51 protein-coding genes and 1 tRNA gene (2 of these 52 running past the window's edge) are annotated in these 56,646 nt (G+C 65.6%); 22 read left to right on the forward strand and 30 right to left on the reverse strand.

Translation table 11 applies throughout. The features are described 5' to 3' along the window. The 8 genes from AC1DWU_RS03415 to AC1DWU_RS03450 all read right to left on the reverse strand — a co-directional run. A protein-coding gene (locus AC1DWU_RS03415) for a GyrI-like domain-containing protein (RefSeq protein ID WP_477148561.1) crosses the window boundary here: on the reverse strand, positions 1–290 show its 5' portion. It extends 214 nt beyond the left edge of the window; the window shows 290 of its 504 coding nt (coding positions 1–290); it begins with the start codon at positions 288–290; its stop codon lies off the left edge, out of view. 107 nt (positions 291–397) lie between these two features. Next, positions 398–1,474, reverse strand: a complete 1,077-nt coding sequence (locus tag AC1DWU_RS03420) for an ABC transporter ATP-binding protein (protein WP_477148562.1) — start codon at positions 1,472–1,474, stop codon at positions 398–400. Between the two features lie 5 nt (positions 1,475–1,479). Continuing rightward, on the reverse strand, positions 1,480–2,472 hold the full coding sequence (locus tag AC1DWU_RS03425) for a hypothetical protein (RefSeq protein WP_477148563.1): 993 nt from the start codon (positions 2,470–2,472) through the stop codon (positions 1,480–1,482). A gap of 11 nt (positions 2,473–2,483) precedes the next feature. Beyond that, positions 2,484–3,362: a carbohydrate ABC transporter permease gene (locus AC1DWU_RS03430; protein WP_477148564.1), complete on the reverse strand. Its 879-nt coding sequence runs from the start codon at positions 3,360–3,362 to the stop codon at positions 2,484–2,486. Beyond that, a complete protein-coding gene (locus tag AC1DWU_RS03435) occupies positions 3,362–4,393 on the reverse strand; it encodes a carbohydrate ABC transporter permease (protein WP_477148565.1) in 1,032 nt (343 codons plus the stop codon). The genes AC1DWU_RS03430 and AC1DWU_RS03435 overlap by 1 nt, the downstream gene beginning before the upstream one ends. A gap of 144 nt (positions 4,394–4,537) precedes the next feature. Then, entirely contained in the window at positions 4,538–5,794 is a 1,257-nt protein-coding gene (locus AC1DWU_RS03440; protein WP_477148566.1) for a sugar ABC transporter substrate-binding protein, read from the reverse strand. Between the two features lie 5 nt (positions 5,795–5,799). Further along, positions 5,800–6,882: a LacI family DNA-binding transcriptional regulator gene (locus AC1DWU_RS03445; protein WP_477148567.1), complete on the reverse strand. Its 1,083-nt coding sequence runs from the start codon at positions 6,880–6,882 to the stop codon at positions 5,800–5,802. A gap of 160 nt (positions 6,883–7,042) precedes the next feature. Beyond that, on the reverse strand, positions 7,043–8,065 hold the full coding sequence (locus AC1DWU_RS03450; RefSeq protein WP_477148568.1) for a LacI family DNA-binding transcriptional regulator: 1,023 nt from the start codon (positions 8,063–8,065) through the stop codon (positions 7,043–7,045). A gap of 205 nt (positions 8,066–8,270) precedes the next feature. Between AC1DWU_RS03450 and AC1DWU_RS03455 the strand changes: the two genes are divergently transcribed. The 3 genes from AC1DWU_RS03455 to AC1DWU_RS03465 are packed head-to-tail and all read left to right on the forward strand — an operon-like array spanning position 8,271 to position 11,798. Continuing rightward, positions 8,271–9,812, forward strand: a complete 1,542-nt coding sequence (locus AC1DWU_RS03455) for a sugar ABC transporter ATP-binding protein (RefSeq protein ID WP_477148569.1) — start codon at positions 8,271–8,273, stop codon at positions 9,810–9,812. Further along, complete coding sequence (locus tag AC1DWU_RS03460) at positions 9,793–10,797, forward strand: ABC transporter permease (protein WP_477148570.1); 1,005 nt, start codon at positions 9,793–9,795, stop codon at positions 10,795–10,797. The genes AC1DWU_RS03455 and AC1DWU_RS03460 overlap by 20 nt, the downstream gene beginning before the upstream one ends. Before the next feature lie 50 nt (positions 10,798–10,847). Continuing rightward, positions 10,848–11,798, forward strand: a complete 951-nt coding sequence (locus tag AC1DWU_RS03465; protein ID WP_477148571.1) for a substrate-binding domain-containing protein — start codon at positions 10,848–10,850, stop codon at positions 11,796–11,798. 54 nt (positions 11,799–11,852) lie between these two features. Here AC1DWU_RS03465 and AC1DWU_RS03470 read toward each other — a convergent pair whose 3' ends face one another. Next, positions 11,853–12,758, reverse strand: coding sequence for a LysR family transcriptional regulator (locus AC1DWU_RS03470; protein WP_477148572.1), 906 nt, complete (start codon positions 12,756–12,758; stop codon positions 11,853–11,855). 162 nt (positions 12,759–12,920) lie between these two features. Here AC1DWU_RS03470 and AC1DWU_RS03475 point away from each other — a divergent pair, with 162 nt between their 5' ends. The 5 genes from AC1DWU_RS03475 (at position 12,921) to add (ending at position 18,144) form a co-directional block, all read left to right on the forward strand. Continuing rightward, complete coding sequence (locus tag AC1DWU_RS03475) at positions 12,921–13,934, forward strand: nucleoside hydrolase (RefSeq protein ID WP_477148573.1); 1,014 nt, start codon at positions 12,921–12,923, stop codon at positions 13,932–13,934. Continuing rightward, positions 13,931–15,247 (forward strand): extracellular solute-binding protein, encoded by a 1,317-nt coding sequence (locus AC1DWU_RS03480; RefSeq protein ID WP_477148574.1) that lies wholly within the window; start codon positions 13,931–13,933, stop codon positions 15,245–15,247. Before AC1DWU_RS03475 ends, AC1DWU_RS03480 begins: the two co-directional genes overlap by 4 nt. Positions 15,248–15,431: 184 nt before the next feature. Further along, positions 15,432–16,304, forward strand: a complete 873-nt coding sequence (locus tag AC1DWU_RS03485) for a carbohydrate ABC transporter permease (protein ID WP_477148575.1) — start codon at positions 15,432–15,434, stop codon at positions 16,302–16,304. After that, a complete protein-coding gene (locus tag AC1DWU_RS03490) occupies positions 16,304–17,152 on the forward strand; it encodes a carbohydrate ABC transporter permease (RefSeq protein WP_477148576.1) in 849 nt (282 codons plus the stop codon). The genes AC1DWU_RS03485 and AC1DWU_RS03490 overlap by 1 nt, the downstream gene beginning before the upstream one ends. 11 nt (positions 17,153–17,163) lie before the next feature. Further along, the gene (add, locus tag AC1DWU_RS03495; protein WP_477148577.1) at positions 17,164–18,144 is read left to right on the forward strand and encodes an adenosine deaminase; all 981 of its coding nucleotides are present in this window, start codon (positions 17,164–17,166) and stop codon (positions 18,142–18,144) included. A 60-nt stretch (positions 18,145–18,204) separates the two neighbouring features. Here add and AC1DWU_RS03500 read toward each other — a convergent pair. Next, positions 18,205–18,281: transfer RNA gene (locus AC1DWU_RS03500), tRNA-Met, on the reverse strand. A gap of 235 nt (positions 18,282–18,516) precedes the next feature. Between AC1DWU_RS03500 and AC1DWU_RS03505 the strand changes: the two genes are divergently transcribed. Continuing rightward, the gene (locus tag AC1DWU_RS03505; RefSeq protein WP_477148578.1) at positions 18,517–19,761 is read left to right on the forward strand and encodes a glycoside hydrolase family 5 protein; all 1,245 of its coding nucleotides are present in this window, start codon (positions 18,517–18,519) and stop codon (positions 19,759–19,761) included. Positions 19,762–19,770: 9 nt separating this feature from the next. Here AC1DWU_RS03505 and AC1DWU_RS03510 read toward each other — a convergent pair whose 3' ends face one another. Both AC1DWU_RS03510 and AC1DWU_RS03515 read right to left on the reverse strand, forming a co-directional pair. Then, entirely contained in the window at positions 19,771–21,189 is a 1,419-nt protein-coding gene (locus tag AC1DWU_RS03510; protein ID WP_477148579.1) for a phenylacetate--CoA ligase family protein, read from the reverse strand. Between the two features lie 10 nt (positions 21,190–21,199). Beyond that, a complete protein-coding gene (locus AC1DWU_RS03515) occupies positions 21,200–22,192 on the reverse strand; it encodes a lipid II:glycine glycyltransferase FemX (RefSeq protein ID WP_477148580.1) in 993 nt (330 codons plus the stop codon). 279 nt (positions 22,193–22,471) lie between these two features. On the opposite strand from AC1DWU_RS03515, the gene AC1DWU_RS03520 reads away from it, so the two are divergent. The 3 genes from AC1DWU_RS03520 to AC1DWU_RS03530 all read left to right on the forward strand — a co-directional run bounded on the left by AC1DWU_RS03520 (position 22,472) and on the right by AC1DWU_RS03530 (position 25,605). Beyond that, positions 22,472–23,911 (forward strand): lipopolysaccharide biosynthesis protein, encoded by a 1,440-nt coding sequence (locus tag AC1DWU_RS03520; protein ID WP_477148581.1) that lies wholly within the window; start codon positions 22,472–22,474, stop codon positions 23,909–23,911. Between the two features lie 110 nt (positions 23,912–24,021). Beyond that, positions 24,022–24,522 (forward strand): response regulator, encoded by a 501-nt coding sequence (locus tag AC1DWU_RS03525; protein ID WP_477148582.1) that lies wholly within the window; start codon positions 24,022–24,024, stop codon positions 24,520–24,522. 6 nt (positions 24,523–24,528) lie between these two features. Then, complete coding sequence (locus AC1DWU_RS03530) at positions 24,529–25,605, forward strand: glycosyltransferase family 4 protein (protein ID WP_477148583.1); 1,077 nt, start codon at positions 24,529–24,531, stop codon at positions 25,603–25,605. Positions 25,606–25,667: 62 nt separating this feature from the next. On the opposite strand, the gene AC1DWU_RS03535 is transcribed toward AC1DWU_RS03530, so the two are convergent. Further along, positions 25,668–27,251, reverse strand: a complete 1,584-nt coding sequence (locus AC1DWU_RS03535; protein ID WP_477148584.1) for a GumC family protein — start codon at positions 27,249–27,251, stop codon at positions 25,668–25,670. Between the two features lie 262 nt (positions 27,252–27,513). Here AC1DWU_RS03535 and AC1DWU_RS03540 point away from each other — a divergent pair, with 262 nt between their 5' ends. The 3 genes from AC1DWU_RS03540 to AC1DWU_RS03550 are packed head-to-tail and all read left to right on the forward strand — an operon-like array spanning position 27,514 to position 32,024. Then, positions 27,514–28,779, forward strand: coding sequence for a nucleotide sugar dehydrogenase (locus AC1DWU_RS03540; RefSeq protein WP_477148585.1), 1,266 nt, complete (start codon positions 27,514–27,516; stop codon positions 28,777–28,779). After that, the gene (locus AC1DWU_RS03545; protein WP_477148586.1) at positions 28,776–30,050 is read left to right on the forward strand and encodes a glycosyltransferase family 4 protein; all 1,275 of its coding nucleotides are present in this window, start codon (positions 28,776–28,778) and stop codon (positions 30,048–30,050) included. Before AC1DWU_RS03540 ends, AC1DWU_RS03545 begins: the two co-directional genes overlap by 4 nt. 3 nt (positions 30,051–30,053) lie before the next feature. Further along, on the forward strand, positions 30,054–32,024 hold the full coding sequence (locus AC1DWU_RS03550; protein WP_477148587.1) for a heparinase II/III family protein: 1,971 nt from the start codon (positions 30,054–30,056) through the stop codon (positions 32,022–32,024). A gap of 5 nt (positions 32,025–32,029) precedes the next feature. Here the strand turns inward: AC1DWU_RS03550 and AC1DWU_RS03555 are convergent, their stop codons facing one another. Together AC1DWU_RS03555 and AC1DWU_RS03560 are read right to left on the reverse strand one after the other, a co-directional pair. After that, the gene (locus AC1DWU_RS03555; protein WP_477148588.1) at positions 32,030–33,175 is read right to left on the reverse strand and encodes a glycosyltransferase family 4 protein; all 1,146 of its coding nucleotides are present in this window, start codon (positions 33,173–33,175) and stop codon (positions 32,030–32,032) included. Positions 33,176–33,221: 46 nt separating this feature from the next. Next, positions 33,222–34,238: a lipid II:glycine glycyltransferase FemX gene (locus AC1DWU_RS03560; protein WP_477148589.1), complete on the reverse strand. Its 1,017-nt coding sequence runs from the start codon at positions 34,236–34,238 to the stop codon at positions 33,222–33,224. Between the two features lie 232 nt (positions 34,239–34,470). On the opposite strand from AC1DWU_RS03560, the gene AC1DWU_RS03565 reads away from it, so the two are divergent. From AC1DWU_RS03565 to AC1DWU_RS03575, 3 genes are all read left to right on the forward strand, one after another. Next, positions 34,471–35,742 carry a VpsF family polysaccharide biosynthesis protein gene (locus tag AC1DWU_RS03565; RefSeq protein WP_477148590.1) on the forward strand — a complete coding sequence of 424 codons (1,272 nt, stop codon included), beginning with the start codon at positions 34,471–34,473 and terminating at the stop codon, positions 35,740–35,742. Positions 35,743–35,933: 191 nt separating this feature from the next. Further along, positions 35,934–37,304, forward strand: coding sequence for an exopolysaccharide biosynthesis polyprenyl glycosylphosphotransferase (locus AC1DWU_RS03570; protein ID WP_477148591.1), 1,371 nt, complete (start codon positions 35,934–35,936; stop codon positions 37,302–37,304). Between the two features lie 18 nt (positions 37,305–37,322). Beyond that, positions 37,323–37,676, forward strand: coding sequence for a hypothetical protein (locus tag AC1DWU_RS03575; protein ID WP_477148592.1), 354 nt, complete (start codon positions 37,323–37,325; stop codon positions 37,674–37,676). On the opposite strand, the gene AC1DWU_RS03580 is transcribed toward AC1DWU_RS03575, so the two are convergent. Beyond that, positions 37,673–37,891, reverse strand: coding sequence for a DUF2934 domain-containing protein (locus tag AC1DWU_RS03580; RefSeq protein ID WP_477148593.1), 219 nt, complete (start codon positions 37,889–37,891; stop codon positions 37,673–37,675). The two genes, AC1DWU_RS03575 and AC1DWU_RS03580, sit on opposite strands and share 4 nt — an antisense overlap. 222 nt (positions 37,892–38,113) lie before the next feature. Between AC1DWU_RS03580 and AC1DWU_RS03585 the strand changes: the two genes are divergently transcribed. The 3 genes from AC1DWU_RS03585 to AC1DWU_RS03595 all read left to right on the forward strand — a co-directional run bounded on the left by AC1DWU_RS03585 (position 38,114) and on the right by AC1DWU_RS03595 (position 42,807). Beyond that, positions 38,114–39,964 (forward strand): ABC transporter ATP-binding protein, encoded by a 1,851-nt coding sequence (locus AC1DWU_RS03585; RefSeq protein WP_477148594.1) that lies wholly within the window; start codon positions 38,114–38,116, stop codon positions 39,962–39,964. Then, positions 39,961–41,859, forward strand: a complete 1,899-nt coding sequence (locus tag AC1DWU_RS03590) for an ABC transporter ATP-binding protein (protein WP_477148595.1) — start codon at positions 39,961–39,963, stop codon at positions 41,857–41,859. Before AC1DWU_RS03585 ends, AC1DWU_RS03590 begins: the two co-directional genes overlap by 4 nt. 111 nt (positions 41,860–41,970) lie before the next feature. Then, positions 41,971–42,807 carry an aldo/keto reductase gene (locus AC1DWU_RS03595; RefSeq protein WP_477148596.1) on the forward strand — a complete coding sequence of 279 codons (837 nt, stop codon included), beginning with the start codon at positions 41,971–41,973 and terminating at the stop codon, positions 42,805–42,807. A gap of 31 nt (positions 42,808–42,838) precedes the next feature. Here AC1DWU_RS03595 and AC1DWU_RS03600 read toward each other — a convergent pair whose 3' ends face one another. From AC1DWU_RS03600 to AC1DWU_RS03630, 7 genes are all read right to left on the reverse strand, one after another. Continuing rightward, positions 42,839–43,315, reverse strand: a complete 477-nt coding sequence (locus tag AC1DWU_RS03600) for a group II truncated hemoglobin (protein ID WP_477148597.1) — start codon at positions 43,313–43,315, stop codon at positions 42,839–42,841. Between the two features lie 79 nt (positions 43,316–43,394). After that, on the reverse strand, positions 43,395–44,033 hold the full coding sequence (locus tag AC1DWU_RS03605) for a hypothetical protein (protein ID WP_477148598.1): 639 nt from the start codon (positions 44,031–44,033) through the stop codon (positions 43,395–43,397). Between the two features lie 259 nt (positions 44,034–44,292). After that, the gene (minE, locus tag AC1DWU_RS03610) at positions 44,293–44,553 is read right to left on the reverse strand and encodes a cell division topological specificity factor MinE (RefSeq protein WP_477148599.1); all 261 of its coding nucleotides are present in this window, start codon (positions 44,551–44,553) and stop codon (positions 44,293–44,295) included. Continuing rightward, positions 44,550–45,365, reverse strand: coding sequence for a septum site-determining protein MinD (minD, locus tag AC1DWU_RS03615; protein WP_477148600.1), 816 nt, complete (start codon positions 45,363–45,365; stop codon positions 44,550–44,552). Before minD ends, minE begins: the two co-directional genes overlap by 4 nt. Before the next feature lie 20 nt (positions 45,366–45,385). Beyond that, entirely contained in the window at positions 45,386–46,117 is a 732-nt protein-coding gene (gene minC / locus AC1DWU_RS03620; protein ID WP_477148601.1) for a septum site-determining protein MinC, read from the reverse strand. Positions 46,118–46,321: 204 nt separating this feature from the next. Beyond that, entirely contained in the window at positions 46,322–46,873 is a 552-nt protein-coding gene (locus tag AC1DWU_RS03625; protein WP_477148602.1) for an alpha/beta hydrolase, read from the reverse strand. 16 nt (positions 46,874–46,889) lie between these two features. Continuing rightward, positions 46,890–47,129 (reverse strand): hypothetical protein, encoded by a 240-nt coding sequence (locus AC1DWU_RS03630; protein ID WP_477148603.1) that lies wholly within the window; start codon positions 47,127–47,129, stop codon positions 46,890–46,892. Between the two features lie 126 nt (positions 47,130–47,255). On the opposite strand from AC1DWU_RS03630, the gene pdxR reads away from it, so the two are divergent. Then, the gene (gene pdxR / locus AC1DWU_RS03635; RefSeq protein WP_477148604.1) at positions 47,256–48,650 is read left to right on the forward strand and encodes a MocR-like pyridoxine biosynthesis transcription factor PdxR; all 1,395 of its coding nucleotides are present in this window, start codon (positions 47,256–47,258) and stop codon (positions 48,648–48,650) included. Positions 48,651–49,219: 569 nt separating this feature from the next. Here pdxR and hutG read toward each other — a convergent pair. The 7 genes in view from hutG to AC1DWU_RS03670 are tightly spaced (at most 10 nt apart) and all read right to left on the reverse strand, a layout consistent with a single transcriptional unit that may run on beyond the window. Beyond that, positions 49,220–50,038, reverse strand: a complete 819-nt coding sequence (gene hutG / locus AC1DWU_RS03640; protein ID WP_477148605.1) for an N-formylglutamate deformylase — start codon at positions 50,036–50,038, stop codon at positions 49,220–49,222. Positions 50,039–50,041: 3 nt separating this feature from the next. Beyond that, positions 50,042–51,208: an N-methyl-L-tryptophan oxidase gene (gene solA, locus AC1DWU_RS03645; RefSeq protein ID WP_477148606.1), complete on the reverse strand. Its 1,167-nt coding sequence runs from the start codon at positions 51,206–51,208 to the stop codon at positions 50,042–50,044. After that, the gene (gene hutH, locus AC1DWU_RS03650; protein WP_477148607.1) at positions 51,205–52,746 is read right to left on the reverse strand and encodes a histidine ammonia-lyase; all 1,542 of its coding nucleotides are present in this window, start codon (positions 52,744–52,746) and stop codon (positions 51,205–51,207) included. Before hutH ends, solA begins: the two co-directional genes overlap by 4 nt. Next, complete coding sequence (hutI, locus tag AC1DWU_RS03655) at positions 52,743–53,957, reverse strand: imidazolonepropionase (RefSeq protein ID WP_477148608.1); 1,215 nt, start codon at positions 53,955–53,957, stop codon at positions 52,743–52,745. The genes hutH and hutI overlap by 4 nt, the downstream gene beginning before the upstream one ends. Positions 53,958–53,959: 2 nt before the next feature. Next, on the reverse strand, positions 53,960–55,444 hold the full coding sequence (locus tag AC1DWU_RS03660; RefSeq protein WP_477148609.1) for an HAL/PAL/TAL family ammonia-lyase: 1,485 nt from the start codon (positions 55,442–55,444) through the stop codon (positions 53,960–53,962). Positions 55,445–55,454: 10 nt separating this feature from the next. Then, entirely contained in the window at positions 55,455–56,228 is a 774-nt protein-coding gene (locus tag AC1DWU_RS03665) for an ABC transporter ATP-binding protein (RefSeq protein ID WP_477148610.1), read from the reverse strand. Next, positions 56,225–56,646, reverse strand: the 3' portion of a protein-coding gene (locus AC1DWU_RS03670) for an ABC transporter permease (RefSeq protein WP_477148611.1). 310 nt of this gene lie beyond the right edge of the window; 422 of the gene's 732 nt are visible here — the last part of the coding sequence; its start codon lies beyond the right edge, outside the window; it ends in the stop codon at positions 56,225–56,227. The genes AC1DWU_RS03665 and AC1DWU_RS03670 overlap by 4 nt, the downstream gene beginning before the upstream one ends.

Raw genomic sequence — 56,646 nt, forward strand, 5'->3', positions numbered from 1 at the left:
CCGCCAGGGAGCAAGCCGGCCTTGATCTGGGGGTGGTTTGGCGGGGCCGACCCGGTCAGGAAGCCGGCCTCGATATCCATGATGTCCTTCATGTCGCAATGATAGTAGCGGAGGAAGTACGGCCCTTCCTCCTCGATGCCGTTGGTCTTGCTCCACGCCCGCAAGTCCTTGAGCGCCCGCGTGGCGCGAGCGAACATTCCGGGAAACGGGGTCTTCAACCGTATCCCCACATAGGGCCGGTCGCGCTTCTCGACGATCGTGACCGGACCGATGACGGTTTCTGCCTTCATGCCGCCCTCCATGTGCTCAACTTGCAGCGAATGCTTCTGCACTCCAACACGTTCAAGACGCGCGCATTTGATAGTCTGTGCCTAGTGCCTTCCCTCAGACTTTGGCGTTAGTGCACCGCTGCCCCCGAGGCCAGGAACAGACTTGCCCTCTCGGGCTGTGGCGCAAGGTTCAGGTCCTCGCCGACGGCTACGTCCACATCGCCGGGAAGCGCCACGATGATCTGCTGGCCCGAGGCGAGGGTCATTGCAGCGAGGGTTTCGTTGCCGAGCCGCTCGACGAGCTTCACTTTGCCGCCAATCTGGTGGTCGCCGGTGGTGCCCAGGTGATGCGGCCGTAGGCCGATAGTGACCTCGTCGCCGCTGCTCACGGCGGCGTTCGAGCGGGGAAGGACCAGCGTGCCAATGTCACTCGACGACAGCTTGACGCTGGTCGCATCGGCGTCATCGACGCGGGCCTTGAGCAGGTTCATCTTCGGCGAGCCGATGAAACCGGCGACGAACAGGTTTGCCGGCCGATGGTAGAGGTCGAGCGGCGAGCCGATCTGCTGGACGACGCCGGCGTCGAGCACCACGATCTTGTCGGCCAGCGTCATGGCTTCGACCTGGTCGTGGGTAACGTAGATCATCGTCGCCCCGAGGTCGGCATGGAGCTTCGCCAGCTCCATCCGCATGTCGACGCGGAGTGCTGCATCGAGGTTGGAGAGCGGCTCGTCGAACAGGAACACGCCGGGGTGACGCACGATGGCGCGGCCGATGGCGACGCGCTGGCGCTGGCCGCCGGACAGCTGGCTCGGGCGCCGCTCGAGCAGGTGCTCCATCTGCAGGATGCGTGCGGCTTCCGCGACCTTGGCGTCCTTTTCGGCCTTGGGCGCCTTGGCGATGGTGAGGCCGAAGGCGAGGTTCTCGCGCACCGTCATGTGCGGGAAGATGGCGTAGCTCTGGAACACCATGGCGATGCTGCGATCCTTGGGCGGCAGGTCATTGACCACCCGGTCGCCGATGGTGAGCGTGCCGCCCGAGATGTCCTCAAGGCCGGCGATCATCCGGAGCAAGGTCGACTTGCCGCAGCCTGACGGGCCGACGAACACGCAGAACTCACCGTCCGCGATGTCGATGTCGACACCCTTGATGACCTCGGTGGAGCCGTAGACCTTCTTGATACCGTTGAGCGACACGCGTGCCATTGTTGCTACTCCGCTGCGTCTCTGATGGGGACTACCGAAAGCAGGCCGTCTGCGCCGACGACCACCGGTTCGGGATCCATGACGTAACCGCCAAATTGCGCCTTGCCGTTGTCGGCAAAGCCGAGAATCCGCAGCCCGTCCGGCGTTTCGACAATCCGCGCCGCATACCGCCGGCAGGGTTCGGCGCCATCGAGGAACGGACCGGGCGCGATCTGCCATGGCCCGCGCGGATCGTCCGCGATGAGGTAGTGCGTGCCGGTGACCGGGCTTTGCGGGTTGAACCGCCGGTAGGCCTCGGACCATTGCTGGCCCGAGCAGCAGAACAGGCAGTACCATTTGTGGCCCTGCCGAAAGACCTGCGGCACTTCGAGCTGGCCGAAACCGCCGGAGAACACCGGTGGCTGCAAGGTCCAGGTCATCAGGTCGTCCGAGGTGGCAAAGCCGATCGCCCCGCCGGCGTTGGGTTCGGCCACGCCGGGAACGCGGGCGGTGAAGTACATCAGCCAGCCCTTGCCGTTGGGATCTCGCATCACCCACGGATCGCGCATGGCGCGGTCGTGCCAGTGGCCGATGGCGTGCTGCGCCTCGTAGTGCGCGGCCGCCGGCCCTTCGATATCGAGGCAGAAGCCGTTGCCGACGCGCTGCCAGTTGTGGAGGTCCGTTGAGGTGGCGTGGCCGATACGCTGATAGAGGCCGTCTTCAGCGCGGCGCGTGCCGGTGTAGAACAGGTGCCACAGTTCATCGTCGCCGCGGATCACCGAGCCGGTCCAGGTGGTGTAGTCGTCCCAGGCCGGGCCGGCACTGGGGGCCAGGCTGGTTCCGAGGTGCTGCCAGTCGATGAGGTTGTCCGACACGGCATGGCCCTGCGACACGTTGAAATGGCGCAGATCGGGATCGCCCAGGCTCTTGTCGGCCTGCAGGAAGAACCCGTGCCAGCGCTGGCCGTCATTGACGTACCAGCTGTCCCAGATCCATTTCTTTTCGAGTGCGATGACCATGAATAACTCCGTCAGCCTTTGACGCCGGTCGAGGCGATCGAGGCGATAAATGCGCGTTGCAGGAAGAGGTAGAAGGCGAGCACCGGCACGGTGATCATCGACAGGTAGGCCATGATCTCGCCCCAGGCCCGGTTCAGCTGGAAGAAGTACTGCAGCCCGACCATCACCGGCCGGTAGCCCTCCTGCTGCACCACCATCAGCGGCCACAAGTACTGGTTGTACATGACGAGGAACTTGAGGATTGCCGCGGTCGCTAGCACCGGGCCGGCGAGCGGCATCACCACCTTGCGGTAGACCTGCCACCAGGTTGCCCCTTCGACGCGGGCGGCCTCGATCAGCTCACCCGGCAAATCCTTGAAGTACTGCACGAACAGAAAGATCGTCAGGCCGTCCGCGATGAAGGGGACGATCTGCACCTGGTAGGAGTTGAGCCAGCCGAAGGTCAGGCCGTCGAGCCCAAGCCAGGGGAGCTTCGACGCGATCAACAGCAGCGGGATGGCGATCGTCTCGAACGGCACGATGAGCGTCGCGAGGATCGCCGTCAGCACCAGTTCGCGACCGCGCCAGTCGACGAACACAAAGGCGAAGGCAGCGGCAGAGCAGATCAGTAGCGACAGGATCACCGTCACACCGGTGACCAGCACCGAGTTGAAGATGAACAGCCCGACCGGCGCTCGCTTGAACGCGTCGGAATAGTTATCGAGCGAGATGTCGCCCACCGGCAGGAACGCGGCGAGGCTGCCCGTGTCACCCAGCAGTTGCTGGTCCGGCTTCAAACTCGACACCACCATGAAGATCAGCGGGAAGATGAAGATCACCGCGATCAGGATCAGCACGGCATAGCGCACGGCGAGGCGCAGCCCGCGGTTGTCGGAGGCGATCGCGGCCATCACTTCTTCTCCCGGGTGAGGTAGCGCTGGATCAGTGAGATCGAGAATACGATGACGAACAGGATCACCGAGATGGTCGAGCCACCGGAGATGTCCTGCTTGCCGTAACCGCGCTCGACCGCCTGGAAGACGATGGTCTGGGTGGAATCGAGCGGCCCGCCGCCGGTCATCACGTCGATCTGCGAGAACAGGGCGAAGGCCTGCATGGTGATGACGATCAGGATCAGCACGGCCGTATTCCGGAGGCCGGGCCAGGTGACGTAACGGAACACCTGCCACTTGCTCGAGCCCTCGATAGCCGCGGCCTCGTACAGTGAGGGACTGATGGTCTGGAGGCCCGAGAGCCAGATCACCATGTGGAAGCCCACCGCCTGCCAGATCGACATGGCGATGATGGCGCCGAGCGCGGTCGAGGGGTTGCCGAGCCAATCCACCTTCGGGAACGCCCCGAAGGTCAGCGCGCCAAGCAGGTTGTTCAGCAGCCCACTGCTGCCGTCATAGATGAAGCGCCAGAGCAGCGAGACGACGACGATCGAGACCACGACCGGCATGAAATAGATGGCGCGGAACAGGTTGATGCCCTTGAGCCGCTGGTTGATCAGTAGCGCCAGCACCAGCGCGAGCCCGGCCTGCACCGGCGCGACCACCAGAACGAAGATGAAGGTGTTGACGATCGCCTTCATGAACACGACGTCGCGGGCCAGCACATAGGTGGGGTTGTCGCCCAGCTGGAAGCTGAACCACTCGCGCATGCCGTCGAATTGCGGGAAGTCGGGATTGTTGCGGGTGAAGCTTCGCAGCGACGGATATTTCGGCGCGCCGGTCTTGTCGCGCACCACGGTGCCCGCATCGTCCCGCTCGGGCTCGAGCGTCAGCAGGCCGACACCGAGCAACTGCTCGTAGTTGGCAAGGCCGACGAACTGGGTGGGATTGGGCGAGATCAGCCGCTGGTTGGTGAAGCTGAGGATAATCGCGAAGATGAACGGCACGACCACGAACACGGCGATGAGGAACGCCGCTGGCCCCGCCATGAGCCATCCAACTCGATTTGACCGTGTGAACTTGGAAGCCATGTTGATCTCGCGAGTTGCCAAGGACTTGGGGACCGGCGTGGGGACCGACGTGGGACCCCGGCCGGAGCCGGGATCCCTCCCAGGGCTAGAGGGAGTTGAGCCCTAGAAGCCGTAATTGCCGTTCTTGGCGATGTCGGCGTCGATCTCGTCGACCGCGGCATCGAGCGTCGCGCTGACCTCGGCGCCGTTGGCGATATCGGCAATGGCCTTCTCGAACACCTTGGCGGCGACGACGTAACCCGGGGTCACCGGACGGACGAGTGCCTGCTTGGACGAGAGATCGAAGAACACGGCCATGTCGCCGCCGTCCTTGTAGTGCTCCGTCAGCTGGGCCGCCGTCGGCGTGGCCGGGATCAGACCGATGCCGTCGGTGAAGGCGGCGAGATACTTGTCCTGCAGGGCGAACTCGATGAACTTGGCGGCTCCGTCCGGATGGGCCGACTTGGCCGAGACGCCGAACTGCCAGGATGCCGCGCCGATCTTGGGCCCGTTACCGAAATCGGGAGCAGGCAGGAAGACGGTGTCCGGGAACTGCTTGAGCGTGTTCAACGCTGCCCAGTTGCCGTTCCACGAGAAGGCGTACTTGCCGGCGGCAAAGCCGTTGTCGCGGTCCGCAGGATCCTGAGTCGCCTGGGCATAGCCGTCCTTGAACAGGCTCTGCCACCATTCGCCGAACGCCACCGCGGCTTCGCCATTGAGCACGCCTTCCGCAGTCTTGTAGGTCGAGCGATCGACGATGTCGCCGCCGAAGCTCTGCAGGAACGGCGAGAACGCATAGGGGTACCACTCGCCGGTCCAGGCCATGCCCGGGTCGAAGGCGAACTCGTACTTGCCCGAAGCCTTGGCCTTGGCCAGGGCGTCCATGAATTCGTCCTTGGTCCAGGGCTGGTCGAGGGTCGGCTGCCGGAGCCCGAGCTCGTCGAGGATCGACTTGCGGGTGACGAGGGCCACCGCCGCGTCCCACAGGCCGATCGAATAGAGCTGGCCGTTCCAGACGCCCTTGGTGCCGGGCAGGAACGTCGCGATCTTGCTCTCGTCGATCTTGAGCGGCTGCATATAGCCGGACCACGCCCAGTTGGGCATCACCGGGCCGTCGACGTCGAGAATGTCCGGCAGGTTGCCCGCCAATGCCCCGGCGACGACGCTGTCGTTATAGGCGGCCTGCGGGAAGCTCTGCAGCTCGACCTTCCAGTCGGCCTGGCTGGCGTTGAAGTCCGTGATGATCTGGTTGACGATCTTGGATTCAACTTCGTTGCCGGCGCCGTGATACCACATCGAGAGCGTGGTCTGGGCGAAGGCAGCGCCGGACGAAAGCGCCGTAGAGAGCAGGACGCCCGCTAGGATCGCGAATTTGCTCATTGTCATTAGTCCTCCCTGACGAGTTTGAGCTGTGAGACATTGGGGGAGCGCCGCTCGGCCACCGAGCTGCGCCAGTAGACCGGCCCCGCGACGATATCGGGGCCCGTCTCATCCCGGCCTTCGCCGGAGATCAGGTCCAGGAGGCGCTGCGCCGCGCGCACGCCCATGGCGGTATAGGGGAGCTCCACCGTGGTCAGCGGCGGATAGAGCGTCTCGGCGATGACGCGGTAGTTGTCGTAGCCGGCCACCGAGATCTCGTCCGGCACCTGCAGGCCGCGCGAGCGCAGGATCCCGTAGACCTTGAGCGCCATGCGATCATTACCGCAGCAGAACACGGTGGGCGGCTGCGGCAGGCGCAGCATGTGGTCGATTGCCGCCCACAGCACTTGCGTCTCGCCCTCGGGGCTGCCGATCTCAACGCACTGTACCAGCGTCGGGTCATAGGCAAGCCGCGCCTCGGCCAGCGCCTCGCGGTAGCCCGCCTTGCGCAGCCCTGTCGCAACGATGTCCTCGCGCAGCGTCAGGTAGGCGATCCGCTCGTGCCCGGCTGCGATCAGCCGCGCCACCAGGTCATGCTGTCCCCGCCGGTCGTCGGGAATCACCGCAGGCGTACCGGCATCGTCGAAGCAGTTGGTCAACACGATCGGCGTATCGTCGGGCACAGGCGGCAGTTGGACGTTTTGGTGGTATGGGGCCACGTAGAACAGTCCTTCGACCCGGTGCTCGAGGAAGGTCTTGATGAGCTCGGGTGCCCGCTCGGAGCGGCCCCCGGAATCCGCGATCATCAGCGTCTTGCCGGTGAGGCCGATGGTCTGCTGGATGCCGCGAACCAGCAGCAGTTCCGGCAGACCGGCTGGTTGCGCCGGCTCGACCTGGTCCGAGATGGCGCCGGTGATCAGCCCGATCAGGCCGGATTTGTTGGACCGCATCATGCGGGCCGCGCTCGAGGGGACGTAGCCGAGCGCAGCAATCGCGGCATTGACCGCATCGCGCGTCTTCTTGCCGACGGGCGCGTCCCCGTTCAGCACACGGCTCACGGTCTTGGGCGATACCTTCGCGGCTTTCGCCACGTCGTAGATGGTTGCCATCTGCTCCTCCCGTGCCATTCATCGTTGTGACACCGATGTCATGACACCGATGTCATCTACGTCCAGAAGGTGCGAGAGTCAATGGTCGGCTCTAGGAGGTGGGATCGAGAAGAAGACAGGAGCGCAGCCGCAAGGCCGCTCCGGGGTGGGGCGTACTCGGCTATGGGGCCGGGGGACTTACTGAATTGCGAACGACGAGCTCGCTGCGGAGTAGCAACTCAGTGCGGTCGGGCCGGTTGCCCTCGAGCAGGCCGAGCAGAACGTCCATGGCGGCCTCGCCGATTCTGAGCCGCGGCTGCTTCATGGTCGTGAGGGAGGGGGTAACGAAGCTGGCGAATGAGATGTCATCGAAGCCCATCACGGAGAACTGGCGGGGCAGGTCGTACCGGCGTGCGGTGAGGGCGATGATGACGCCGAGCGCGGTGGCGTCGTTGACGCACAGGAACGCCGTCGGCAGCACGTCGCGCACGAACATGTGCTCGGTTGCCTGCCTGCCGCTTTCGGTCGTGCCGTCGCCATTGAGGATCATGAGCGGATCGATGGTAATTCCGGCGCCCTCGAGCGCGGCGCGATAGCCTTTCTCGCGCAGTTGGTTGACCGCCCGGCTGGTCGAACGGCCGATGAAGGCGATTCGCTGGTGGCCCTGCGAGATCAGGTGCTCGGCCGCCAGCCGCGCGCCCTCGAAATTGTCGACGCCGACGAACGGCACGTCGCTATTGGCCACCGGCTCGTTCACCGCCACCATCGGGGGCAGGCGGGTTTCGGCGCCCTCCTGGCCATGGCCGAAGGGCAGGTGCCCGGTGAGGAGGATCAGGCCGTCGGCCTGGTTGGAGCTGATAAAGCGCAGGTAGTCGGTCTCGCGCTCGGGGTCGTTTCGCGTGTTACCGATCAGCACCCCGTAGCCACGCTTGCTTGCCTCGGTTTCGAGCCCGACGAGGATGTTGGAGAAGTTCGGGTCGCCGACATCGGGGGCGAGAATCAGGATCATGTTGGAGCGCCGCATGCGCAGCGAGCGCGCCATGGCGTTGGCGGCATAGCCGGTCTGCGCAATGGCCTCGTTGACCTTGCGGCGGGTCTCGTCGGCTACCTTGGTCGGCTCGTTGATGGCCCGGCTGACCGTGGCGATGGACACCCCGGCAATCGCCGCAACGTCTTCAATCGTCGCCAGTTTTTGTTGCTGCACCTGGTGCTCCGTCCGCCACCCAACGGGCCAGGCGTCCCCCTTCTTCCCTTAGCAGAAGGCACGGGATGCGCCAGATGGCCCGACCAAAGGCTACACAGTTACCTGTCCATGTAAACCTTTACATCATTCATGAAAACCTTTACATCGATGGCTCGGAAGCGAGCGGAGGGCATAACCCGGCCGCTTCCAGGGGAGGCAAATCAAGATGTCGAACGCCGTGGGCGCGAGCGCGCCGGCGATCCTTGCGGCCAGCCGGATCTCGAAGTCGTTCAACGACGTCCCGGTGCTGTTCAGCGTCGATTTCGACGTGAAACGCGGCGAGGTTCACGCCATCATCGGCGAGAACGGCGCCGGCAAGTCCACCCTCATCAAGATCCTCTCGGGCATCGAGCAGCCGACCTCGGGCACCGTGGTCTATGACGGCAAGCAGGCCGTGCTGCCACCCAATGGCGAGGCCGAGGCGATGGGCATCGTGCTCATCCACCAGGAGCTTAACCTCGCCGAGCACCTGACCGTTGCCGACTCGATCTTCCTTGGCCGCGAGATCCGCCGTTTCGGCTTCCTCGACGTGCGCCAGATGCGTCAGAAGGCGAGGGCGGTGCTCGAAACGCTGCACGTCCATGTCGATCCCGATGCGCGGATCAGCACGCTCTCGGTCGCGGACAAGCAGATGGTCGAGATCGCGAAAGCCATCAGCCGCGATGCGCGCGTACTGATCATGGACGAGCCGACCGCCGTGCTCTCGGTGGGCGAGACGCAGACGCTGTTCGAGCAGATCCGCCGCCTCACGGCGCGCGGCGTCGCGGTGATCTTCATCTCGCACAAGCTCGACGAGGTCATGCAACTGGCCCAGCGAGTCACCGTGCTGCGCGACGGCCAGTTGATTGCCACGGTCAGCACCACGGCGCTGACGCCGGATTCGGCGGCGCAGATGATGGTCGGCCGCGAGCTCACCAACCTCTATCCGCCCAAGCACGAACCCGATATCGACGCGCCGCTGCTGCTCTCGGTGCGCGGGCTCAAGGCGCCGGGCGTCAAGGACATCTCGTTCGATTTGAGGAAGGGCGAGATTCTCGGCTTTGCCGGCCTCATCGGCTCGGGCCGCACCGCGGTCGCCGAAGCTATCGCCGGCCTCACGCACAGGACGGGCGGCGAGATCGAGGTCAAGGGCAAGCCGGCCAACTTCACCCGTGTCGCCCAGTCGGTGGCGGCGGGCCTCGCCTACATGACGAAGGACCGCAAGGGCAAAGGCCTCCTCCTCAACATGGGGCTGCAGCCCAACCTCACGCTGCTGACGCTCAAGAAGCACCTCAAGGCCGGCTTTCTTGACAGCGCCAGCGAGGCCAAGGCGCTGGAGCGCGCAGTGCGTCGCTTCGATATCCGCGCCCGTGACCCCTCGGTCGCTGTCGGCCGGCTCTCAGGCGGCAACCAGCAGAAGCTGATGCTGGGCAAGACCATGGAATCCGAGCCCGACATCATCATCATGGACGAGCCGACGCGCGGCATCGATGTCGGAACCAAGCAGCAGATCTACCACATCATCGCGGCGCTCGCCGCCGAGGGCAAAGCCATCATCGTCATCTCGTCCGAGATGCAGGAGGTGATCGGGCTCAGCCACCGCGTCGTGGTCATGCGCGAGGGTCGCATGGCGGGCCTGCTCGAGGGCGCCGAGATCACCGAAGCAGAAATCATGCGGTACGCCGCCGGCATCAAACAGAGTGGAAACGATGAGCGCATCAGCGCCTGATATTGCAGCGAAGCCCGCCAGGGGGTTCCGCCTCGATTTGAAGACTGTCGGACCCCTCGTGGCGCTGTTGTTGCTGGTGATCCTGGGCATCTCGCTCAACGAGAACTTCCTCACCTACAACAACCTCACCAACGTTCTCGCGCGTTCGAGCTTCATCGGCATCATCGCCATCGGGGCGACCTTCGTCATCACCTCGGGCGGGCTCGACCTGTCGGTGGGCTCGATGGCCGCGGTGATCGCCGGCGTCATGATCATCGTCATGAACTCGCTGATCCCTTCGATGGGGATTGGCGTCGGCGTCGTCCTCGTCGGCATGGGGGCGGGCCTGCTGCTCGGCGGCGGCGCGGGCGTCGGCAACGGGCTGATGATCACCCGCGGGCGCATCGAGGCCTTTATCGTGACGCTGGGCACCATGGGCATCTTCCGCTCGCTCGTCACCTTCCTTGCCGATGGCGGCACGCTGTCGCTCAACTTCCAGGTCGCCGACGTCTACCGCCCGGTCTACTACGACGGCATCCTTGGCGTGCCGTGGCCGATCATCGTCTTCGCGGTCGTCGCGATCGGCGGCGAGATTGTCATGCGCCGCACCGCCTTCGGCCGCTATTGCGCCGCCATTGGCTCCAGCGAGCAGGTCGCGCGCTATTCCTCGATCAATGTCGATAACGTCCGGCTGCTCACCTACATCCTCCAGGGCGTGCTCGTCGCGGTCGCGGTGCTGCTCTACGTGCCGCGCCTAGGCTCGGCCTCGAGCACGACAGGCGTCCTCTGGGAGCTCGAAGCTATCGCCGCGGTGATCATCGGCGGCACCACGCTCAAGGGCGGCTACGGCCGGATCTGGGGCACGGTGGTTGGCGTCGTGATCCTCGGGCTCATCGGCAACATCCTGAACCTCCAGAGCTTCATCAGCCCGTACCTCAACGGAGCGTTCCAGGGCGTCATCATCATTCTCGCCGTGCTGCTGCAGCGGGGGCGCCGCACCAGCTAGGCCAATCGCTATCCACTTCGCCCGCTCAAGGGCACTTTTGGGAGGACTAAATGAAATTGCTGAAATCTCTTCTTGCCGCGGCGGTCGTCGCCGGCGGCCTGGGCGGGGTCGCGCTCGCACAGGACAAGGTGACCATCGGCGTCTCGGTGCCGGCGGCCGACCATGGCTGGACGGGCGGGGTCAACTACTTCGCCCAGCAGGCGATCGAACGGCTCAAGAAGACCTACACCAATGTAGATTTCGTCTTTGCTTCGGCGCCCGACGCGCCCAAGCAGATCGCCGACATCGAGGACATGGTCTCGACCCGCAATATCGATGCCCTCGTCATCCTGCCGGGTGACCCGGACGCGATGACCTCGGCCATCAAGCAGGTCAAGGACGCCGGCAAGTTCGTCACCGTGGTCGACCGCCAGCTGTCGATCAACGGCGTTGAGAACCTCTACGTCGCCGGTGACAATCCGGGCCTCGGCGCCAACTCGGCCGCGTACTTCAAAGAGGCGCTGCCCGAGGGCGGCAACATCGTCATCCTGCGCGGCCTGCCGATCCCGATCGACCAGCAGCGCTTCGACGCCTTCATGAAGGGCATCGAAGGCACCAACATCAAGGTGCTGGACGACGAGTTCGCCAACTGGAACCGCGATGACGGCTTCAAGGTGATGCAGGACTTCCTGACCCGCTTCCCCGACATCAAGGCGGTGTGGGCGCAGGACGACGACATCGCGCTCGGCGCCATCGAGGCGATCAAGCAGGCCGGCCGCGAGAACGACATGTTCATCGTCGGCGGCGCCGGCATGCAGCAGATGCTCCAGCGCGTCCAGGCGGGCGACAAGCTCGTCCCGGTCGATGTGAGCTACAGCCCGGCGATGATCGCCACCGCGATCGAACTCACCACGTCGCACTTTGTCGGCGGCGTGCAGGTCGCCGGCCGCTTCGTCCTCGACTCGACGCTGATCACCAAGGACAACGCCGCCGAGTTCCTCGACGCCGAGAGCCCGTTCTGATCGAACATCTGAACTGACAACGAAGGGGCGAGCTCGCAAGGGCCCGCCCCTTTGCTATGCGATCTCCACCGCCGGCGCAGGTTCCAATTCTATGCCCGCTGCCATCTCCTGCTGGAACCAGCGGGCGATGGCGTTCATCGTGCGGCTCGAGCGATCGTCGCGCCAGGCGAGGAACCAGTGGCCGGGGCGGGTGACCATGCCGAGTGGCGCGATCAGGCGGCCCTGCGCCAGCGCATCCCAGGTGGCCGGGCCGGGGCCGATGGCGACACCGAGGCCGGCTTCGGCGGCCTGCACGCTGAACGACAGCGCGTCGTACCAGATGGTCTCGCGCGGGGGCAGGGCGATCCCCGCCTCGCGCGCCCAGTTGGTCCACATGTCGGGCGGCCAGCGGATATCGAGGCGCGGCAGGCTCCACAGGAACTCGCGCGTCACCTGCCGGTCGCGTACCAGCATCGGGCTCACCACCGGACCGAACGTCTCGGGCGCCACCGGCACCACGGTCATCCCGTGAATATCGAGCAGCGGACCCACCCCGACATAGACATCGATCGAGCGGTCGGCCGGGTTGATCTCGCGCGTCCAGGTGGTGAGCCGCACCGATTTGCCGCCGAGCGCGGTTTCGAGGCTTTGCAGCCGCGGCACCAGCCAGCGGAGGAGGAACGTGTCGGGTGCGGTCAGCATGATGGTCGATTGGCTGGCGGCTGCATGCAGATGCTCGGTGCCGCGCGTAATCGAGGCGAAAGCCTCGGTGACCGTCGCGGCGAACGCCGCCGCCTCCGGCGTCAGCTTCATCGAGCGGTTGCCGCGCTCGAACAGGGCCATGCCGAACTCATCCTCGAGGTTCTTGATATGCCGGCTGATGGCGCCGCTCGTCACATGCAACTCGTCGGCAGCCCGCTTCACGCTGCCCAGCCGGGCGGCGACCTCAAAAGCTCTGACAGCGTTGAGCAGATGCAGCATCGGACCGTTGAGGAAAAGTCAATCGAACAGCTGAAATTTAGGCTGTTTGTCACGCAACGTCCATCCTAGCGTAACGCCATAATACGCGGGCTTATCAGGCGATCCGGGAGGCACTCGGCGCCCGGACGATATCTCGCAGTTTTCCTTGACGACTATCTGCGAGTGACCAGCCCTATGCCCACCCACCGGATCATCATCGATTGCGACCCCGGCCATGACGACATGGCGGCGATCCTGCTCGCCGCCTGGCACCCGGACATCAAGATCGAGGCGATCACCAGCGTATGTGGCAACGCGTCCGTCGCCAACACCACCAATAATGCGCTGCGCATCGTTGAGGCGTTCGGGCTCGATGTGCCGGTCTATGCCGGCGCCGTGCAGCCGCTCCTCCACCGCTACGAGTTCCCCGCGGCCTTCCACGGCCCGAGCGGGCTCGACAGCGCGGGTGCGGAGCTCCCGGGCGCCACCCGTGCTGCCGAGTCCACCCACGCCGTCGACGCCATCATCGCGCTGGCCGATGCCAACCCCGGCGAGATCACCGCCGTCGTCATCGGCCCGATGACCAACCTGGCGCTGGTGCTCGCCAAGCGCCCGGACATGGCGCAGAAGCTGAAGCAGATCGTGTTCATGGGTGGCTCGGCCGGCGAGGGCAACGTCACGCCGGCGGCCGAGTTCAACATCTGGGCCGACGCCGAGGCGGCGCGGATCGTGTTCCGCTCGCGCGTCAAGCTCACGATGTTCGGGCTCAACGTCACGCACCAGACGCTGCTCGGGCGCGACCATGTTGCCGCCGTACGCGCCTCGCAGCCCGCGCCCAATCCGGTCGCCGATATCATGCAGTTCTATTGCGGCACCTACTATTCGTTCGCCGGCGAGGACAAGCCGGGCGCGCCGCTGCACGACCCCTGCACCATCGCGTACCTCATCGATCCCTCGATTTTCACCGTCGAGCAACTCCCCGGGGAAGTAATCGTCGCCGACAGCGAGTCCTACGGCCAGACGCTGATCGACTTCCGGCCGCAGGATCTCAAGCACGACAAGCGCGTCAAGAATGTCGGCGTTGCGCTCAAGGCCGACGTTCCCCGTTTCATAGACCTGGTGACCCAGGCCCTCATCTGGGGCGCCAGCCAGTATGCCTCCCCCTCGCACGTCACTCCCGAAAAGGTGCACTCATGAAGATGTGGAAGACCGCAGCCATTGCCGGGCTCGTTGCCGGCATGCTCACCACCACCGCGTTCGCGCAGCAGAAGACCCTCAACCTCATCGTCATCGAGGGTGGCGACACTACTGCCATGCAGGCGGTGGTCGATGCCTACTCGGCTGGGCATCCCGACATCAAGATCAACCTCCAGCCCTATCCCTTCGCGCAGTTCTTCCAGGTCGCCGACCTGCGCCTGCGCTCGAAGGATGCCGGCATCGATATCGTCTATGTCGATGCCCCGCTGGTCGCGAGCTATTCCTCGCGTGGGTTCCTGTCGCCGATCGATCCGGCGATCGATACCGCCAGCCTCGTGCCGGGTTCCGTCGATGCCGGCAAGTACGACGGCACGCTCTACGCGCTGCCGGTCAACAACTCGGCCCAGGTGCTCTACTACAACAAGAAGCTGTTCGCCGACGCCGGCATCGCGGCGCCCGAGGGCCTCACGGCCGGCGCCACCGCGACGCAGGCGCAGGTCGACGAGCTCGCTTCCACCAAGCGCTGGACCTGGGAGCAGGTGGCCGATGCTGCGCAGAAGCTGACTAAGCGCGACAATGGCCGCACCACCCAGTGGGGCTTCACCGTCGAGCAGTTCGGTGAGCTCTACCAGCTGCAGCCGTTCGGGGAGTCGCTGGGCACCGACGTGATCGGGCCCGACGGCTACACCGCCAAGGGCTATCTCGACAGCGAAGCCTGGACCAAGGCCGCGACCTACTGGTCAAACCTCTACAATGAGTGGGCGGTGAGCCCGAAAAGCCTCGGCTATGGCGAAGCGGCACAGCTGTTCGGCAATGGCCAGCTCGCCATGTTCGCCGGCGGCACCTGGAACCTGCCCATCCTCAGCGCCACCGGCGTCGACTACGGCGTCGCCCCGTACCCCTACTTCGAGGGCGGCAAGGCGCTGACCCCCACCGGCAGCTGGTATATCGGCGTCAACGCCGCCTCGGCCAACCAGGCGGAATCGTTCGATTTCGTGAAGTACCTCACCACGTCCGACGAGGGCACGCGCGTCTGGTTCAAAGCGCTCAACCAGCTCCCGACCTACAAGCCGCTGCTCGACGAAATCAGCAACTCGGCCGACTTTGACGCCTTCCCCAACGACGTGTTCCGCATGGGCGTCTATGACTCGCTCAACACGGCCAAGGTCCGTCCGGTAACGGCCGCCTATGGCCAACTGCAGGACGCGTTCCGCACAGCCTTCGTCGATATCGCCAACGGCGTGCCGGTGAAGGATGCTCTCACGAGCGCCGTGCAGAAATTCGAATCCGCCGCCTCGCGCGTCGCGCAGTAGTCTCCTGCGCCGCCGGTGGCTGTTGACCCCCACCCCTGTCCCCTCCCCCTCAACAGGGGTGGGGAGACGAGAACACTGGCGCATGTGCGAGGGTCTCCCTCCCCATTCTTAGGGGAGGGACAGGGGTGGGGGTCAACAGCCACTGTGCTACCCAGTTGTCACTTGCCAGATGAAGCAGCCGCCATTGACCACCCGAGCCAAGTCCCCCCTCTTCTTCGTCGTGGCGCTCCTCACCCCCGCGCTGCTCGGCCTCGTCGTCTTCCGGCTCTATCCGATCGCGCTGGCCATCTCGGACAGCTTCTTCAACGTCTTCCGCGGCAACCAGGTGTTCGTCGGGCTCGACAACTACCTGTCGCTCGTCACCGACTCGACGTTCTGGAAATCGCTGCAGGTCACCCTCTGGTTCAACCTGCTGATCAACCCGATCCAGATCGCGCTCGCGCTGGGCCTCGCGCTGCTCTACGTGCAGAAGTTCAAAGGCGTCACCTTCTACCGCATCCTGTTCCTCATCCCGATCGGGGTGTCGCTGCCCACCGCGGTGATCATCTGGCGCATCATGCTGAGCCCCGACGGGCTGGCGAATGGCCTCCTCAACATTGCTGGCATCCCCGGCCAGCCCTGGCTGACCTCGGAGAGCCTGGCGCTCTATTCGATCATCGCCATCGCGACCTGGAAGGGGATCTCCTACTGGATGATCTTCATCATCGGCGGGCTGCAGAACATCTCGCCCGAGATCTATGACGCCGCCAAGATCGACGGTGCGCAACCGTGGCAGCGGCTGTTCTTCATCACCATCCCGCTGCTCAGGCCGACGCTGCTCTTCGTCCTCGTCGCGGACGTCTCCATCAATTTCCTCCTCTTTGCGCCCATCTTCATGATCACCCAAGGTGGCCCAGCCGACAGCACCAACGTGCTGATGTACGAAGCCTACAAGTCGGGCTTCATCTTCGGCGACATGGGCCGCGCCATGGCGATCATCGTGGTGGTCGTCGCCATCCTCCTCGTCATCGTCGGGCTGCAGTTCCGCCTGCTCAACGGCAAGCCGGAGAAGAAGTGATGGCGACCACCGCACTCCGCAAAGGTCTCGGCTTCGGCCTGAAGCACCTCGCCTACATCGCCATCGCCTTCATTTTCGTCCTGCCGCTCTGGTGGGCCATTGTCTCTTCGCTCCGGCCGAACACGGCGGTCTTTGCCGATATCTTCCCCTTCACCGCCAAGGCGTTGATCCCTGCGCCGTTCTCGCTCGAGGCCTACCAGGGCGTGTTCGATCGCGGCTTCGGCCTCATCATCGCCAACACCATGTTCGTCGCCATCATCACGATGATCGCGGGGCTGATCGTCAACGGCATGGCCGGTTTTGCCTTCGCGGTGTTCGACTTCAAGGGCAAGAACGCGATCCTGACGCTGATCATCATCAGTTTCATGCTGCCCTTCGAGGCGATCGCGCTGCCGCTCTACACGGTGACGCTGCAGATAGGCTGGGTCGACAATATCGCGGCGCTGATCGTGCCGAGCGTTGCCAACGGGCTTGCGGTGTTCCTATTCTACCAGTTCTTCAAGGAAGTCCCGAAGGATTACCTTGAGGCCGCCAAGCTCGACGGCGCCAATTGGCTCGATATTCTCCTCCGTATCTACGTGCCGCTCTCGATCCCGACCTGCATCAGCGCGGGGCTGCTGCTCTTCGTCTTCCAATGGGAGGCGTTCCTGTGGCCGCTGCTCGCCATGCCCTCCCAGCAGTTCAAGGTGATCCAGGTCGGCATGGCCGCCTTCCAGCAGCAGTACCAGACGATCTGGAACCAGCTCTTTGCCGTTGCGGTCATCACCGCGCTGATCCCGATCGCACTGCTCTTGCCGCTGCAGCGCTACTATGTGCAGGGCCTTGCGAGCGCTGGTATCAAAGGTTGACGGGACAAGAGATGACGAGAGACGAACTCAACGCGCTGCCCAAGGTCGAGCTGCACCTCCACCTTGATTGCTCGATGAGCTTTGAGTCCGTCCACGCCCTTGTCCCCGAAATGACGCCGGAGCGCTACCGCGCCGAGTTCCTCGCGCCCAAGAAGTGCAAGAGCCTCGTCGACTATTTCCGCTATCTCGGCCCGCCCTTAGCGCTGCTGCAAACCCGCGACGCGCTGCGCATCCAGACCGTGGACATGCTGCGCCAGTTCGCGGCCGACAACATCATCTATGCCGAGCTGCGCTTTGCGCCGCACCTCCACCGCCAGACCGGGCTCACCACCGACGAAGTCGTCGAGATCGTCCTCGCGGCGGTCGAAGAGGGCAGGGCGCGCTACCCGGTCGAAGTCCGCCTCATCCTCTGCACCCTCCGCCCAGACGACACAGCCTCCGGTCTCGACCTCGTCCGCATCGGCGACAAGTACCGCGACCAGGGCGTCGGCGGCTTCGATCTTGCCGGCGACGAGGCAGGCTATCCGCTCGACCAGCACATCCCGGTCTTCCGCGCCGCCCGCGACAAGGGCCTCAACGTCACCGCCCATGCCGGCGAGGCGGTCGGCGCCCACAGCGTGCGCGACGTGATCGAGCAGCTCGGCACCCGCCGCGTCGGCCACGGCGTCCACTCGATCGAGGATCCCGCTGTCATCGAGCTGCTCCTCGCCAACAACGTCCACCTCGAAGTCTGCCCGTCCTGCAACATCCAGATCGACGTGTTCGACCGCTACGAGGACCACCCGATCGACCGCCTGCGCCGGCTCGGCATCTCGGTCGGCCTCAACACCGACGCCCGCGGCCCGACGAACCTCACCCTCACCGACGAGTACGAGCGCATGCACCAGATATTTGGTTGGGGGCTGGACGAGTTCCGTGCCAGCAACCGCAGCGCCCTCTCCGCAGCGTTCATCCCACCAGAAACGCGGCTGAGACTGCTCCACCGGCTGTAAGCACAGGCCGGTCGCGTTGGCCGACGGATCTCTGGCCAGGCGCCGCTTGAGGGGGGTGAATGGTAGCGGAGGAGGGAGTTGAACCCCCGACACACGGATTATGATTCCGCTGCTCTAACCAACTGAGCTACTCCGCCCCAGACGCTGGCTGGTCCTGGGACCGGCCGACGGGCGCTGGTAGCGCGGCGCCTTCTTAGGTTTGGTGGGGGTGGGTGTCAAGCGCTCCCGGGAGCGATCGTGCGGATGTCCCAGCCAAGCTGTCGGCGGCCCTCTGCGTTTGACGCCTGATACACCATAGGCAGCGATTTCGGCGGGCATGAACCCGCTCGTCACGCCGGACGGCTAACATGCGCCGCGAAAGCGGAGGGTGCGATGGCGACGATCTGGCGGGTAGTGTTTTTTGCCCTCGCGATGCTCATGGGAAGCGCGCAGGCGGCGCCGTTGGCGCTGCAGCGCGGCGTGGGCGTGCATGAATGGCTCAACTGGTCGCCACTGGCAGCCGACGGTTCCTATCGGTGGCCGCCCTATCAGACGGTGGACGAATGGCGCACCCGCTATCGCGAGCTCACCGACTGGCCAGCCGGCGACGAATTCGCCCGCATCAAGTCGCTGGGCTTCGATTTCATCCGTCTCACCGTCGATCCGGGCCCGCTGCTCGCCACCGAGGGCGCGAAGCGCCAGGAGGCATTGGCGGTGCTGGCCGAGGACATCCGGCAGGTTCTCGCGAGCGGGCTCAAGGTGGTGTTCAACCTCCACCCCATCACCCAGGTCGCCGCCTATAGCGGGGACAGCACGGTCGAGGGCAGCTCAGACAGCGAGGGCGTCGCGCGCTACGTGGCGATGACGGCGGACGTCGCGAAAATGCTGGCCTCGCTCGGCCCCGACAAGGTGGCGTTCGAGCCGTTCAACGAGCCGCAACACTATCCCTGCGAGGGCAGGGGCGATGGGCAATGGCAGAAGATCATGGAGCAGGCGATGGCGGCGATCCGTACCGTCAGCACCGAGCTCACGGTGATCGCCACCGGCGCCTGCGGTGGCGACGTCATCGGGCTGGCGGACCTCGATCCGAATTTCGACGACCCCAACCTCTACTACAGCTTCCACATGTACGACCCGCACACCTTCACCCACCAACAGTCGAACGAGGAGGGGGGCTTCGCTTCGGGCTTGCCCTGGCCGGCCAGCGAGGGCTCGCCGGGCGCGGTGATCGAGATGCTGCGCGCCCATATGACGGCGGCCGGTGTCACTGAGGCCGAGCAGGAGCAGACCATCCTGAAGCTCGGCCCGTACATCGCCAAGTACTTCGCTGACGGCGAGGGGGAGAGCCACCTACAAGAGGGCTTTGATTACGTCCTCAACTGGGCCGACGCCCACGGCATCCCGACCAGCCGGCTGTTCCTGGGCGAGTTCGGCGTCATCGCCATGTCCGACGATGGCCGGATGGGGGCTTTCGCCGCCGACCGCCTGCGCTACCTGGAAGCGGTGCGGCGCAAGGCCGAACAGCACGGCATCCCGTGGTCGGTCTGGGAATACTCCAACCGGTGGGGGATGAGCATCATCCTGCCCACGGGCCCGGCCATTCCCGACACCGCCATGCTGAAGGCACTGGGGCTATAGCCCCAGCCCTCAGAACTGGTTCAGATCCAGCCGCTGGTCGATGAAGGCGCGCTTGCCGCCCCGACCGCCGGCGAGGTTCTCGACCCGCTCGATCGAGAAGGTGACGCGGTCGCGCACGCGATCCTGCAGGTCTGCCGCAAGATTCAGGGCATCGGCTTCGGTGCCGCCCTCCGAGGCGATGTAGCGGATGGTGACGTGGCCCGGCCGCTCCTGCAGGAACTGGTACTCGTCGACGCCCTTGAAGAAGCGCGGGGTGTCGGGCGTCAGGTCGATGGTGACCACCCGCCCACCATCGGAGGTGATCAGGTAGTTGGGCTTGCGCCGCGGGATGATGCTGGAAACCCGCATGCGCTGACCGTTGGCCTCGGTGGGCAGCTCGACCAGCGTGGCGCGGTCATGCGTGTCGTAGCGGATGAACGGCATGCCGGTGGAGAGGAATCCGGTGCCGATCAGCCGGCCCTCGCGGCCCGGCTCGGTGATCGGCTGGTCATGCTCGTCGACCAGTTCGGCAAGGCCGTAGAGCGGCTCGAACGTATAGAGCTCACCGCCCGCCATGCTTTCGGAGGCAAACAGCACCTTTTCGCTCAGGCCATAGAAATTGGCGATCGGCACATCGGCGCCGAAGGCCGCGGCGATGGTGGCGCGGTGGTGCGGTAGCATCGGCTCGGAGATCGGCAGGATGCCCTTGAGCGGCTGCTTGAACTCACGGCCAAGGGTGATCATGTGGCGGCCCATCAGATCGATGGCCGAGGGGTAGCCGTAGAGATAGCGCACGCCGTGCTCGTCGATCAGGTCGGCATAGTGCGCGACATCTTGCCGGGTCATCGGGAACACCGAGAGGCGGAGCTCGCGTAGCGCCGGCTCCCATTCCGAGGTAATGCGGCCGCGCCCGTCGAGGCCGACGCCGCGCAGCACGATCTTGCTGTCCTTTTCGGTGAAGCCAGCCCGGCTCCAGCTGTCGTTGACGAAGGCCATTTCGCGCACGCTGCGGTCGCGATCGAGATAGAAGCCGAACGGCCGCTCGGAGTTGGAGCCGCTGGTGTCGGCGCGGTCGACGCTGGAGCGCGGGGCCGCGAGCGCACTGTCGCCGGCGGCGGTGAGATCGGTCTTCTTGAGGATCGGCAGGCGGCGCAGATCCTCGGGCATGGCCCGCTCATAGTCGAAGTCGACGCCCAGGTGGCGGTCGAGCAGGTCGCGGTAGAACGGGCTGTTGTCATGCGCCTTGCGCAGCAGGCCGCGCAGCGCCTTGAGGTGCTCGGTATTGGCATAGACCGGGTCGGCGCTGGCGGCGATGCGCTCGCGCCACAGCCGGTAGGTACCGCCGAACTTCATGCTGGTCGGCACCAGCGAGACCAGTGGCGCCAGCGACTGGCGCAGGAATTTCGGACCTCGTGCATAGGCGCCGCGCGCCACATCCATCATACTCATAACCACCCCCTTAAATGCTGATCCATTCGCCGGCGAGCTCGTACTCGACCGGCTTCATCGTTCGCTTAAATTGCGTATAGCCGTCGCCGAGCCGCAGCCCGCCGACATCAAAACTCTTCGCGCCGCGCCGTTTCATTTCGCGCATCACGTTCCACATCAGGAAGTTGCCGGCGTTGACTTTGCGGCCTTCCGGCCCGAACCAGCCGATGTGGTATTCGGCAGTATTGCCGAAGCGGACCACCGACATGCCGGCGACGGGCATGCCCTCGCGCAGCAACTGGAACACGAGGACATTGCCCGGCGCTGCCGCGCGCAGGCCGCGCAGCATCTCCGGGCCAGCGGCGAGGAAGTTCTTCGCCTTCATGTTCTCGAGATGACGGGCGATCATCCAGTCATAGGTGGCGGCGTCGTCGGCGATCCGCAGCTCGGCACCGGCTTTCTCGGCGGCGCGGGTGCGGTTGCGGAAGGTCGAGCCGAAGCTCTTCCAGAGCTCCCCGTCGCTCACCGAGATGTCGATGCGGCCGGAGCGCCACGAGGCGGCCTGGCGACGGACATAGCCGGCCTCACGCAACAGGCCGATATTGTGCTCGGTCCTGTTGAGCGCCGGTGCGATCAGCAGCGGCATCGTCCACAGCCGGCCGACTGTGTTGCGCAGCGCGCGGTAGACTCCAACCACCTGTTCGTCCGACGGCATCGTTTCGAGCAGGATCGGTCCGCGATTGACGCGATTGAGCAGCTTCATGCCGAAGCGCCGGTACTGCAGCACCACCGCAAAGGCCACGGGCTGCTCGCCGACGGCAAAGATCAAGCGGCGGGATGGCCAGCCGCTGGCGTCCTTGCCGGCGGCAAAACTGAAATCCTGCGGCAGGTGGCCAACCGGTGCTGCGGCCATCAGGGCGCGCCACTCGGCTTCATCGGTGTTGACGTGCACAGTGACAGCATCGACCGGCCGCTCGGCAGCGGCAGTCGGAGCCTCTATCTGTGGAGCAACGTCGAAGGCCATGGCAAATCCCGGGCCCTTACCCGAGGCCGCACAGCATCGATATAACCTCGCCCGGTCCGGCAGTACCAAAAGGTTACTTTAGTGTTAATATTGGCGGCGGCATCGTGGCAGGAGCACCGGCATGATCACCGAGTAGCGCGGCGCGCCTAAGATCAGTCCGAAAATTTCGATACAATTGCTGCTATTCACCTTAGACGGCCAATTAACTATCCGCTCGACGGTCGCGGGCGTAAGCGGATTTGCCGGACCGTCGCCGGCGATGTCCGGAAAGTGCCGCCAGTGCTGTTGCGCTCCACCCTCATCTACGCTCCGGCGATGCTGCTGACGCGCCTTTCGGCGCTGCTGCTGCTGGTCATCGCCACCCGGCTCATCGACCAGACCGAATACGGGCTGCTGACGCTTGTCGTCACGGTCGGCGAGCTCACCGATTCCGCCGTCACCAACTGGCTGCGCATCGCGCTGCTCCGGCTCGGCGGCAAGGGCGAGATCAGCCGCGGCAGCCTGGCGCTGGCGGCGCGGGTGCTGGCGGTGACGACGCTCATCGGCCTCGTGGTCTCAGCGGCTGCCTCGGGCATCGTTGCGCCGGAACGCTGGGCCGAGTTTGCGCTGGCCGTTTGCACCTACCTTGCGGTCGGCGCGGTCAGCCGCTTCGCGCTCACCATATTGCAGATGCAGCAGCGCCATAGCGCTTACTCCCTGCTGGAGTTCGTGCGGGCCGCCCTGCAACTGACGCTGCCAGTGGTCGTCATCTCAATGGTGCAGCACAGTTTCCTGTTCGTCTCGCTGGCCTCTTCTGCAGCGACGCTGCTCGCCGGGCTCATCGGGCTGCGGCTCGCCCTTGGCCGCGTTGTCGAGGGGCCGCCGCGCTTCGCCTATCGCGAGCTGTTCGCGCTTGGCTTGCCGATGATTGCGATCGCGGTGGTGGGCTTCGGCCTCAACAGCGCCGAGCGGGTGCTGCTCAAGATGTATTACGACGCCGGCGCCGTGGCGGTCTTCGCCGCAGTCTACGTGCTGGCCCGCCAGCCGATCGATACCATCGCCAACGCCATCAACATGGGCGGCTTCCCCGAAATGGTCAGCCGGTTCGACCGCGACGGGCCGGCCGCGGCGGCGAGCTTCCTGTCGCAGCAGATGGCGCTGCTCGCTCGGCTGACCTTTCCGGTCGCCGCGCTGCTGGTGGCGCTCAGCACCGATATCGCCAAGCTGCTGCTCCCCGCCGACTACCAGGGGCCAGTGCTGCAGATATTCCCGCTGATCGCCGTCGCGGTGATGGCCGCCAATTTCTCGGCCTTCGTGTTCCAGAACGTCATTCACGCGCATAAGCGGCCGTGGCTGCTGATCGTCACCAGCACGCCGGGCTCGATCGTTACTATCGTGCTGTCCTTCCTCGTCATTCCGCCGCTGGCCGAGGTCGGTGCGGCGCTGGCGCTAACGGGCGGGACGCTCGCCAACCTCATCACGGCCATCATCGTCTCGCGCCGGCTGACGCCGATCCCCATCGCCTGGCGCGACCTCGGAGCGTCGGTCGGCATTGCGGTCGCGACCGGTATCGCCGCCTTCATCGCCAGCGCCTTGCTGGGCGATGCCTGGCCGCTGTTCCGGCTGGCGGCCGGGAGCGTTGCGGGTGGGCTGGTGTTCCTCGGCCTCACCGCGCTGATCCACCCCGACGAAACCCGCAATCTCGCCGGCAAGGTCAAGGCGCGCCTCGGCATCGCCTGAGCCGGGCAGGGCGGTAACCTAGCCGATTAAGGATATGGCGAGTTCCCCCGCGCTCTATGCGCAGGCGCGTGTTAAGCCCCTGTTAACCCCAAGCGGGAGGCCAACCTCTGATGATTTCGCGCAGTCTCGGCATCGCAATGCTAGCCGGCAATCCGGCCTTCAGCGGCATCCTGCAGCGCGCGCTGGAGCTTGATGGCGGGCACAAGGTGGCAAGCTTTCAGGGCGTCGAGGTGCTGACCACCTACCTGCGCATTTCCCCGGTCGATGTGGTGATCCTCGATACCGATCTGCCTGGCGCGCCGGCCATCGACATCGCCCGCGGCCTGCGCCAGCACATGAAGCTCGCGACGCCCGACTTCCAGATCGTGGCGCTCACCCGTACACCGGCTCCTTTCCACAAACCGCTGCTCGCCGCAGGCATCGATCAGGTGCTGCTGAAGCCGGTCACGCCAGGCGCGTTGCTAGAGGCCGTCGAGGCCCTGTTCGAACCCGAGCGCGCCGTCGCGATGGCCAATGGCCCGATGGTCCGCCCGTTCGAGGGCGCCGCCACTCCGCCGGCACGGATCGGCAACGTCATCCCGCTGTTCGGCGAGGGACGGGAGCGCCGCTGACGCCCCATGGCCAAGGTTCTGCTCAATCTCCTCGGCGCCGGGTCTGCACAGCTGTCCGGCATCGCCATGTACACGGCAAACGTCTATGCGGCGCTGCTGAACCGTCGTCGCCACGACTACGTGCTGCTCACCAGCTGGAAGCCGGAATGGCTTGAACCGCACCTGCCGCTCGATGGCGTCACCATCGTGCGCGGCAAGGCTACCCCCAGCGAGAAGCTGCAATACTGGTTCGAGACGGCGCAGGTCAGCGTCGTCGCGGCGCAGCAAAAGGCCGATACCGTCTTCACGCCTTGGCCCCTGGCGCCGATCGCCGGCGGCAGGAAGCGGGTCCTGGTGCTGCACGATCTCTATCGCCGCACCCACCCCGAACTGCACAAGTGGCACTACCAGCTGGCCTGGAACACCTACTTCCCCCTTTCGGTTGCCGCCTCGTCGCAGGTGGTCTGCGTCTCCGACGCCACGGCCAATGAGTTCAGGCGCCTCTATCCCGATGCGGCCGGCAAGGCCGTGACGATCGGTGAGGCCTCGACGATCCGCGCGACGCCGCTCGTCGAGCGACCCATGCCCGGCCGCTACGGCCTGTGCGTCTCGAGCAACATGGCGACCAAGAACCTGCCGCGCCTCATCGAGGCGGCGGAGCTGATGCGTCAGCGCGGCCTCGATATCCCGATCGTCTGGATCGGCAAGGACAATGGCGATGCGGTCCGCGATGAGCTGGCCCGTTATCCCGAACTCAAGAGCTTCATTCTCCCCGGCCGGGTCGACGAGCAGCAACTCGCCACCTGGTACGCGCATGCCGATTTCTATGTGGCCCCGTCACTCACCGAGGGCTTCTGCCTGCCGGTGGTCGAGGCACAGAAGTTCGGCGTGCCGGTGGTCTGCTCGGATATCGAGGTGCTGCGCGAAGTGGGCGGGCAGGGCGCCCGCTTCTTTGACCCGCTGAACCCCCAGGCGATCGCCGATGCGATCAGCGCCGTCAGCACCGACCGGGCCGAACACGCCCGGCTCTCGGGACTTGCCCGCAGCAACGCCACCCGCTTCAGCTGGGACGACGCGGCGGCCAAGCTCGAGACCCTGTTCTAAGTACCCTCCCAAAAGAAAAGGCGCCCCGTAGGGCGCCTCGTTCATTTTGCGCGGCAACCGGCCTATGCCGTGGCCGTTGCCGTATCCCGCCGGCGCGTGTCGCGCTTCAGGTCGCGCGAGATGCCCAGCGCCACGGCAATCAGCATGCCGAAGACGAACCCGCCAACCCCACCGCCCGCGGCGACGACCACTGTCTTGGGCGGCCAGGAGCGGTCCGTGGGTGGTACGGCCGGAGAGATCACCCGCACATTGGTCGTGTCGATCTGCTCACGCTCGGCCACCTGCTTGGCGCGGCTGAGGAACGCTTCGTAGATCGTGGTTTTGCTCGCGGCGTCGCGCTCGAGTTCGCGCAGCGCCACCAGCGCCTCGTTGTCGGAGAAGACGTTGGTCTTGAGGGTATCCGCCTTGGCCGTCAGCGCCTGAAGTCCCGATTTAGCTTCGTCGAGCGTCACCTTGGCGGCCGTCACCACTCGGGCGATCTCGGCACTGAGCTCGGACTGCGCCACGGCCAGCTCGGCATTGAGCTTGACGATGGTGGGATGGCGCGCGCCGTAGATCATCGACTGGCTGTCGAGCTGGGCGCGAAGGTCGGAAATCCGGGCACGCACGCCGGCCAGCGAAGCCGAAGCCTGGGTGTCGGCGGTCGATGCATTGCTGCCGGCTGCCACCAGCTCGTCATAGGCCGATTGCGCCGCGATGACGCGCGACTGCGCCTCGACCACCTGCGCGTTCAACTGGGTCAGCGTCTGGTTGCTCACCAGCTCGCCCGCACTCGCCGACAGGTTGTTGGCGCGCTTGTACGCCTCGACCTTTTCCTCGGCCGTCTTCACCGCGCCCTTCAGCTCATCGAGGCGCTCGTTCAGCGAATCCGCGGTACGCGAGGCGCCAGCCGATTCCGCCGTCGCCAGTTCGTTCTGGAACGAGGCGACGACCGCGTCGGCGATCTTCACCGATTTCTGCGGGTTTTCCGAAGAGACCTGCAGGGTAGCGACAAAGCTCGTTTCATCGGCCTTGGTACTGACCTTCTTGGACAGCGCCGCGAGCGCCGCGAGACGCGGATTGGGCACGGCCTTGTCGCCGCCCAGCGGGATCAGCGAGGAAAGCGAGAAGCCGGGCGTAGGGTCGTAGAATTCCTTGTCGTCCACAAGGTTCAGTTCATCAACGACGCGCAGCAGCACATTGCCCGAGGTCAGGACGCGGAGCTTCGAGCCGGCATTGAGCCGCGCCGCATCGGCCTGGCCGGGCTGCTGGAACAAGTCGTCCGACACCACCTGCAGGCTGGCCGGATCGATCATGATGTCGGTCGAGACCGTGTACTTGGGCGTGCCGAACATGCCGTAAAGCCCACCGGCTACGGCGCCGACCACCGCCAGCCCGAATGCGAGCTTCCTGCCACGACCCATCCAGCTGAACAGCCGTCCGAAATCGAGCTCGAGGAAATCGCCGATCTTGTTGAGCGTCACCGTTTCCACCGGCACTGCGTCCGCGACCTGCGAGGCGGCGGCCGGCGCCGGCCTCGGTGCGGGGTGCAGCCTTGCCATTACGGCCTCGCGGTGGCCGTGGGCGTCGTCGCTCCCCAGCCGAGCGAAGACGCGTGCGCCGGAGCGGGCAGTGTCGGAAACTGGCCTGTCGGTGACGTCGGACATGGCGTTGGATCTCGTTGCTGAGGCAGCCTGTTGTTCGTGCCCTTATATACCGACAGTCGCGCCGGGCTCGCGTAATGGGGTTTTTTGGTTAAGCCGGCGGCCAAATAGATACAAGTTTAGCTGTTAGGATTAACGGCTGGTTCAGGATGTCCGGGCCGCATGGTTCGGTTAAACCTCCGTTAACAGGTCAAAGAGAGTTGCGGACGGCTCGATTTTTCGACGTCAGCACTACGCTGCCTGAACTAACCTTGCGGTGGGTTACATGAAGATTGCGGTTTTTGGGCTTGGCTACGTTGGTAGTACTACGGCAGGCTGCCTGGCGAGCCAAGGTCACCACATTATCGGCATCGATGTCAGCGAGACCAAGGTCCGCGATTTTCAGGCCGGTATCTCCCCTGTGCTCGAGCCTGGCCTCGATGAACGGCTGGCAGCTGCCCGGGACGAGGGGCTGCTGCAAGGCTCGACTGTGATCGGCGGCCTGCTGGATGACGCCGACATTGCGCTGGTGTGCGTGGGCACCCCAAGCGCCCTCGATGGTTCGCACAATCTCAGCCACATCGCCGAGGTGACCCGCCAGATCGCCACCGGCGTGCGGCGCGATCGGTCGAGCCGCCTGACGGTTGCCTATCGCTCGACGATCCGGCCCGGCACTGTCGACGGGCTGATCGCCCCGATCTTCCGCTCGATCCTGGGCGAGAATTTCGGCGACCTCATCGAGCTGGTCTACAATCCGGAATTCCTGCGCGAATCCTCGGCCATCGCCGACTTCTTCAATCCGCCCAAGATCGTCATCGGCACAGTCGACGGCCTGCCTTCGCCCGCCATGGACCGGATGCATGAAGGCCTCCAGGCCCAGACCTTCCACGTGGGCTATCGGGAAGCCGAGCTGACCAAGTTCGTCGACAACTCCTGGCACGCGGTCAAGATTGCCTTCGCCAACGAGATCGGCCGCATCTGCCAGCAGCTCGATATCAGCGCCACCAAGGTGCACGAGATCTTCGTGTCGGACACCAAGCTCAACCTCTCGGCCTATTACACCCGGCCGGGTGGGGCGTTTGGCGGCTCGTGCCTGCCCAAGGACGTGCGGGCACTGCAGCACATTTCCAACGACATCGGCGCGAACACCCATCTGCTGGACGCGGTGCTGCGCACCAATGAGGCGCACAAACACTACCAGTTCGATCACATCGTCCGTCAGCTTACGCCCGGCGCCAAGGTGCTGCTGGTCGGCCTCGCCTTCAAGGCGAACACCGACGATCTGCGCGAGAGCCCGAATGTTGATATGGCCCGCCGGCTGATCACCGCCGGGTTCGATGTGTCCATCTATGACTCGGGCCTCGATGCACGCAAGCTGATCGGCCAGAACCTCGGCTATGCCTATTCACAGCTGCCCAAGATCGGCGAACTGCTGATCGACAAGGACGAAGCCGAGGCCGGCGATTTCGACCTGGTGGTCGCCGCCAACGGCCTGCAGCGGAGCCTGGCGCTGCGCAGCAGCAACGTGATCGATGTGAGCATGATCCCATGAGCTCGATGGCAGAGGGCGTGTACACGCCCGAACTGAGCGTCACGCAGCAGGCGAGCACCGACGTGCTGCGCGACGCCCCGCTGGCCGGCAAGAAGGTTCTGATCATTGTCGAGAACCTGCCGGTGCCGTTCGACCGCCGTGTCTGGCTGGAGGCCACGACGCTGAACAAGGCCGGAGCGGTGGTCAGCGTCATCTGTCCGGTCGCCAAGGGCTACACCAAGCGCTACGAGGTGATCGACGGCATTCACGTCTATCGCCATCCGCTGCCCGCCGAAGGCAACGGTCCGATCGGCTATCTCAAGGAATACGGCGCCGCCCTGTTCTGGGAAACGGTGCTGGCCTTCAAGGTGCTGCGCGAGCGGGGGTTCGACGTCATTCACGCCTGCAACCCGCCGGACCTGATCTTTCTCGTCGCGCTGCTGTTCAAGCCGTTCGGCAAGCGGTTCGTGTTCGATCACCACGACATTAACCCGGAACTGTACGAGGCCAAGTTCGGCCGGCGCGACCTGTTCTGGCGCCTGATGCTGGTGCTCGAGCGGCTCACCTTTGCCATGGCGCATGTGTCGATCGCCACCAACCACAGCTATCGCGACATCGCGCTCGAACGCGGTGGTATGCGGCCCAAGGACGTCTTCGTGGTGCGCAGCGGGCCCGACCTGCACAAGATCAAGCCGGTCGCTCCCAACGCGCGCTGGAAGCAGGGGCGGAAGCACCTCGTCGGCTATGTCGGGGTGATGGGCGCGCAGGAAGGCGTCGACCTGCTGCTGCAGTCGGTGCACGATATCGTCGTGCGGCAGGGGCGGACCGATATCCAATTCTGCATCGCCGGAAGTGGTCCGGAGCTGGAGCAGCTGCGCGCTCAATCCAAGCAGCTGGGCCTCACGGACTTCGTGAATCTGCCCGGCCGCATCAGCGATGCCGATCTGTTCGAAATGCTCTCGACGGCCGATGTCTGCGTCAATCCTGACCGCGTCAACGTCATGAACGACAAGTCCACCATGAACAAGATCCTCGAGTACATGGCGTTCGGCAAGCCGATCGTGCAGTTCGACGTCACCGAGGGGCGCTATTCGGCCGGCGAGGCATCGCTCTATGCCAAGCCGAACGATCCGGTGGATATGGCCGCGCGGATCACCGATCTGCTCGCTGATCCGGTACGTGGCGCCCGCATGGGACAGCTGGGGCGCGAGCGCGTCGAAGACCGGTTCAGCTGGAACCACCAGGTGCGCCCGCTGATCGCTGCCTACCAACGAGCCCTCCAGGGAATCTAGGCCATGTCCCTGGGCTGGTACCTTCATCGCCTGCGCGCCATGAGCGCAGGCGAGCTGGCGCACCGCGTCAGCGAGAAGATCAAGAAAGAACGAGCCCGCGGACGCCTGGAAGGCTGGGCCCACTACCCGGGTACGGAAGTCCGGCCGCTGCCCGGCTTGCGGGAACGGGTGCTGGGCGCGTCTCCTGCGCTCGCGGAGAAGATCCGCCTGGCCGCCGAGAAGGTTCTGGCCGGACGGTTCGCCGCGCTTGGCGTCGAATGGCCGCGGCAGGCGGCGGCCGACCGGTTTCCCCATGAGCTCTGGCGGCTCGATCCGGTTACGGGCGGCGCATGGCCAGCTGCGGACCAGTACTGCTTCGACGTTCCCTACCGGCACGAGCGGCAGTTCGGCGACGTAAAATACGTGTGGGAACTGAACCGCCTGCAGTTCCTGCAGCCGCTGGCCGCCCACGCGCTGCTGGCTTCCAATGCGGATAGCGTCGCCGCTATCGAAGCGGCCGTCGACAGCTGGTACGCGGCCAATCCGCCGTTCCGCGGCCTCGGCTGGAACTCCGGTATCGAGCTCGCCCTGCGGGCCATTTCGCTGCTGATCACCGTCTCCCTGGTGGGCGAGCGCCTGTCCGTCGTCTGCCGCCGGCAGATCGCATCCATCCTCCAGGCCACCGCGACCTGGCTGAAGCGGTATCCCTCGCGGTTCTCGTCGGCGAACAATCACCTGATTGCCGAACTGGCGGGTGAGTTTCTCATCGGGCTGGCAATGCCGGGCATCGCTGGAGCTGCCGACATGGCGGCCCGGGCTCGCGCCAAGCTGGTCGAAGAGACCGCTCGCCAGATCCTGCCCGACGGTGTCCCGGCCGAGCAGTCGCCGAGCTATGGCGCCTTTTCGGCCGAGTTCGTGCTCCTCTGCTCCGTGGTTGCCCGCGATTCCGGGCAGCGGTTCCCCGCCTCGGTGGGTGAGCGCCTCAGCGCTTTCGCCGAGTTCATCGGCTGGCTAGCGCTCGAAGGCGGCACGGTTCCCGCCATCGGCGACGACGATGACGGCCGCGTCCTGACCTCGGGCAATGTCGAGCATGCCTATCCGGGCTCAGTCGCCAACGCGATCGCGGGGTTCACGGGGCGCGGTGCGCCGACGGACGCCGAAGCCGATTTTCGCGGCCTGCTACTCGGCCGCGCTGATGAACGTGCTGCATCGCCGCGGGGACAGCGGGTCTTCGCGCAAGGCGGCTACTCCGTCGTCAACGAGGAGATTGGCGGGCGGCAGGTCAGCCTGGTGTTCGACCATGGGCCGCTGGGCTATCTCTCGATCGCCGCGCACGGGCACGCTGATGCGCTGGCCATTATACTGGCGGTCGACGGCGAGCCGGTGCTGATCGATCCGGGTACTTATCTCTATCACTCGGGCGGCGCCTGGCGCGACTGGTTCCGCGGCACCACAGCACACAACACGCTGGTCGTGTCCGGCGCCGATCAGAGTACGATCTCAGGTTCGTTCAACTGGTCGCAGAAGGCCGCAAGCCGGCTCGAGCGGCACGACAAAGGCGCCCGGTGGAGCCTGACCGCGAGCCATGACGGGTATCGCAAGCGCTTCGGCGTCACCCATCAGCGCAACCTCGCTCGCACCGAGAGTGGGTTCGCCATCGTCGACAAGCTGCTCGGCGTCGACGGGGACCGGCAGGCGCAGGTTAGCTTCCAGCTTGCTCCCGACCTTTCGGCGCGCGTTGAGGGGAACGAAGTGATCGTCCAGCGTGGCGCGCTCACCATCCTCACGCTCACCTTCGAGCACGGCGACATCTCCGTGCAACGCGGTGGCGAAGGTGCCGGCGGCGGCTGGGTCTCACCTGCCTTCGGTCGCAAGCAGGAAGCCGATCGTGTCGTTTGGCAGGGCAGGGTAGGCGAAACCGGGCGCACGGTTGCGGTCGAGCTTCGGCCGGTAGCCGGCCTGGGGCACTCGGCCCGCGAACAAGAAGCGGTGTGACGCTTCTAGCCGCGGCCTGCGACAGCCTCTTCGTGCCGAACAGCGGCCCTGGGGCGTCCAGAGCCCATCCCAACGAGAGCCCGATAGCGGGCCACCAGTGCCGGCACCAGCTTCTCGCCGGTGAACTGCTCGACAATGCGCTGGCGGGCTGCGCCGGATAGCCCGGCCCACGCATCCTGCGCCAGGATGTTCTCGACGGCGGCGGCATAGTCCTCGCCCGTCGCCTCCATGTCGAAGACGACCCCCGCATCCGCGATGACCTGGCGGTTGAAGCCATTGTCCGCCACCAGCGGCACGAGCCCCTGGCTCATCGCCTCGGTCAGCGCGTTGGAATGGCCTTCGCCGCGATGCCGGGTGGGGAATATGAAGAAGTGGCCGTCACCGAGCTGTGCCGGGACCTCCGGGTGGGGGACGGCACCGAGCCACGACACAGGTAGCTCCTGAGACGCCGCCTTGAGGCCCGCAACGTAAGCCTCGTCGTCCCGTCCGATGACCTTCAGCCGTACGTCGTGCCCCCTGGCCTTGAGCGCGCGCACGCAGTCCAGCGCGACTTCGATCCCCTTCTCCGGCACGATACGGCCAAGGAAAACCAGGTTGATCCGGCCGGATGGCGGAGCGGGGCGGTTGCCCACCGTCCCCGCATCGACATAGTTGGGCAGGTAGAGCGCGTCCTTGCCGTACGGCGCGACGAGCGGCAAATAGACCTCGCCCTCGACGCAGATGAGGTCGGACATCTTCAACATGCTCTCGAAGGCGGCGCGCCTCGCCCGCTTGGGGCTGGCGGTGTCCTCGGCAATGGCGCCCGCCCTCAGGTCGACCACGAGCTTGGCGCCGCGACGGCGCGCGAGATGGCACAGCAGCCACTCGGCGAGGATGAACTGGCGGCGGAGCGGCGTGATGTGGAACACGTCCCACTGCCCGCCCTCGATGACGATGCGCCAGGCCAGGGCGGCAAAGCTCGTGCCGTAGGCCAGGATCTTCCGCCATGCCGGTTTGCGTTCCGGCGCATAGGGCAATTCGACGACGTCGAGCCCGGCGCGATCGAGGTCATCGATCAGCCGGCGATTGGCGGCCTCGAAGCCGCCCCTGGCGGGTTCCCCCTGCCGCGCAATCGGGCCGCAATAGGCAACGGTGAGAGCGGTGGATGTCATCGAGAACCTGCCATGGCCTTACGGGCCTCCCGGCGCATCGCTGCGCCTAGAAGCCGACATACTCCCCGAGGAGGAAATACTCGGCTCCGTTCATGCCGCTTTTGAAGCTTGAGAAGCCCTTGTCGCTGTTGATGCCGCCGACATCGTAGAGGCGGCAGCCCCGCCGCTGCATCTCCTGGATGGCGCCCCAGGTAATGGCATTGCCGGCCTTCACCTTGCGGCCCTCCTCGCCAAACCAGGCGACGATGGAGTCGGCGACGTTGCCGAACTTCAGCATCACCAGCCCGGCCACGGGTCGGCCTTCATGCAATGCTTGAAGCAGCACATAGTCGGAACCGGAGTTCTTCCTGAGGCTGCGAAGGAACTCGGCATCGTGGCCGGAAAAGCCCTTCTCGGCCATGTTCTGCAGATGGCGCTCGATCATCCATTCGTGGTCGGCTTCCGCATCCGCCACCTTGACCGTCACGCCGGCCTTGTCGGCAGCGCGGATGGACTTGCGCCAGTTGTGCTCGAAGGTCTGGAACACATCATCGATCGGCAGCGCGAGATCGAGCCGGGCCGAGCCCCAGCCATTGCCCTTGCGCGGCCTGAACCCGGCCCTCGCGAGGATCGCCCGGTTTTCAGGCCGATCTTCCAGCGCGGGCGCCAGCAGCAGCACGCCGAACGGCAACCGGCCCCACCGCTTCCGCACCGCTCGATAGACGGCGGTGACAACGTAGGCGGGTGCATCGGGCATCAGGAACATCGGACCGCGATTGATGCGCGTCACGACTCGTAGCCCCGCCACGCGCTTTTCCAGCGCCTGCACGATGGCTACCGGGCGACCTGCCAGAGACAGCAACTGCCGGCTTACATGCCAACCCTTGCTGCCCTTTGCCTCGCCATAGCCAAATGCCTGGACGCTGTGAGCGCGATCGGTCTGCCCGAGCAGCCGCTCCCATTGCAGCGCATTGTTGACGGTCTCGAACACCACCGAGGTAGCATCGGTCAGCTCCAGCAGTCCGGCATTTGCTGGCGTGCCTGGAGCTGTCGTCGGTATCGAAGTCTGCAGCGCATGAGTCATGGGGCGTTAACCACTGAGGAGAGCCCGAACACTAGTCCCGCGGGCGCAGTTCAACCAACGCCAACTGCTCAAATGATTAATGGTGGATCCGTCTCACGCGGCCTTGCCGAAGCGCCGGCAGCAGCCCGTCTCGATTAAGGATACGGCGATCTCCTCCGCGCCTTGGCGGGGCAGGGCGTGCTAAACCCGGGCCACCAAAAGCCGCAACCCATGCCAGTGGAAAGGGACAGCCTTGAGCTATTCGGCCACCGGACCCAAAGCGGCCGGCGACAGTGCGCAGCGCGCCAATGCCTTCTCTCTAGCCCTGTTCCTGGCGATCCTCGCAGCACTGGTGATCCGCATCTGCGTGTCGCCGGCAGTGATGGACACGGTCTACGACTACGTGCGCGAAGGCGGCGCCTTCTACAACAAGATCCACCTCGGTACCTACCTGCTGCTGTTGCTGCTGCCGGTGGCGCTGTTCACGCGCCCGGTGTTCCTCAGGGGCGAGGAGATCGTCAAGTTCCGCGATCTCGTGCGCTTCATGGGCCTGCTGGGGCTGCTGATCGTCTTCCTCATCGCCACTGGTCGGGGCGGGGTGGGGGGCAATCTCATCGACACCTATCTTGTCGCCGGCGCTGTCGGCCTCATCCTCCTGGCGCAGAACCCGTCCTACCGGCGCCTCCTCGGCGACGCGGTGATCCTCATCAACCTGCTGAGCGCGCTGATGGGGCTGTTCGAGGTGGCGACCCATATCCGCATCTTCCCCTATTCGGAGGGCGAGGCGGCGTTCCGGCCGATCGGCCTCGCCGGCCATCCGCTGACCCTTGGCCTGTTGTCCGCCACGACGATCGGCTTCGTGCCGCTGACCAACTGGAAGCCCTGGGTGAAGGTTGCCGCCATGGCGCTGCTGTTCGTTGGCACCGTCGCCGCCGGCGCACGCTTCGCGCTGATCGTCGCCACCGTCGAGGTGCTGGCGCTGGTGCTGCTCGTCCCCTGGACTTCGCTCAGCCGCCGCGCCGAGCGCAAAGCCAAGCTCGCAGTGCTGATCATGGTGCTCGTCGGGGGCGCCGCGTTGATCGGCGTGATGGCTGCCGGCGGCTTGCTGTCGCGCTTTTCAGAAGGCGTGGTCGATCAGAATTTCTTCGCTCGTACCGACATCTACCAGATATTCGATCACGTCACCTGGCAGGAGGTGATGTTCGGCAAGGACATCGTCGAGGTCACCAAGATCGTCAACGACAAGCTCGGGCTGCCCTTCATCGAGTCCACCCCGGTCTTCATGACCTTCCAGCTGGGTCTGACCCTCGCCATCCCCTTCGCGCTGCTGTTCTTCTGGCTGGTCTGGCGGTTGCTCCGCCACCAGCCGCGGCCGGCCTGGATCGGCACTGCCGTGTTCCTTTGCGCCGCGCTCTCCAACAACACGCTGAGCCAGAAAACCACGGTCGTCACGATCCTCATCGTGCTGCTCGTCGCCTATTTCGAGGCGGTGCCTACCCGTGCTAGCCTCGAGCCTCGGCATTAACCGCATCTTAACCTAAGCCTTTGGCCGAATCCGGCTCCGTGCTAATCGCCGAGATACGGCAACCAGGGCAGCGATTATCCTGAATTGCCAGCAATTTGAGGCAATTTGCTGTGGCGCAAAGCGAGCTCGGGTATCAAGGCTTAGAACGGCGGCGGGCGCGTCGCGTGGTGGCCAACCAGACGGCCCTTTGCATGACCTTCGCCCTCACCGAAGGCGTGCTCGCGGCGCTAGTGATGCTGCTGCCGGCGCTGATCTACCACAACCTCTTCATGCATGTGCCGAGCGACGAGCTGGTGGGATTCTACGGCGTCTACTCGCTCGTTGTCGGCGTCCTCTATGGCGGCTTCTCCGCCATCGCCGCCAACCAGTTCCTGGACCGCGCCCAGCATCCGCACACGACATTGGCGCAGAGCGTCCTGGGGTGGACTGGTGCCTTCGCCATCGCGCTGTTCGGCGCCTTCATGTTTGGCGTCGCCGGCGAGCTGTCCCGCGTTTCATTGATCTCGGCTTATGTGCTCGGCGTCCCGGCGCTGCTGCTGGCCCGCACCATCGCCTACGCCGCCGTCACCACCCGCATCCGCGCCGGCCAGTTGCAGTTCCAGAAGGTCGCCGTCGTCGGCAACCGTGCCGATACCGTTCGTTTCCTCGTCAACGGCAACCTGTGGAAGACCGGCTACCGGCTCGCGGGGACGATGTATCTCGAAGACGCCGTCGACGCCGAGGGCGTGGTCCGCGAGAGCGCCCTAGTCGAGTTCGCGCAGCACTGGGTGGCGCGCGGCGCCGAGTTCATCGTATTCGTCGGGGAGATCGGCGACATCGACGGGCTGGAGCGCCTCACCAATGAGCTGAAGCGCTTTGCCATCAACGTGGTCTGCGTGCCGGCCACCGACAATGTCAGCTTCAAGTTCCTCGACGTGGTGCCGCTCGGCCCCAACAACGCGCTGCGTTCGCTGCGCAAGCCCATGAGTGACGGCGCGGTGCTGCTGAAGCGCGTGTTCGACGTCAGCGGGGCCGGCCTTGGCCTCCTTTTCCTCAGCCCGCTCCTCGCGGTCGTCGCGCTGCTGATCAAGCTCGATAGCCGCGGCCCGGTGTTCTACCGGCAGGAGCGCCGCGGCTTCAACGGCGACACCTTCCACATCTGGAAGTTCCGCTCGATGACCGTCACCGAGTCCGGGCGCAAGATGACCCAGGCACGCGTGGGCGATAAGCGCATCACCAAGATCGGCGCCTTCATCCGCCGCACCTCGATCGACGAACTGCCGCAGCTGATCAACGTCATCCGCGGCAACATGAGCCTCGTCGGCCCGCGCCCGCATGCGCTGGTGCACGACGATGAATTGGGCGAGCAATTGGCCAGCTATGCCCACCGCCAACGCATCAAGCCCGGCATCACCGGCTGGGCCCAGGTCAACGGATATCGCGGCGAGACCTCGACTTTCGAGCAGATCGAGGGCCGTACCCGGCACGATCTTTACTACATCGACAATTGGTCGATTTTCCTCGATTGCTGGATCATCGTCTTGACGGTTTTCTCGTCCAAGACCCGGCGCAACGCCGTCTGATCCGGAGCTCTTTCGCCGATGCGCCTGTTACCGCTGCTTGCCTGGCTGCTGCTTGTTGCCGTTGCCTTCGTCACCCTGGCCCCGATCGGTTTCCGGCCCACCAGCGGCTACTCGCCCAGCATCGAACGGTTCATGGCCTTCGGGGCCATCGGCTTGCTGTTCGCGCTGGCCTATCCGCGCCATCTCTGGGTCACGGTGGTAGTGGTGCTGGGGGCAGCGGTAGCGCTCGAAGCGCTGCAGCTGGTGTCGGTGTCACGCCACGGCCGGCTCATCGACCTCGGCGTCAAGATGCTGGGCGGCGTGCTCGGCGTCACCGCCGGCGTCGTGATGCGCCGTGTCTGGCAGCAGTTCGTGGCAAGCCGGGCGACCTAGCCGTCCTCCGGCCCGTTGTCCTTCAGCCAGGCATCGTAGGTCCGCTCGCGCCGGTGCATCTCGAGCGCGCGCAGATAGTACTCCTCATCCCGGCCGTCCAGTCGCCCATCCTGTTGCCACAGGAAGTAAGCGGTCTTGCGGACCGCCTCGCGGAAAGTGTCGTCCTCGGGTGGCGGCTGCCCTGTGCCTTCGGTCATCTCGATCTCGCGGGTCATTAGGCCTGAACGTTGCTTTGGGGGCGAGGTTGCATTCGTGCAACATCATGCTCGACCCGTACGGCGCTCATACGAAAGAAGGCCATCGCGCCCGCATATCTGCCTTGAACAGAACGCAAATCGGCGCGACAGATGGGGTCTTCCTCTGGTTCTACAGGGCCGAGTCTGCCGCCAATATTCCGGCGAGGGCAGGCCCAAATGCATAATGTCTGGACCCGCAAATTGAGCTCGAATGCTCCGCGCAGCGCCTATTCGCCTGGCGATGCAATGTCACATGTCGAAGCCACACAGGCCGGCAAGGGACTGACCACCCTATGGCGCATCATGGTTCAAACCTGGCGCCACCCCTGGATGGTAAGCATCACCATCGCCTCCACCATCATCGCCTGCGTGCTGCAGCTATGGGTGCCGCGGCTGCTCGGCCAGGCGGTCGATCAGGCCGAGGGCGTGCTCGATGGCGGAGCAGGGGCGGTGGACGCGCTGTGGGTCACGGCGTGGATCCTGCTGGTCGTCTCGATCGGCCGCGGCATCTTCACGATGACCATGAACTATTTCGGCGAAGCCGTTGGTCACCACACGGCTTATGAGCTCCGCCTCGCCGTCTACGAGAAGATCCAGCGCCTCAGCTTTTCCTACCACGACAAGGTCCACACCGGCGATCTGATCACCGTGGGCATGCTCGACCTCGAGGGCGTGCGCATGTTCTTCGCCACCGGTGTGCTGCGCGTCGTGCTGCTCAGCATCCTGATCGGCGTCGGCGCCTATATGATGATGTCGACCGACCTGTTGCTGGGCATCCTGGCACTCAGCTTTGCGCCGTTTGTCGCCTGGCGCTCGTCAGTCGCCCAACTGACGCTGCGCGCCACCTGGCTGACGCTGCAGGAAATGCTGCAGAACCTCAGCCGCGTCATGGAAGAGAACCTCGGCGGTATCCGTGTGGTCCGGGCCTTTGCCGGGCAGGACCATGAGCTGAAGAAGTACGACGAGGCCTCCAACGCAGCGCTGGCGCTGGCCCACAAGCGCGTCGATATCCGCGTCTCCAGCACCTCGATGATGAACGTCAGCTTCCTGCTCTCGATGGGCCTCGTGCTCTGGGTCGGCGGCGAAAAGGTGCTGTCCGGCGCCATGACTGTCGGCACGCTCGCCTCGTTTCTCACCTTCATGACCATCCTGCAGATGCCGGTGCGCCAGCTCGGGCTGCTGGTCAACTCGTTCGCCCGCGCCTCGACCTGCGGCAATCGCCTGTTCGCCTTCCTCGACCTCGAGATCGAGATCAAGGACAAGCCGGGCGCCCAGCCGCTGAAGGTGACCGAAGGCACGGTGCGGTTCGAGAACGTCGACTTCGCCTATCCGAGCGCGCCCACCCGCAAGGTGCTGCAGAAGGTCAGCTTCGAGGGCCGCCGCGGCGAAACCATCGGCATCGTCGGCCGCCCCGGCTCGGGCAAGTCGACCATCGCCCACCTGATCCCGCGCTTCTACGATGTCGATGGCGGCAAGGTCACCATCGACGGCCAGGACGTGCGCGACGTTACCCTCGCCAGCCTCCGCCAGGCGGTGGCCGTGGTGCAGCAGGACTCGTTCCTGTTCACCACCAACATCGAGAACAACATCGCCTATGGCGACCCGTGGGCGAAGGAGGGCCGGATTTCCCGCGCCTCGGAATTCGCGCAGCTCCACAACTACATCATCGGGCTGCCGACTGGTTACGAGACCATCGTGGGCGAGCGCGGCGTCTCGCTCTCCGGCGGCCAGCGCCAGCGCCTGAACATCGCGCGCTCGCTGATGCTGCGCCCCTCAGTGATGGTGTTCGACGACTCGACCGCCGCGGTCGATGCCGGCACCGAGCAGCGCATCCGCACGGCGATGAAGCGCTTCGCCAAGGACCGCGTCACCCTCATCATCTCGCACCGGCTCTCGTCGCTGATGCACGCCGACCAGATCCTCTTCATCGAGGATGGCAGCATCGTCGAGCGCGGCACGCATGAAGAACTGCTCGCCCTGGGCGGCCGCTACCGCGCCCTCTACGACCTCCAGGTCAAGCCTGGCGACGACCATCTGGAGGCCGCCGAATGACCGACGTGACCGTCAACGACGACGAAAGCGAAGACCGCCGCCAGCGCCCGCCACGCGCCGTGGTCGGCTCCAGCCTCGATCGCGAGGAAGAGGTGTTCGGCAAGGCCTACGATCCCAAGATCGTTCGCCGCATCTGGGCCTTCGTGAAGCCGTACCAGAAGCAGATCTACATCTCGGTCGCCGCGGTGCTGGTCTTCACCCTGACGCAGCTGGCTTTCCCGCTGATCATCCGGTTCGCCATCGATAACGGCATGTCCGCCGGCGGTGGCGGCCGATCCGTGCTGCTGTGGGCTATCGTCGGCTTCGCCGTCACCATCGGCTTCAACTTCGCCGCCAGCTGGATCCAGGAATCCGTGGTCGGCAAGGCGGCCGAGGACGTGCTGTTCGACATGCGCCGCGCCATGTTCGAGCACCTGCAGCGCGTGTCGCTCAGCTGGATGGACAAGACCGAGGTCGGCCGGCTGATGTCGCGCCTGATGGGCGACGTGAACTCCATGCAGGAGTTCCTTGAAACTTCAGTGCTTTCCGTCGGCGACATCGTGCTGCTGTTCGGCATCATCGGCGTGCTGCTGTGGCTCGATCCGATGCTCGGCGCCATCACCATGGCGACCATGCCGATCCTGTTCATCGTGCGCCTGTTCTGGCTGCCGCCCGCCAAGGTCAGCTTCATGGCGGCGCACCACACCAACTCGTCGGCCAACGGCGCCCTCGCCGAAGGCATCAACGGCGTCCGCACCGTGCAGAGCCTCGATCGTCAGAAGGTCAATTTCGACCTCTACGAGGAAAAGGCCCGCGCCAACCTCAAGGCGCACCTGCGCGCAGCCAAGTTCGCGCAGGTGATGGTGCCGATCGTCGACACCCTCACCGGCATCTCGATGGCGACGGTCATCGTGATCGGCGGCCAGATGGTGCTCGGCCATCAGGTCGAGGTCGGCGTCATGGTGGCGTTCCTGTTCTACATCCAGCGTTTCTTCGATCCGATCCGCTCGCTGACGATGCAGTATTCGGTGTTCCAGCGCGCCATGAGCTCCGGCACCCGCATCACCGAAGTGCTCGATGTCCCCGTGAACATCGAGGACAAGCCCGATGCCGTCGCGCTCACCGGCGCCATGGACGGCTCGGTCGAGTTCAAGAACGTCACCTTCGGCTATCGCAAGAACCAGCCGGTGCTGAAGAACGTCAGCTTCCGGGTCAATCCGGGCGAGACCGTCGCCATCGTCGGCCCCACCGGCTCGGGCAAATCGAGCTGCATGTCGCTGGTCCACCGCTTCTACGACGTGTGGGACGGCTCGGTCACCGTCGGCGGCATTGACGTGCGCGACGTGACCCAGGATTCGCTCGGCGCAGAAGTCGCCATGGTGCTGCAGGAGCCGTTCCTGTTCACCGGCTCGGTGATCGAGAACATCCGCTACAACAAGCAATCCGCCACCCGCGAGCAGATCATCGACGCCGCCAAGGCGGTTGGCGCGCATGACTTCATCATGTCGCTGGCCGATGGCTATGACACCAAGCTCGAGCAGCGCGGCGGCAACCTGTCGCTCGGCCAGCGCCAGCTGATCAGCTTTGCCCGTGCCCTCGTCGCCGACGCCAAGATCCTCGTCCTCGACGAAGCCACGGCGAACATCGACAGCTACACCGAGATGCTGATCCAGCGCGCCCTCAAGCGCCTGCTCGAAGGCCGCACCGGCCTCGTCATTGCCCACCGCCTCGCCACCATCCGCGGCGCCGACCGCATCATCGTCTTGCAGAACGGCGAGCTCCTGGAGTCGGGCAACCACGAGCAACTGATGAACAAGCAGGGCCTCTACGCCAAGCTTTACACCATGAACTACTCGAGCTTCGACGACATGCCCGAAAACGGTGACGAAGCCCCACCCACCGGCAAGGCGACCTGATCGGTCAACCGGCCTCTCAGTGATCCTCCCCCGCGTGGCGGGGGAGGGGGACCGGCGTAGCCGGTGGAGGGGGCGGCCATCTCGCCCTGAGCCCAAACCCAGGAACACCACATGCCCCTTCCACAGCACACCCTGAACGACGGCACCACGCTCCCGGCCGTCGGCCTCGGCACCTACGCGCTCCGTGGCATCTCCGGCGCCGAGGGCATGGCCGAGGCGCTGCGCGAAGGCTATCGCCTCCTCGACTCCGCCGTGAACTACGAGAACGAGGGCGCGGTCGGCAAAGCCGTCCGCATGTCCGGCATCCCGCGTGAGGAAATCCGCGTCACCTCAAAACTACCCGGCCGTCATCACAAGAAGCCGAACGTGACCTCGGCCATCGAGGAGTCGGTGCTGCGCAGCGGCCTCGACTACCTCGATCTCTACCTGATCCACTGGCCCAACCCGAGCCAGCAGCTGTTCGTTGAAGCCTGGGAGGGCATGATCGAGGCCCGCGAGCGCGGTCTCGTCCGCTCGATCGGCGTCTCGAACTTCCTCCCCGAGCATCTCGACCAGCTGATCGCCAAGACTGGCGTTGCCCCCAGCGTCAACCAGGTGGAACTGCACCCCTATTTCAACCAGTCCGAGCAGCGCGCCGCCGACAAGCAGCGCGGTATCCTCACCCAGGCCTGGACCCCGATCGGCAAGGGCACGGGCCTCCTCGCCGAACCGCAGGTGGTCGCGGCCGCCAAGAAGCACAACCGCACCCCAGCGCAGGTCGTCCTCCGCTGGCACCTGCAACTCGGCGTCCTGCCGATCCCGAAGTCGGCAACCCCGTCGCGCCGCCGCGAGAATCTCGCGGTCACCGACTTCCAGCTCGACGACGCCGATATGGCGGCGATCAATCAGCTCTCCCGCCCGGACGGCCGCCTGTTCGACGGCGATCCCCGCACGCACGAAGAGTTCTGAGCCGGCCACGCGGTAGCTCGGGCCGGCGGCTTCACCCCCGATACGGCCCGCCCGGCGGGCCCCAGCCCCAGACCGGCATCGGGGGATCACCCTTCGGCGCCGCCACACCCGGTTGCGAGTTGATCACTGCGATCCGGGTGCCCCACTCGAGATAGCCGACGAACGCCGCCCGGAACTCCGGGTCGCTGGGCAGCCCCACCTCATCCGCTGTCTCCAGCATCAACTCGATCCAGCGCTTCCGCTGTTGCTCGGTCAGCGCCCGGCCGAGATGGCGAGCGATCATCCCGGTATGCGAGCCGCCGTGGTCGGTGTAGGGCGTGCCGCCGCCGAACACCTCGGCGATGAAACTCGCGACGTGCGCGGCGTGTCGGGGGTCCATGTTGGCAAACACCGGGCCGATCACCGGATCGGCTGGCACCTTCTGATAAAACCGCGCGGTCAGCGCCGCGATCCGCTCCTCGCCGCCCACCCATTCACTGAGCGTCGGCACTGCTGCTGGTGGCGCCATGAGGTCCTCCCGATCCGCTGCACCCGGCGATACTCCACATCTCGCCTTGGGCTCGCAACCTGACCATAGAGGCAGTCCGCTACTGGTGGCTCTTCAGCCGCTCCGCCGACTTTCGGGCCCGGGCCGCCGTCAGTGCCTCCTTGAAGCGCCCTTCGTCCGGCAGATGCTCGTAGCTGATGTGAAAGAGCGCGGTATTGGGGCCGGTGATGGGGAACATCTCGTTGGACTCGGTCTGGCTCACCACCAGCATGGCGTCCATCAGCTTGCGATCGTAACCGAGGCTGGCGAGGTACCAGGCCGCAGCCGCCACGCCCTCGTCGGGGATGGCGATGGTCACCATGGACGTCCGGTAGAACGGCATGTGCAGCGACACCACGCCATTGGCGTAGAGGGCCTCGCCGCCCAGCCAGAGGAAGGCGCAGGCCGAGTAGCACATGGTGCCCGAGGCATAGGTCGCAAGGTGCTGCTGGCGTGCCCAGCTGCCGATTTCGATGGCCGTCATGAAGTCGCCGCCGGGGCTGTGGAGGTAAAGCCCCACCACCGCGCCCTTGGCGTCGGCAACGGCGTTGCGGATCTTGCCGAAGTCGCTGGCCTCGATGGTCCCATCGATGATGATCGTCTTGAGATCCGGGTTGTAGAAGATGCTGGCGGCCGCCGCGGGCGAAGCGAGCAGCGCCGCCGTCATCGCATAAGCCGCCGGCAGCATGGTGCTGCGCATCGCCACGTCCCCGTCGGCTAATAGCCGGTTCGCGTCTAAAGTGCTCGTCTGCAGTATTTCAGCGAATATTGGGTCGCACAGGCATTCAGGTGGCGCGATCGACAGTAAGTCATGGGACGTTCGTTCGCAATTGTTCACGGCAACCCGGTATGCCCGGGCAAGGCCTGCGCCCGCCAACGTGACCAATCGCCTGGGTTGGCGCGAAGCGCCAGCGCCTCGCGTTCCGGCAGCACCAGAACTGTCAGTTCGCGGCCGGCGCCTAATGCGCCGGCGCGCCTGCGTTTGGGATGTGAATGTCGATCGCCAGGGTGGACGTCGTCTCGCCGCGATCCATGCTCACGCGGACATCATCCTGATCGACCTGCACATGCTTGGTGATCACCGCCATGATCTCCTCGCGCAGCATGGCCACGAGATCGGGCTGGTTGCGGTTGTTCCGCTCATAGGCCAGCAGCACCTGCAGCCGGTCGCGGGCGACGGGTGCGCTACCGCGTCTTTTGAAAAGGTCGAGCAGGTTCACGCCGCCCTCCTGCCGAACAGCCGATCGAAAAGCCCTCTCCTGTCGACGGGCAGCACCATCGGCACATCCTCGCCCCTCAGCCGCCGTGCCGCCTCGATATAGGCGCGCGCGGCAATGTTGGTGGGCTCGTTGAGCGTCACCGGCGAGCCGACATTGGAGGAGCGCAGGACCCCTTCGCTCTCGGGGATAATCCCCAGCAGCGGCGTCGAGAGAATGTCGAGTACGTCGTCGATGTTGAGCATCTCGCCGCGCGCCGCGCGCGCCGCGTCGTAGCGCGTCACGAGGATGTACTTGGAAATGCTCTCGCCCTGCTCGGCCTTCAGGGTGCGCGAGTCGAGCAGCCCGATGATGCGGTCGGAGTCGCGAACCGAGCTGACCTCGGGATTGGTCACGATCACCGCCTCGTCGGCAAATCGCATCGCCAGCTGCGCGCCCCGCTCAATTCCCGCCGGACTGTCGCAGATCACGTAATCGAACTTCTCCCTGAGATCGCCGATGACCCGCGCCACACCTTCCTCGGTGAGGGCGTCCTTGTCCCGCGTCTGCGACGCCGGCAACAGGAACAGGCTGTCGAGACGCTTGTCGCGGATCAGCGCCTGCGAGAGCTTCGCCACGCCCTGCGTGACGTTGATGAGATCGAACACCACGCGCCGCTCGGCACCCAGCACCAGATCGAGGTTGCGCAGGCCGACATCGAAGTCGATGACGACCACCCTCTGCCCCATCTGGGCAAGCGCAGCGCCGAGAGCAGCAGTCGAGGTTGTCTTGCCCACGCCCCCTTTGCCGGATGTGACGACCACTACCTTGGCCATGTTCCTGTCTCCAATCTTCACTAGTCGAGGGCTGCGATCCAAATCGTGCCGTTGTCGAGAAAGGCCTGTATCGGCCGGCCGCGCGAGGACGGCTCCATGTCGTCGGCGGTGCGATACCAGCCATCGACGGCCAGCAGCTCCGCCTCATTCTTCTGGCAAAAGATGCGGGCCTCGGCGTTGCCGGCGGCGCCAGCGAAGGCGCGGCCGCGCAGCGTGCCATAGATGTGAATGGATCCCCCGGCGATGATCTCGGAACCCGAGCCCACCGAGCCGAGGACCGTAACGTCCCCATGGGGGTGAAACACCGACTGGCCAGAGCGGACCGGCGATTTGATGATCAGCGACTTCGGCTCGGCCGCATCGTCCTTCTTGGCCGGCGCAGCATTCCTTTCCGTGGCGCCGCCGGCCCTTCCGACGGGTTCGTCGAGCAGCGTCGTCTTCGCCCCCTTGAGCAGGGGCGGCAGGTCGGCGCCGAGAACCTCGATTCCGTCCGCCTCAATCGCGTAGACCCGAATTCCGCGGTCGGCGAGCAGCGAGACAAGCGTGCCGATCTCGCGCGCATTCGGCTTCAGCGCATTGAGGTCGAGCACCACGGGGCGACCCGCAAAGAACCCGGGCGAGTTCTCGGTCCAGCGATCCAGCCCAGCCAGCCACTCGCCCAACGGTGCCTCGGGCGTCAGCGCGAAGGCTACAAAAGAGCGCGCCCGGAAACGGATGGACTTCTTCTGGATAGAAGGTGCGGCGCTGTTCACGGAGGGGATCCTTACTGAGTGGTTAAGGCTAGCCCTGCATGGTTAATGAGGCGTAAACCCCGCTCGATTGGCCACGGGTTTCGCACCGCATCGGGGCGGGTGCTACACCGGCCAAAGTCCGCTACTGGCCAAAAGCGCGCCCGCTCCTTGATCGGTGCCCCTGGGGCGTGGCGCCACGTCAGCCGAGGCGTCGATCGTCGTGGGTCAGCGCGATTGAAGGTCACGGACGTCCCGCACGACGTCACCCAGGTCGTTGTTGAGCTGGTGATCCCGATCCGCGAGGAGACGGGACGTGGCGTGCGGGATAGCCGCCGCGTAGAGCTTCATGTGCTCGACCGGGACTTCAGCGTCTGCGGCGCCGTGGTAGAGGAATACGGGAAGGTCGATGGTAAGCTCGGCCAGCTTCCGAGGGTCGATTTCATCGTCAGGCCAGCCGCCGGCGCCGAAGAAGGGGGGCGCGATGAGCAGGACCGCACTCCACTTCCGCTTCGGCCGGTGCTCGGCCAGGGCGTGGATCAGAAACGCACCACCAACCGAATGGCCGACGAGGATCGCATCCTCGTCCAGCGCGTCGAATTGCTTGTAGAGCTCGGCTTTCCACGCCAGGTAGTTCGGATCGCCTTCGTTCGGCATCCGCGGATAGCGGACGGCATAGTCCGGGCCGAGTCCGGCTTCGAGGCTCGCGACAAGCTTGTTGTCCCAGGCGTCGTGCGTTCCGTCGCCGCCGCCTTGAATGAAGAGGATTTGCTTGGGCATGGTCAGTTTCTCCAACTCAGTACGGGAACCAGGTCTGGCGCGTCGCGGCCTTGCGCCCGATCTGCTCGATCAGCTGCTCGCGGGTGACGCCGACATCGCGCAGCAGGTGCTCGGGCGCAAAGAGCAGGTTCTGCAATGCGTCCCTTTTGGCTCGCGCTGCCCGGCGGGCGGCGAGCAACTGGACGATCGTATGGTAACCGCGGACCAGGGGTGACTGGACGGAACGGTCAGCGGGGGCGAAATCGGCGATGGCCATTTGCTTCTCCAACGGTTCGACTGATGGGATCGGCCCTGTTCTGCACGGGGCTCGACGCCCTAGCGGGCAAGGAGGAAGCTATGGCAAACTGGGTAGGTACTTAATGACCAGTTGAGGCGGAAACACTTGTCCAGTCGAGATGCCGAGCTGCTGATCAGCGTGGATCGCCAAGGGGCAGGATCCCTGCAGGCCCAGGTTGAAAGGCAGCTGCGCGACGCCATCCGCGGTGGCACGTTGCGACCGGGGAGCGAAGTACCGTCGACCCGCGACCTTGCCCGCGATCTGGGCATTTCGCGACCGCTGGTGATGGAAGCGTACGCCCAGCTTGCCGCCGAAGGCTACCTGGCGCTGCGCCAGGGCGCGGTGCCGCGCGTGGCGGATACGGCGCCGGGCCAGCAGGTCCAGGACAATCTCCCGCCCGAGAGCATCTCGACCCTCTCCTTCCACTATGACTTTCGACCCGGCAGCCCGGACCTGTCGACTTTCCCCTCCGCACGCTGGCTGAAGGCGGTCGAGGCTGCGCTCAAGGCGATGGCGCCCGCTGACTTCGGCTACGGACAACGCTACGGAGTCCTGCCCTTGCGCCAGGCGTTGGCGGACTACCTCGGGCGCGTGCGTGGCGTCAGCGCCGATCCGCGCCAGATCCTGATCACCAGCGGCTTCGAGCAGGCGCGGACCTCTATGGCGCGGGCGTTGAAACGTCGTGGAGTCACGCGGCTCGCGCTCGAGGATCCGGGCTACTACGACCGCGACGTATGGCTCGCGGCCGGCTTGAAGCTCATCCCCATCCCCGTGGACAAGGACGGCATCGACGTTGCGGCGCTGGCGAGAAGCGAGGCGCAGGCGGTGCTGCTGACACCCGCTCACCAATCGCCAACCGGCGTGGTGATGAGCGGCGCACGTCGCCTCGCGCTCGCAAGCTGGCTGCGCGACAACAACGCGGTCGCGCTCGAGGACGACTACGATGCCGAGTTCCGCTACGATCGCGCCCCGATCGGTGCGCTGCAAGGCCTTGCGCCGGGCCACGTCGTCTATGCCGGCACCGCGAGCAAAACGCTTGCCCCGGCACTGCGGCTGGGCTGGATGGTGGTCCCCGCCGATCTGCTGCTGACGCTCGAGGACGAATTGCGGCTGATGGATTGCGGCCGCGGCCGCATCGAGCAGTTCTCCCTGGCTCACTTCATCACGACCGGCGACTATGATCGGCACCTGCGCAAGATGCGCGCGGTCTACCGCGACCGTCGCGAGGCGCTCCTCGCTGTCGTCAGGTCGGAACTGCCCGAGGCCGAGGTCGACGGCATTTCGGCCGGCTTGCACGCGACCGTGCGCTTCCCCCGGCGGCTCGACGAGGCGACGATCCTCGAGAACGCCGATAAGCGCGGCATTGGCCTGAGCTTCATGCGCCGGCACTATCTCGGCGCCGCGCCTGCCGAGAGCACCCTGCTGCTCAGTTACGCGAGCATGCCCGAGTCGGCCCTTCGCACCGCCGTTCGCACCCTTGCCCCGATGATCAACAGCTAGCCCCGAGGCGCGGCGCAACGATTGCGCTGGAGCCCGAAAGAGTCTGTGTGCAGGGGGCTAACGTCCGTTTATGGCGCAGAGCGGACGATGGTGAGTGTCCGGTTGTGGCCCAAAACGGACACTCGGGCCTCTTGTGCCTGCGCCCAACTGGAGGGCATCTCCGGTACGGAAGGCGCCGGCCGAGACGTAACCGCGTCGCAAGGGCAGGGAATTTCCTTTGCAGGTGCCGAAAACACATTTGCCACGGCGGCTAACCCGTGACGTTCCACGACCCCAGGACGGTCCCAGGGGGTCATGTTCACCTCGAAGGTTGAGGACTGTGTTACCGCTCATTCGGAGCTAGTCGCAAAGAGCGTCACATCTCTGAATGGGCCGATCGATCGTCCTTGGGGGCGCCGAACCGCGGCTTTTGCGGATCCCTCCCGAAATGTTGGGAAATCGCGCAGGAGTTCCGGTAGTCGCTTGATGCCAATCGCAGGCTGCCTCGGCGGGCGGTCGGGTAGCGCATAAGCGGACTGCGACTGCTCTCCGGCTCAAACCGGACCTTCTCGGCCTGTCGCCGGGCTCCCTCACGCAGTCCGGGTTTGGGCCCACTGCGCGAGGGCGGCAAGCGTCGGTTGCAGGATCGCTCGCATAGGAGCTGCCTTGGTCTCGCTATAGGGGGCGGGGAGGTCGTCTTCGGTTTCGTCCATGTAGCCGCGACAGGCCAGTTCCATCTGGATCGCGTGGACGCCGTGGGCGGGATCGCCGTTGTCGCGGGTGATCCAGCCGCCCCGGAACCGGCCGTTGGTGACGCGCGAGAACCCGGGTACGTCGCAATAGTTCTCCACCAGCGTCGCAACGGCGGCATCCGCAGTGGGGCCGTTATTGGTGCCGATGTTGAAGTTCGGCAGTTCGCCCTCGAACAGCCGGGGCACACGCGAACGGATCGAGTGGCAGTCGTAGAGCACGATATGAGGGTGCGCAGTTCTCAGCCGGACGATCTCGGCCTTGAGTGCGGCGTGATAGGGGGTGAAATACGTCTCACGGCGGCGGTCGACCTCCGTGGCGTCCGGTTCCTGCCCGGGTCGGTAGAGTGGCCGGCCGTCGAAGCTGGTGGTGGGGCAGAGACCGGTGGTGTTCTGGCCCGGGTAGAGCGATGCGCCCGAGGGATTGCGGTTGACGTCGATCACCGAGCGCGAAATGGCCGTACGGATGACCGTGGCGCCCAGTCCTGCGGCGAAGTCGTAGAGCTGGTCGATCCACCAGTCGGTGTCCCTGAGGGCGAGCGCACGCGACACGAACGCCGGCTCCAGCTCCGCAGGGATGATGGTGCCGGTATGGGGCAGGCTCACGATGAGCGGCGCCGTGCCGCGGTGGACGGTGAGCCAGTCGGTAGGGGAGGTCATAAGTCAGGCCGTTTCCTTGATTGCCTCGGCGCGCCGGGTCAGCGCCGCGAACGAGAACGCGTCGATGGGCAACGCCGTCTGTCCTTCCGCGGCGAGGTCGGCGAGGATTTCGCCCACGACGCTTGCGAACTTGAAGCCATGCCCCGAGCAGGGCGAGGCGACGATGATGTTCGGGTTCGCAGGCAGGACATCGATAAGGAAGTCGTCGCCGGGCAGCATGGTGTAGCGGCAGGTGACGTAGCCGCTCGGTGATCCCGCCGCGGCAGGGAGGCGGCGGGTGATGAAGTCGTGAAGGAGGGCTCGGTCGGCTTCGTTGACCGGTGGGTTGGGCTCTTCGGGGTCGATCACTTCGTGGAAATGGGCGTGCTTGCCGATTTTGACGCCCTCCGGTCCGAGCGCCGGGAAGCCGAAGAAGGAGCCTGCGGCGCTTTCGCCGCGCAGGAACACGGGCATCCGGCCCAGCGCGGTCGCGAGGGTATCGCGTGGGTGGTACCAGCCGACGACCTGGCGGATGGGCGTCGCGAGACCCGCGAGATCGGGCACGAGATCGGCAATGTAGGAGCCGGTCGCCACGATGACCTTGCCGGCGCGATAGGTGCCGGTATCGGAAACGATGCGGATGCCCGCATCGCTGGGCTCGATCGCCAGCACGCGTTCGCCGAAATGCAGCGCCGCGCCATCGGCGCCGGCGAGACGGAGGGCGGCCATCACGACTTTCTCCGGGCGGAGGAAACCGCCCTGTGGGTCGAACACCGCGACCTCGTCGTCGTCGAGCTGGAAAGCCGGGAAACGGTCGCGCATGGCTTGCGGGTCAAGGAGTTCGTGCGCGAGGCCATGAAGCTCGCATGAGGCCAGCGTGCCCTTGACGATCGGGTCGTCCGGCCGGCCGATCTGCAGCACGCCGGTGATGGTCATCAGGTCCTCGCGCGCCCGCGCTTCGAGCGCCCGCCAGTTGGCATAGGCCCGCCGCAGCAGCGGCACATAGGCGGGGTCCTCGAAATAGCCGAGACGGATCAGGCGGCTGTCGCCATGCGAGGAGCCCCGATCGTGGTTGGGCCAGAAGCGGTCGATGCCGATCACCTTGAGGCCTCGCGCCGCGAGTTGCGCGGCGGCGTTGGCGCCCATGGCGCCGAGGCCGATGACAGCGACGTCGAAATAGCTCTCGGTCACTGCCCGGTCTCCACGACGCCCGGCAGCTCGCGTGCGGTGCTCGCGCCAAGCTCACCCGATCGCACGAGCATAGCGGCATCAGCCATATCAGGGGCGAAATGGCGATCGTCGGAGAGGTGCGGCACGCGGGTGCGCAGCAGCGCGCGGGCAGCCTCGAGCGGGGTGCTGGAGATCAGCGGCTGATGGAAATCGCAGCCCTGCGCGGCGGCGAGAAGCTCGACGCCGATGACGTTGGCGGCGTTCTCGGCCATCGGCAGCAGGCGCCGCGCTCCGTGAGTCGCCATCGAAACGTGGTCTTCCTGGTTGGCCGAGGTCGGGATGGAATCGACGCTTGCGGGAAAGGCACGCTGCTTGTTCTCAGAGACCAAGGCCGCTGCGGTTACCTGCGCGATCATGAAGCCGGAATTGAGCCCCGGCTTGGGGGTGAGGAAGGCGGGCAGACCCGAGAGGGCGGGATCGACCAACATGGCGACGCGGCGCTCGGCCAGTGAGCCGATTTCGCAGATCGCCATGGCGATGATATCGGCCGCGAAGGCCACCGGCTCGGCGTGGAAATTGCCGCCGGAGATGACCTCGCCCTCGCGAGCGAAGACCAGCGGGTTGTCCGAAACGCTGTTGGCCTCGATGGCGAGGGTAGTCGCTGCCTGCCGCAGGATATCGAGGCAGGCGCCCATCACCTGCGGCTGGCAGCGCACGCAATAGGGGTCCTGTACGCGGGTGTCGCCGATGAGGTGCGAGGCGCGGATGGCGCTGCCGGCCATCAGTTCGCGGAGCGCCGTGGCGACCTCGGTCTGGCCCCGATGCGGGCGGACGGCGTGGATGCGCGGATCGAACGGCCCGTCCGAGCCGCGCGCCGCATCGGTGGCGAGGGCGCCGGTGACGAGTGCAGCCTGAAACACGCGCTCGGCCTCGAACAGACCGGCAAGTGCGAGGCCAGTCGAGACCTGTGTACCGTTGAGAAGCGCCAGCCCTTCCTTGGGTCCGAGCACGAGCGGCGCCAGTCCGGCGGCGGCAAGGGCTTGCTCCGCCGGAACCACGGCGCCTTGGACGAAAAACGCGCCGACGCCCATCAAGGCCGCGGTCATGTGAGCGAGCGGGGCAAGGTCACCCGAGGCGCCGACGGAGCCTTGGCCCGGCACGACCGGCATCAGGTCCTTGGCGATGCAGGCGCTCAGATGCTCGATGGTCGACCAGCGCACGCCGGAAAAGCCCTGGGCAAGGCTTGCGAGCTTCAGCGCCATGACGAGGCGCATCACCGCGGCGGGCAGGGGCTCGCCGACGCCGGCCGCGTGCGAGAGGACGAGGTTCTTCTGCAGCTGGGCGAGATCCGCATCGGGGATGCGGATGCTCGCGAGTTTTCCGAAGCCGGTGTTGATGCCGTAGACCGGCTCGCCCTTCCTGACGATCGCCTCGACCGTCGCGGCGCCGGCCTCCACTGCCGGACGGCTCGACGCGCTGAGCGTGACGGCCGCTCCGCGATAAATGCTCCGCCAGGCGCCGAGCGACACGGCGCCCGGCAGCAGTTCAACGTTGGTCACTGGCCCCTCCAGATGCGTTGGTGCAGCGGGTTGAACCCGATGCGATAGACGAGCTCGGCCGGGCGCTCGATGTCCCAGAGGGCGAGATCGCAAGATTTGCCGGCCTCGATCGTGCCAGTTTCGCCGAGCCGACCCAGCGCCCGCGCGGCCTCGCGAGTGACGCCGGCGATGCACTCGTCGACCGTCAACCGGAACAGTGTTGCCGCCATGTTCATGGTGGTCAGCAGCGAGGTGATCGGCGAGGTGCCCGGATTGCTGTCGGTGGCAACGGCCATCGGCACTCCATGGCGGCGGAAGGCGGCGACCGGTGGCAGTTGCGTTTCGCGGAGTACGTAGAACGCGCCTGGCAGTAGCACCGCGACGGAGCCGGATTTCGCCATCGCCGCCGCGCCGTCCTCGTCGGTGTATTCGAGGTGGTCGGCGGAAAGCGCGCCACGCTCGGCGGCGAGGCGCGCACCGTGAAGGTTTGAGAGCTGGTCGGCGTGGAGCTTTACCGGCAGCCCTAGCGCTTTCGCCTTGTCGAACACCGGTGCCATCTCGGCTGGCGAAAACGCGATGCCTTCGACGAAGCCGTCCACCGCATCGGCGAGGCCTTCGGCCGCCATCGCGGGGAGGATCTCGTCGGTCACCAGCTTCAAGTAGCCGGCCCGGTCGCTGGCAAATTCGGGCGGCAGGGCGTGGGCGGAGAGGCAGGTGGTGGCGATGGCGACGCGACGGTAGTCGGCCAGCTGGCGGGCCACCCGGAGCATGCGGATTTCGCTCTCGAGATCGAGGCCGTAGCCGGATTTGATTTCGATGGTGGTGACGCCTTCAGCCAGCATCGCGTCGAGCCGGCGGAGGGCGCTGGTCATCAGTTCCGCCTCGCTGGCGGCCCGTGTCGCGCGGACCGAGGAGATGATGCCGCCGCCGGCGCGGGCGATTTCTTCGTAGGAGGCGCCGGCAAGCCGCATTTCGAACTCGCGGGCGCGGTCGCCGCCATAGACGAGATGGGTGTGGCAATCGATGAGGCCGGGGGTCACCCAGCGGCCCTCCAGATCGACGGTCTCGCGCGGTGCGAGCGAAGCGGGCAACTCGGCCATCGGGCCGACCCAGGCGATGCGGCCGTCCTTCGCGGCAATCGCGCCCTGTTCGATGATCCCGAGCCCGGGTGCGCCGGAGGCGAGCGTTGTGATGCGGGCGTTGAGCCAGATTGTGTCGATGGGATCGGTCATGGTCAGGGACGCTCGCTACGAATGAGGGTCCGCGCCGTTGCGAGATCGGGCGCAAACGGCCGGTCGTCGGTGTAGGGACCGACACTGGCGCGCATCGCCCGATAGAGGGCGTCGGTCTTTGCGGCGCGCCGCAGCTCCTTGTTCTGAAGCTCGTAGGCTTGCCCCGCGGCAAGCAGTTCAATGCCGAAAATCTGCTCGGCGTTGTCGAGGATCGCCAGCGCCTTCAGCGAAGCGGGCGTGGCGTGGGCGAGGTGATCCTCCTGGAGGCCCGAGGTGATGCCGCCATCGAGGCTGGCCGGCGCGGCGAGGCGCCGGTTTTCGCTGACCAGCGAGAGGGCGACGTACTGGGTGATCATGAGCCCGGACGCCGCGCCGCTATCGACGGCGAGAAAGGCCGGCAGGCCGCTGACCAGCGGATTGACCAGCCGGTCGAGCCGGCGCTCGGACATGGCGGCGACTTCGGCGACGGCAACGCCTAGGGCGTCCATGCTCAATCCGATGGCGGCGCTGACCGCGTGGGCCTCGGAGTGAACCCGCGGCGCTTCGGGCGAGCCGGCGACCAGCGGGTTGTCGGTGACGGATGCGAGCTCTCGGTCGACCACCTCGGCCGCGTGGGCGAGCGCGTCGCGCGCGGCGCCGTGGACATGCGGGATGGCCCGGAGGCTTAGTGCATCCTGCGTCCGGCGGCCTTGTGCTGCAGCGAGCAGTTCGCTGCCGGCGAGCGTATCGCGCAGGCGCGCGCCGACGATCTGCAGGCCGGGCGAGGCATGGAACGCCAGCACGTGCTCGTCGAATGCCGCGAGCTGGCCGCCGAGATTCTCGAACGTCATTGCGCCGATCGCGTCGGCCCAGTCGAACAAACGCTCGGCGCGCGCCAACGCCTCGGCAGCCAAGCCGGTGGCGCAGGGCGTGCCGTTGACGAGGCTCAGACCTTCTTTCGCCTCGAGGACGAGTGGCGACAGGCCGATCCGGATCAAGGCCTCGGCGGCGCCCACCCGCTCTCCGCCGACCGTCGCAAAGCCCTCGCCGATCAGGACCAGCGCGACGTGGGCCATATGAGTGAGGTACCCGACGGAGCCGCGCGAGGGGACTTCTGGAACGCATCCTGCATTGAGCAGCGCCAGCAGGGCATCGACAACTTCCAGCCGCACGCCGGAATGGCCATGCGCGTAGTTGTTGATCTGCGTGGCAATGATGGCACGGGTCTCGCCCGCCGACAGCGGCGCGCCGATGCCACAGGCGTGGCTGAGGATGATGTTGCGCGACAGGGTTCTCAGCTGCGGGCGATCGACCACCACATCGGACAGCGCACCGACGCCGGTATTGACGCCGTAGGCCTTGATGCCCTTTTCGACCAGCACCTCGACAATCGCTCGGGCCGTCGCGATGCGCGCCCGCGCCACGGGAGAAAGCTCCAGCGTCGCGCCATCCGCCACGGCGGCAATGTCCCGCCAGCTCAGCGGCGCATCGAGTACGATGGTCGGCATCCGCTTGATCCTAGGCGCCGAGACCGGAGACGAACTGCCGGAAGCGGTCCGACTTCAGCTCGCCGAACAGCTCGTCAGGCGTCCCGTCGGCCTCGACCAGTCCCTGGTGCACGAAGACGACGCGGTTCGAGACGTTGCGGGCAAAGCCCATCTCGTGGGTGACGACCAGCATGGTGCGCCCCTCCTCGGCGAGGGCTCGCAGCACGCGCAGCACTTCGCCCACGAGTTCTGGGTCGAGCGCAGAGGTCGGCTCGTCGAACAGCATGACCTTTGGCTTCATCGCTAGCGCCCGGGCGATCGCGGCACGCTGCTGCTGGCCGCCGGAAAGGTGCGCGGGGTAGTGGTGGCGCTTGTCGGCGATGCCGACCTTTTCGAGCAGCGCCTCGGCTTCCTCGATGCACTCGGCGCGCGGGCGCTTCAGCACATGCACCGGACCTTCGATGAGGTTCTGGAGGATCGTCATGTGGCTCCAGAGATTGAAGTTCTGGAACACCATGCCCAGTTCGGAGCGGATGCGGTCGACCTGCCGGTGATCGGCCGGCTCCTCGCGGCCATCACGGCGCTTGCGCATGATGACCGGCTCTCCGGCGACGGTGATTTCGCCGGAGTCCGGGGTCTCGAGCAGGTTGATGCAGCGCAGGAAAGTGCTCTTGCCCGAGCCGCTGGCGCCCAGGATCGAGATCACGTCGCCTTCATGTGCGTCGAGCGAAATCCCCTTCAGCACCTGCAGGCTGCCGAAGGATTTCTGGATGTTCTTTACCGAGAGGGCAGTGGTGGCGGTCATGAGTGCGTCTCCAATGCGGTCGGGCGGGGTGTGGCAACTTGCTTTGCGGGCCGCAGATGCGGTGACAGCCGGTATTCGAGCAGGGCGAACAGCCGCACTATGATGAAGTTGAGGATCAGGTAGATCGCAGCGGCGCAGAGGAAGACCTCCATCGTCCGGTAGGTCTGTGAGATGATGCGCTGGGCAACGCCCGTAACCTCCCAGACGGTCACGAGGCTGGCCAGCGCCGTCGATTTCAGCATCAAGACGATCTCGGTCGAGTAGGCCGGCAGGGCCTGCCGCAGCGCGATCGGCGCAATGATGCGGCGCAGCAGTGTGAAGCCTGACATGCCGGTGGCGCGTCCTGCTTCGATCTCGCGAGCCGGCACCGCCTGCAGGCCGCCACGGAAGATTTCGGCGGTGTAGCCAGCCGTGCAAA

This window comes from Devosia sp. P2_G7, assembly GCF_056403495.1.

Excerpts from the sequence above, each read along its gene's own strand:
- AC1DWU_RS03420 (WP_477148562.1), bottom strand. The coding sequence starts at position 1,474 with ATGGCACGCGTGTCGCTCAACGGTATCAAGAAGGTCTACGGCTCCACC.
- AC1DWU_RS03425 (WP_477148563.1), bottom strand. The coding sequence starts at position 2,472 with ATGGTCATCGCACTCGAAAAGAAATGGATCTGGGACAGCTGGTACGTC.
- AC1DWU_RS03430 (WP_477148564.1), bottom strand. The coding sequence starts at position 3,362 with ATGGCCGCGATCGCCTCCGACAACCGCGGGCTGCGCCTCGCCGTGCGC.
- AC1DWU_RS03435 (WP_477148565.1), bottom strand. The coding sequence starts at position 4,393 with ATGGCGGGGCCAGCGGCGTTCCTCATCGCCGTGTTCGTGGTCGTGCCG.
- AC1DWU_RS03440 (WP_477148566.1), bottom strand. The coding sequence starts at position 5,794 with ATGAGCAAATTCGCGATCCTAGCGGGCGTCCTGCTCTCTACGGCGCTT.
- AC1DWU_RS03445 (WP_477148567.1), bottom strand. The coding sequence starts at position 6,882 with ATGGCAACCATCTACGACGTGGCGAAAGCCGCGAAGGTATCGCCCAAG.
- AC1DWU_RS03455 (WP_477148569.1), top strand. The coding sequence starts at position 8,271 with ATGTCGAACGCCGTGGGCGCGAGCGCGCCGGCGATCCTTGCGGCCAGC.
- AC1DWU_RS03460 (WP_477148570.1), top strand. The coding sequence starts at position 9,793 with ATGAGCGCATCAGCGCCTGATATTGCAGCGAAGCCCGCCAGGGGGTTC.
- AC1DWU_RS03465 (WP_477148571.1), top strand. The coding sequence starts at position 10,848 with ATGAAATTGCTGAAATCTCTTCTTGCCGCGGCGGTCGTCGCCGGCGGC.
- AC1DWU_RS03470 (WP_477148572.1), bottom strand. The coding sequence starts at position 12,758 with ATGCTGCATCTGCTCAACGCTGTCAGAGCTTTTGAGGTCGCCGCCCGG.
- AC1DWU_RS03480 (WP_477148574.1), top strand. The coding sequence starts at position 13,931 with ATGAAGATGTGGAAGACCGCAGCCATTGCCGGGCTCGTTGCCGGCATG.
- AC1DWU_RS03490 (WP_477148576.1), top strand. The coding sequence starts at position 16,304 with ATGGCGACCACCGCACTCCGCAAAGGTCTCGGCTTCGGCCTGAAGCAC.
- add (WP_477148577.1), top strand. The coding sequence starts at position 17,164 with ATGACGAGAGACGAACTCAACGCGCTGCCCAAGGTCGAGCTGCACCTC.
- AC1DWU_RS03505 (WP_477148578.1), top strand. The coding sequence starts at position 18,517 with ATGGCGACGATCTGGCGGGTAGTGTTTTTTGCCCTCGCGATGCTCATG.
- AC1DWU_RS03510 (WP_477148579.1), bottom strand. The coding sequence starts at position 21,189 with ATGAGTATGATGGATGTGGCGCGCGGCGCCTATGCACGAGGTCCGAAA.
- AC1DWU_RS03515 (WP_477148580.1), bottom strand. The coding sequence starts at position 22,192 with ATGGCCTTCGACGTTGCTCCACAGATAGAGGCTCCGACTGCCGCTGCC.
- AC1DWU_RS03525 (WP_477148582.1), top strand. The coding sequence starts at position 24,022 with ATGATTTCGCGCAGTCTCGGCATCGCAATGCTAGCCGGCAATCCGGCC.
- AC1DWU_RS03530 (WP_477148583.1), top strand. The coding sequence starts at position 24,529 with ATGGCCAAGGTTCTGCTCAATCTCCTCGGCGCCGGGTCTGCACAGCTG.
- AC1DWU_RS03535 (WP_477148584.1), bottom strand. The coding sequence starts at position 27,251 with ATGTCCGACGTCACCGACAGGCCAGTTTCCGACACTGCCCGCTCCGGC.
- AC1DWU_RS03540 (WP_477148585.1), top strand. The coding sequence starts at position 27,514 with ATGAAGATTGCGGTTTTTGGGCTTGGCTACGTTGGTAGTACTACGGCA.
- AC1DWU_RS03545 (WP_477148586.1), top strand. The coding sequence starts at position 28,776 with ATGAGCTCGATGGCAGAGGGCGTGTACACGCCCGAACTGAGCGTCACG.
- AC1DWU_RS03550 (WP_477148587.1), top strand. The coding sequence starts at position 30,054 with ATGTCCCTGGGCTGGTACCTTCATCGCCTGCGCGCCATGAGCGCAGGC.
- AC1DWU_RS03555 (WP_477148588.1), bottom strand. The coding sequence starts at position 33,175 with ATGACATCCACCGCTCTCACCGTTGCCTATTGCGGCCCGATTGCGCGG.
- AC1DWU_RS03560 (WP_477148589.1), bottom strand. The coding sequence starts at position 34,238 with ATGACTCATGCGCTGCAGACTTCGATACCGACGACAGCTCCAGGCACG.
- AC1DWU_RS03570 (WP_477148591.1), top strand. The coding sequence starts at position 35,934 with ATGACCTTCGCCCTCACCGAAGGCGTGCTCGCGGCGCTAGTGATGCTG.
- AC1DWU_RS03575 (WP_477148592.1), top strand. The coding sequence starts at position 37,323 with ATGCGCCTGTTACCGCTGCTTGCCTGGCTGCTGCTTGTTGCCGTTGCC.
- AC1DWU_RS03580 (WP_477148593.1), bottom strand. The coding sequence starts at position 37,891 with ATGACCCGCGAGATCGAGATGACCGAAGGCACAGGGCAGCCGCCACCC.
- AC1DWU_RS03590 (WP_477148595.1), top strand. The coding sequence starts at position 39,961 with ATGACCGACGTGACCGTCAACGACGACGAAAGCGAAGACCGCCGCCAG.
- AC1DWU_RS03595 (WP_477148596.1), top strand. The coding sequence starts at position 41,971 with ATGCCCCTTCCACAGCACACCCTGAACGACGGCACCACGCTCCCGGCC.
- AC1DWU_RS03600 (WP_477148597.1), bottom strand. The coding sequence starts at position 43,315 with ATGGCGCCACCAGCAGCAGTGCCGACGCTCAGTGAATGGGTGGGCGGC.
- AC1DWU_RS03605 (WP_477148598.1), bottom strand. The coding sequence starts at position 44,033 with ATGCGCAGCACCATGCTGCCGGCGGCTTATGCGATGACGGCGGCGCTG.
- minD (WP_477148600.1), bottom strand. The coding sequence starts at position 45,365 with ATGGCCAAGGTAGTGGTCGTCACATCCGGCAAAGGGGGCGTGGGCAAG.
- AC1DWU_RS03625 (WP_477148602.1), bottom strand. The coding sequence starts at position 46,873 with ATGCCCAAGCAAATCCTCTTCATTCAAGGCGGCGGCGACGGAACGCAC.
- AC1DWU_RS03630 (WP_477148603.1), bottom strand. The coding sequence starts at position 47,129 with ATGGCCATCGCCGATTTCGCCCCCGCTGACCGTTCCGTCCAGTCACCC.
- hutG (WP_477148605.1), bottom strand. The coding sequence starts at position 50,038 with ATGACCTCCCCTACCGACTGGCTCACCGTCCACCGCGGCACGGCGCCG.
- hutI (WP_477148608.1), bottom strand. The coding sequence starts at position 53,957 with ATGACCGATCCCATCGACACAATCTGGCTCAACGCCCGCATCACAACG.
- AC1DWU_RS03660 (WP_477148609.1), bottom strand. The coding sequence starts at position 55,444 with ATGCCGACCATCGTACTCGATGCGCCGCTGAGCTGGCGGGACATTGCC.
- AC1DWU_RS03665 (WP_477148610.1), bottom strand. The coding sequence starts at position 56,228 with ATGACCGCCACCACTGCCCTCTCGGTAAAGAACATCCAGAAATCCTTC.